A 55,228-nucleotide genomic window follows, 5' to 3' on the forward strand; every position below is an offset into this window, starting at 1 on the left:
GAAACACCAGACCCGCCGCTTGTTGCTGCTCGCTCTTCACGGCCACGAACCGCATGCTCGGCCGCTGCGCTGCCTCGCAGATCGCCTCGGCATCGATCGCGTCGTTCTTTTGCCGCTTCACGAACGGTTTTACATAGGCGGGCGGGATCAGCCGAACTTCATGGCCGAGTTGGGTGAGCTGACGGGCCCAGTGATGTGCTCCGCCACATGCCTCCAGCGCTACCGTGCAACTCGGCTGGGCTGCGAAGAAATCCAGCAGCTTTCCTCGGCTGATCCGCTTGCTGAATATCGCTCGACCCCGCTCATCCGCTCCGTGCGCGTGAAAAACATGCTTGGCGATATCCAGACCGATTATGATAACCTCTGACACGGACGCCTCCCTTAAGTGGTGCTCAACATCTCCACTTTGGCACATCGATGCCGTCGGCGGGGCGTCCACCCCATCATAAATCGAGATTGGTGGGCAACGGCTGGTCAACGTCCGTTTTGGAGGTGCTTTACGGACTCCAGTCAGACATCGGCTTTGATATAATCGATCATGCGACAGCGCCATTAACCGCTTCAGATGTGTACTTAATCAGGTGTCCCAGAACTTGCTCAAGACAATTCACGCAGCGCGCGACGCGTACCGACGCAACGCATGGGCCGATGCGACGGAGCTGTTTCGGTGTGCAGACGCCGAGGCTGAGCTTGAGATCGACGACCTTGAAGCGCTCGTCTGGGCGGCGGCTGTGTCGGCTCACGATCGAGAGATGCTATCGGCGCTCGACCGAGTCTACGCGTATCACGCCGAAAGGGGGGATCACGACAAGTCGGCGCGGGCCGCATTCTGGAGGGGCCTCCGGTCGATGATGATCGGAGATGTCGGTCTCGGATCCGGATGGCTTCAGCGCGCCGGCAAGCATGCCGAGCAAACCGCGCCCGACTCTGTGGAGCGCGGCTACCTATTGCTGCCGCAGGTTTTCATGCACCGCGGCAAGGGCGCATATGAAGCCGCGGTCGAGATCGCCGACAAGGCGATTGCCATAGGCCAGACCCAGGATGAGCCGGACCTGATAGCCCTGGCCGGCAGCCTGAAGGGCGGAATACTCTTCCGGCTCGGGCGGATCGACGAGGGCTACGTTCCGATCGATGAGACAATGCTGCTGGCCAACAGCAACCGACTTTCGCCAGTTGTTACCGGTGTCGTCTACTGCGAGATCGTGGCCTCCTGCTGTCGCGTGCTGGAGATGGCGCGCGCGCGCGAATGGACCGCGATCCTGGACGACTGGTGCCGGCGCAATCCCCAAGCGAAAGCCTTCAACGGTGTCTGCCAGGTGCACCGGGCCGAGGTCCTGCAGCTCGAGGGAAACTGGAGCGAGGCGTTCGCGGAAGCCGAACGCGCGGGCCACGGTCTCAGGGGGACGACCGAGCAAACCGCCAGGGCCAATGCTGCTTACCGACGCGGCGAAATCCTGCGGCTCCGCGGCGACTACAGCGCCGCCGACGCCGAATATCGCCTTGCCGGCGAGGGTGGCTTCGACCCGCAGCCAGGGTTGCCCCTCCTCCGGCTGGCGCAAGGCCGGCACCAGGAGGCGGTTGCCATGATCCACCGGGCGCTGCAAACAGCGGACGACCTGCCGCAGAAGAGCGCGCTGCTGCCGGCGGCCATAGAAATCTCCATCGCCCGCGATGAGCTGGACACTGCCGAGCGCCTGTGCGGCGAGATGCGGGAGATCGCGGAAAGATTCGGCACGGAAGTCCTGACCCGCGTCGCCGACCAGGGCTATGGGGCACTGGCGCTAGCGCGTGGCGCCTTTGCCGATGCGGTTCCCGCGCTGATCCGCGCGCGGCAGTATTGGTCGGAATTCGGCGCGCCCTACCTGGTGGCGCGGCTGCGCGTCGACATCGCGCGCGGCTGCACGGAGCTTGGCGACCTCGAGAGTGCCGCGATGGAGCTCGATGCGGCCGAGATGCTGTTCCACGAACTCGGCGCCGAACCCGACCTGGCGCGGACCCGGACACTCCGGGCGAACAGGAAACCCTCCGGCTCGCACATCCTCACCGCACGCGAGCGGGAAGTGCTGGCGCTAATGGCTGCGGGAGGATCTAACCGCACGATTGCCGGGAAACTTGGCCTCAGCCCGAAAACGGTGAACCGTCATGTCGAGAACATCTTTGGCAAGTTGGGCGTGTCCTCGCGGGCCGCTGCCGTCGCCAAGGCGCTCAAGACCAACACGATCTGACGCCCACGGAATGGGTCAAACGCCCCATCAAAGAAAATTTGCGGCGTGGGTCGTCCTCACGATGCGGGTGGGTGGGCGCGTGACTAGGCTTGTCTCCAGAAACGCAAGATTGGAGCAAGCTCATGACTACGACGCCCACGTCTTCGATCGGTCCCGGCCGGACCCGCCGCCATCCGGCAGACCTGATGGAAACCGGCAATCTGCTGAGAACCCAGCCCGGCGCGTTTACCGAGGCTGCGACGACCCGCGACCTGGCCCGGACCGCCGCGCAACGCCACGACGTCGTGGTGATCGGTGCCGGCCAGGCCGGCCTGTCGGTCGGCTATCACCTCAAGCGGAAGGGCATCGACCACGTCATTCTGGATGCCGCCTCCCGTGTCGGTGATGTCTGGCGACAGCGGTGGGATTCGCTCCGGCTCTTCACCCCCGCGAAGTTCGACGGGCTCGACGGCTACCGCTTCCCCGCCGACAAAGACACGTTTCCGACCAAGGACCAGATGGCAGCGTACCTGGAAAGCTACGCTGCCGACATGGACCTGCCGGTTCGCCTAAACGCTCGCGTCGGCCGGCTCTCAAAGGTGGATAGCCGCTTTCGCGTGGAAACCACCCGCGGCGCATACGAAGCCGGCCAAGTGGTGGTCGCGGCTGCAAGCTATCAGAAGCCGCGTGTGCCCGAGTTCGCGCGCGAACTCGGGACTGACGTCGTCCAAATGCACTCGCACGACTACCGCAACCCCGCCCAGCTTCCGGACGGCGCAGTGCTCCTCGTGGGCGCCGGCAATTCCGGCGCCGAGATCGCCATGGACCTGGCACAAACGCGCAAGGTCTATTTGTCCGGTCGCGACGTCGGGCATGTCCCCTTCAATATCGAGGGGTTCGCAGGGCGCAAGTTGCTGCAGCGCCTCGTCATCCGGGGACTGTTCCATCGTGTCCTGACGATGCGGACGCCGATCGGGCGGAAGTTCCGGTCCAAGATGCACGGACACGGCATGCCGCTGGTCCGGACCCGTCCCGGCCAGCTCGAGCGCGCCGGCGTCCGCCGGATCGGGAAGATCACCGGCGTCCGGGACGGCAGGCCGGTATCCGAGGACGGCACCGAAGTGGCGTGCGCCGCCGTGATCTGGTGCACCGGCTTCCATTCCGGTTTCGACTGGATCGATCTGCCGGTGCTCGACGAACACGGCACGCCCCGCCACCGTTTCGGGAAGGCGAGCGACATGGAAGGGCTCTACTTCACCGGACTTCCCTTCCAGTACGCGGTGTCATCGATGCTAGTCTCGGGCGTCGGGCGCGATGCGCGCCGCGTCGCGGATTGGATTGCGGCCAGTCACTAACCTGGGCCACAGAACCTGAACGCTAGATCCACCCGCCGTATCGTGAGGTGAAGTCCATGGAAGCGATTGATCAGGCTTTGTTCAACTTCAGCCCAAAGATCGGGATGGCTGTCGCAGTCATGGTCGGCTTTCTGGTCTTTGCCGTGGCGCTGGACCTGACCTGGGATCAGTTCCGGAGGGTTCTGAGGAAGCCCAAGGCGCCCGGCATCGGACTCCTGGCGCAATACCTCATCCTGCCCGGGGTCGCTTTCGGCGTCGGCCTACTGATAGCCGGCACGCCGAGCATCGCGCTCGGTTTGTTGCTCGTCGCGTGTTGTCCGGCCGGAGCGCTGTCGAACTACCTTACCGGAGTCGCTCGAGGAAGCGTGGCCACCTCGGTCAGCATGACGGCGACCTCAACATTGTTTAGCGTCCTGGTCACGCCCCTATTGTTCGCATTCTGGGCGTCAATGAACCCCGAGACCAAGGCCGTCCTCGAACAGATCGAAATCGATCCCAAGCGGGCGGCCATGGTGCTCCTTATCATGCTGATCGTCCCAGTCGCCGCTGGCCTGATTATTCGCGCCTGGCGTCCGGAGACCGCCGACAAGATCCGGCTGTCGGCGCGCCGCATCGCTGGCGTCGTATTCGCCGTCGTCGTGGCGATTCTGCTCCTCGGCAACGTCAAGGTCCTCGGCAGCTTCGCCCAGATTGCACTTCTCCCGGTGCTCATCACCTTCGCCATCGCCGTGGTGCTGGGCTGGGGGCTAGCCCGGGTTTCGGGTCCGATGGCTGCCGACCGTCGCGCTGTGACTCTCGAGGTCGCGTTCCAGAACGTCGCGCTCGCCGTCGGACTGGCCGTGGCCTTCTTCCCAGAGTTGGCTGGTGTCGCCATCACGTCCATTCTGTGGGGCGTCGTCCACCTCACCATCGGGTTTGCAATCGCGGCGATGTGGATGCGCATCCCCATCGCAGACGATCCGGCGGTGGCGAGCCGATCGCTCCTCAGCTCCTACCGCAGCGCCTCCGCACCGCGTACGTAACGGGTCATTCGCGTCGATTCTACGATGTCGGCCGTATGTCTGGCTAGCAACATATGGGCCGGTCGCGAGGCGGACTGACGAGTAAGATTCACGCCGTTGTCGACACCAATGGTCTAGCGTTGCGCCTCGGCCTCACGCCCGGTGAGGCGCACGACAATCGGCTATGTCCGATTCTCCTGAGCAATTTGCGTCCACGAACGATGCTGCTGGCCAAATGGGACTGCAGTTCATGGCCAACAAGCCGGCAGCCGTTACCGAATTGCATCGTGTTCTGACGCCCGGCGGACGAGCGCTTGTTACTTTACCGGGACCTGAGCCTGATCTCTTTTCCATCATGGGAGACGCGCTCAGTCGGCGAATCGGTCCGGAATTGGCTGCTTTCGTGCGCACCGTCTTCTCGCTTCACGACGAGGTTGAGATGCGCAAGCTGCTTGAGGAGGCAGGCTTCGGCAGAGTAGAAGTGGAAGCCGCCACGGCCCGGCTCCATGTACCTGAGCCGCGGGACTTTCTATGGCAGTACATCAATTCGACGCCGATGATCGGCGGGGTAATGAAGGTCGATGAAGCAACGCGAACCGCTTTCGAACGGGAAGTCACAGCCAAATGGCAACCGTTCCGTGCCAACGGCGGCATGAATTTTGAGGTGCGGATGACAACCGCCGTTGGCTGGGCCTAGCGTCGCAGTGGTCGATTTCGCGAATAAGCCGGTGGCGCTTTCGACACCTCGCCGCGTCGACCAGTTTTATATGTGCCCGCATCAGCTTAATTCGTTACATCTGCTCGGCGCGCGGCATAGTCAGCGCTCGATCAGTCGCAGAAGCGAGCCTGGCGGGAGGCGCCCATGAAGCTGGAAAACTCCCATGCTGTCATCGCGCACAGCCACTAATAGGCCTACGTGCTATTGTGATCGTGCCCGTGTGGAAGCAAAGCCTCCCTGCCTTCGTCTTCCGTCTTTTGCCAGCGTTCGGCGTTCTCCGCTATCCGATCATACTCCTCAGCGATCCTGAGAAGGTCCACCCTCGAATCGCGATCATAGCGGCTGCCCATCTTGGCGCGGGTCTGTGCGGCGCGCTTGCGCCAGAACTCAGGATCACGAACAGGGTTCATTGTTACGCTCCTCCACACAGTTTGCAGGTGACAGAATTATTGCGCGAGCGCCTAAATTAGACATTGGCTCAGATCACGAGCGTTTCTCGAGCTCGAGAAAACTGCTCGCGCGCGGTCGTGCTTCGCAGAGGGCGCTGCAGATCGGCCTCAAATATCGACAGCGACTGCTTAAAGGTCCTAAGCAACTGTACTGCACAAAGATTGGCTACGCCTTCGGCCGTGCGGCGACAGTGTCCAAAGTACCGGGCCCTGCGGTAGCTGCGAATGCAAAGAACTGATGCATGCGAATGCTGGTCATTGTACTCGTTTGCCGAACATGTCTCTTGAGCCACTTCTCGCAAAGCTACCGATCATTTCTCGGGGCGCTCGTCAGAGACTCTGAGTGCGCCCCGAGCTTCGATCGCCCGTTCTTCAGCGCTCACAAGGAAAGCAACGGCGACCGGCTCGCCGCCGAGGAAGACGATCGGGTCTTTCTCGGTTTCGCCTTGCCTGAAGTCGTAGCGCTGGTCTGCGCCTGTATCGTGGTGAACCACAGCGAACAGCTTGGTGCCGCTTTCCACCCGTTGCTTCAGCCTGATCTCGACAAGAAAGCTCTGCCCGGACTTGAGCGAAACGTGCCCGATTGAGGAGGAGCCCACAAGCTGGCCATCGGGACTGCTCGGGTGAATCGCTACAAACCCATCTGATTTAAGAAAGGCCATATCGATGGTCACCTTGCCGCCGACGAGCTCTTGATCCGCCACCTCAATGTCAGGATAACGCGATTGTAGAACAATCATGATGACTAAGCCGGCCGCGAACAACAAAATGCCTCCCACCGGTAGGTAGATCGCCCAGTTCTCGCGAAGCCAGTTTTTCACAGGCGTTCCTCCATCCTTTTCTTGCGCTGAGGATGCTCTGGTGAGCGCAACGCCGTTCCGCGTCAAACCGCGACGATCATTTCGATCCCGGTTACATGCAAACGTAATGTTCTATTCCAGGATCTGCTTGGTCGACGCTGCCGGTACGTGGACTCCGCCCGAGGAATGTCCCCGTGTACTCGGCTATAGCAGTGAGATTAACTCGACTTCGAGCGGGTGGTTGCGCCTGGCGAGGGGCTGGCCGCGAACACCAGAGAAAAATCCGGTCCGATACCGTACGGTCTAACGCGCGAAGGATGCAGCCCGTTGTGGACTAGTTCCTCCAGCCGGCGTCGCTCGATTGAATCTCGATTGAATGAAGAGCCGACCAGGGCAGAAACACCAATGGTGCTGAGGTGCATTGGACGTTTCATGACAACGGTGTCGGCTGCGGAGGTCGGCCGATCGGGAGGCGAGTGTCACGATCCGATCCGGTGCGCTGGCGTACTGAATCGTCCGCATTTCTCATGAACGATTTATTCGATACCGGCTTAGCCTGCTTGAGGGGCTTGATTGGAGAAAATCAATGCTGAAGGGAACAAGATTAATTGCCGGCACCGCGATCGCGTTCGCGCTGGCGATGACATGGCTGCTGGGTACATCGGATGCGGCTGGGCCTTTGGCTGCCGTGAAGACGACGAATGCCAGTAAGCTGTCCGAAGATCTATACGACGGCTTGAGAGGCACGAGCTTGCTGGAGAGCAGCGTGTTCTCGAAGAGAGGCGAGTATCTGGGCCGGGTACGCAACGCGATCATTTCCCGGGATGGGCAGATCGAGCATCTCGTCGTGGAAGGCGGCGGGCCGCTCATGGTCCCCGAGTTCGTCTTTCGCGTCCCTTGGAATCGCCTAGGGCTTCCTGTGCATACCGGTGCTCTGATTGCAGATCTGTCGGATACCGGAGCGCGGGAGTACGGCCTCTTCCTGGATCCGAAAGCAAGCAAGAACGAAAGCGATGGCTTCCAGATGAACAGGCTCATCGGTGACTATGCGCGCCTGCAGACCGGACAAGGATTCGGATATGTGACCGATCTGGTCTTCTCCCCGACCGGAAAAATGATGGCTGTTCTGGTGGCGCGAGACAAGCAAGCCGGCGGCGGCACGATCGCGTTTCCCTATCCGGACAAAATGGAAAACTGGAATCCGTCGATGAGTTACTACGGCCTGCCATACATCACCGCAGAACAAGCGAACCAAGCGGGCATGGCGGTGAAGATGCGGGCTTTCTCCGACACAAAATCCTAGCACGGCGGCTTTGTCTGATGCCGCTTCGGTCGCACACGCATCAAGAGCCGGAGGTTCCTTATGTCGAACTGCACGAGTAGTGGTGGAGGACAAAAGCCTGCCAAGCCGGGCCAAGACAGCCCGATTCAGCAGCCACCTCCCAACCCGAACCCAAATCCGGATGAAAAAGCGCCGATGGCCGAGGTCGCTCGGCTGTATTGACCGCGGCCATGTCTATTGTGCCCGCGACCAACAGGCGGAGAAATCGCCTTCGGAAAATGGGAGCGGTAGCGTACCGTTCCGGGTTGCGAACCCCGTCGCTTCTTCTTATCCAATGGGGATGAATAGATCGGATCAATTCCGCAAGAATGCGGAAAATTGTGAGCTGTTGTCAGAAACGACAGATGATCTCCCGGCTCGAAGACGCTACCGGAGAATGGCCGAGGCATGGAATGCGCTGGCGCTGGAGCAGGCGTGGCTAGATGGAGAAGTGACGGATTGCCAAATCGCCGACGATGGTTGCGTGGAACAGGCGGACCCGCTGTCGAGTATCAAGCAAGTTGAGTAAAGCGAAAGGCGGCCCTTGGATAGAATAGGGAAAGGGCTTTCAGCACTCTCCAGGGCGCGGAGTTCAGCTCATGTGCTCAAGGGGCTCGCGTCTAGGCCTCGAGCGAGGTACGCGCAGAGTTCGGACAAATTGGACAAATTGAAAGCAATTGAAAAAAGCAATTGAAACACGTGCCCGGAATGCTGCCGGAAATCCCGGTGCTTGGCCTTGCAGGTCGAAGGCGAGGGGATCAGAGGGGCTGCTACAGGAAGATTCCGGATGAAGGGTGCCATAAGCATTCTCACGGGAGTTTTGCTGTTTCTTCCGGCGGCTGCGATGGCACAGCCGGAAAGACTGTTCAAGCTTAGCGACAGCCAGAACATCTCATGCAGTCGCAACCTTTCGCGCGGGAAGCTCAGGACCGCGACTTGCACAACCTTCACGTACCTCTTCAACACCAGGACATCCGAATACTTCCGTTGTCAGATGTCACTCGCCGCAACGCGGGACAAGAGGGAAGTGCTCATTGTATTGACCGACGGCGGTTGCGCGAAGCAGCAACGCGTCTTTTCCGCCGAATCCAGTTACGACTTCGACGCTACGGAGACCGAGCCGACAAACATGAACTCTTTCTTTGGCCACGGCGGGCATTCAGTCTGGGTGGCCGATACCACGCGACGAAAGATGCGAGGCTGCATCACCATCTCCTCGGAAATCGGATCCAATGTCTCGAAATGTCTTGACATGAAGTTTGAGTGACCACCAGACGCGGCTTCGTACTCCAGTTGCTTCAAACTCCGGACCTCAGGCCGCCCGACGGTACGAAAGCAGTCCGCCAAAGATAGTGGGTTTCGAGGTGTGGCGGTCCCCGCTAACAGTTGCCCCGGCTTCAGCACAACTCGTGCCGACTTTTGCGGGCCTGTTGCTGAACGAGCCTGCTGTGAGGCTGGCGCCAGCCGAACGACGGCCTCGGCGCAAAGCAAAGCGCAGCGCCGAGCTTGCGGGTCAACTCGTCTGCGTGAGCGCCGGCCTGCGAGGACAAACCCCACACTGCCGTTTCTGACGACGATCGGCTTTCAGCCAGGAGCGCGGTTCACATCCGCGCTCGCCGCAGTTTTCATTCATTTGCTTACTCGCGCGAATGACGCTGGAACAGCGGTTTCGGTTTGGGCGCAGGCATCGCTCTCCAAAATCAAGAGAATCTGGCGTACCCGATACGATTCGAACGTGTGATCTTTGCCTTCGGAGGGCAGGGTTTTATGCCGCTGCTCGCGGAATACGTCTTTCGATCCGATGGATAATTCAGCGTATGCACGCCGGAGGACACGTGGCGCTAGGGAAGGGGAGCCATGCCCGACTGGTGCCAAACTTGGGCGCCCGCTTTGAAAGGCACTTACAGGCAGGAAATGCCTAACCTCTTTACCCATCTCGGCATCCCATTGAAATCGCAGCAAATGCGACCGCCCTCCGAGCGCGCTGTAGGCGTAAGCTGTTGATACGAATAGTATTCTCGCAGACAACTTATCCCACTTTGTTACGTTACGACTATCTTCGGCACAATCTCTCACTGTTGATGGCGCGTCTTACTCTTGCGCTTGCTCCTGTGGTCGCCGCATCTCTATTGAACTAACGCTCCGCGCAGGAAAACCACCGCTGACTCACGAGAGGGCAGTGGCGTAGTCCAGCGTAGAAATTGGCAGGCTAGTATCCGCCAAGTGCTGCGCCAAGCGGCCATCAAACGAGGAAAAGGTTTCGACGCTACCGTATCCTTCAGCGCGTCCATTGCCTCGTACTGATGTCGCTCAATGATTAGGATTGTCACTTACTCGATGTGCGTCCAGCATTTGCTGCTTTAGTTGTCGCGGTTCCATTGAACCAAGCCTGCGCAAAGCTAAAGCGCGATCCCTTTGCGAGAGGGCGTTAGCGTAGCTCAGTGTGGAAATCGGCGGCCTTGGTTCTATTTCCTTGATCGTTAGCCAGGCGCATGCTGATTGCGGCGATTTCTCATTCTGGTGGCAGAGCCGACGCAGGAGAGGGCAGTCTTTGACTGCCGCTTTTGACCCTGGCTGTGTGAAAAGCCACGAGTCAGGTACGATTCCTCCGTTTCCTGATGGGGGATACGGATGGGACGCTTCGTTGAAGGCGCGGACAGATCCCAGCTGACGCTCTTGCCGGAATGCCTGGAGGATTGGGTAAGCGAGGACAACGCGGTCCATGTGATCGATGTGTTCGTCGAGGCGCTCGACCTGCATGGACTGGGGTTTGAGCGTGTGATCGCCAAGGAGACGGGCCGGCCCTCCTATCATCCGGCAGTCCTTCTGAAGCTTTACATCTACGGTTATCTCAATCGGGTGCAATCCAGTCGGCGCCTGGAACGTGAGGCGTGCCGGAATGTCGAGGTGATGTGGCTGATCGGCCGCCTGGCTCCCGATCACAAGACGATCGCCGATTTCCGGAAGGACAATGGCGCGGCGATCCGGAAGGTTTGCGCGAAGTTCGTTGCGCTATGCCGGCAAATGGGCCTGTTGCAGACCCCGAGCGTCGCGATTGACGGCAGCAAGTTCAAGGCGGTGAACAACCGCGATCGCAACTTCACGCATACCAAGATGGCGAGGCGGATGGCGCAGATCGAGGAAAGCGTCGGTCGATATCTGCGTCAACTCGATAGCGCCGATCGGCAGGAGCCTTCGGAAGCGATCATCATCAAGACAACGAGGATCAAGGAAAAGATCGCTCGGCTGAAGCAGGAGATGGGCCGCCTGGAAGTGCTTGATGCGCAGATGCGTAACACGCCGGATCAACAGATATCGCTCACCGATCCGGATGCCCGTTCGATGGCCACCAGCGGACGCGGATCGGGCGTCGTCGGCTACAATGTCCAGGTCGCTGTGGACACCGAACACCATCTGATTGTTACGCACGAGGTCATAAACGTCGGCAACGACCGTGGGCAGCTTGCTCGGATGTCGAAACAAGCCAAAGAAGTGCTCGAAGTGGACAAACTCGAGGCCGTCGCCGACCGTGGCTACTTCGACGGAGAAGAGATATTAGCCTGCGAAGAGGCTGGCGTTGCAGTCACCTTGCCCAAGCCCATGACGTCGAACGCCAAGGCTGAGGGCCGGTTCGGCAAACAGGACTTCGCCTACCTGCCTGATGCGGACGTCTACCGCTGCCCATCCGGCCAGCTGCTGTCCTATCACTACACCAACATCGAGCATGGAATGACGCTGCGCCGGTACTGGTCGACAGCGGCGTGCCAGAGCTGCGCGATCAAGAGCCATTGTACGCCGTCCAAGGAGCGCCGCATCACGCGCTGGGAGCATGAGCATGTGGTCGAGGAGGTCCAGAGACGGCTCGATTCCAATCCCGACGCCATGCGGACGCGGCGCGAGACGGTCGAGCATCCCTTCGGCACGATCAAAGCCCGTATGGGTGCGAGCCACTTCCTGATGAAGCGCCTACGGAATGTCGCCGCTGAGATGGCGCTGCATGTTCTCGCCTATAACCTCACACGGGTGATGAACATCGTCGGCAAACCGAGCCTGATTGCAGCCATCCGCGCCACCTGAAGGTCGGAAAGTGCGTCGAAAAGCGTAATACCGCGTCGCGATACCCACTTTGGCCGTCATTGGACGATCCGACGCGAGAACATCGGCCGCCTGCCGACCACGGCCGCGTGCCGACTTATCGGTTTGCACACAACCAAGACCCATTCCGTCTCTGCTGCAGCGACGATGCGCGCTCAGCGGCCAACGCTCTTTCAAGACAAAAAGCGCCTCGACGAAGTTCACGACGGCTACGCGTTCCTGAGCTTCTACAAGGTCATCGAATCGCAGTTCCGAGTTGGAGAAAATAGGGCAGATGGATTGCTGCAAATATCGACAAGCTTAGGGACAGGGCAGCGGCGCGAGTCGCGTACCGCAGGCATCAATGTAGCCGGCCATTTATTTGAGAGCGGACGCTGTGCGGTAGCTCATGCCTCACTTGAAGGTGAGATAATTGATCCCGACATTCCGGGACAGAAAACGCTTGTCGGCAGACCTTGTCATCATCGAAGAGCTTTTGCCTCAACGCCGAAGCGGCACGACGATTTTGTCGCTGAAACGCGGAGCATCTTTCATGAGCGCAGCGCTGACCTTCGTTGTGAGTTCGTCGTCAAGGAACGGCTTTTTGATGAGTCCTTCTTGCGCAACGTCTCCGAGGGCAGCTTTGTCGGCATATCCAGTCACAAACAAAATCGGGAGGCCGGGGACCCTTTGTTGAATTTGGCGAGCGACTTCCACTCCGCTCATGCCGGGCATCGCAAAATCCAGCAACACGAGGTCAACTTTGGTGTGTTGATCGAGCAGATCGAGAGCGGCGCCTCCGCTACCCACCTTCAGCACGACATGGCCAGTTTCCTCCAGTATCGCGGCAGTAACTTCGCGTACCGCGTTGTCGTCATCCACGAGCAAGATGACTGCGCTTCTCCGTTCAATGTGGGTGGGGTCAGTAACCAGGGCCGAGCCCTCCAAAACAGACTTTTCGGCGGCGTAAGGCAAATAGACCTTAACCGACGTTCCTTCTCCGACGCGAGTTTTGATCCGTATGCCGCCGCCGGACTGCTTTGCAAATCCAAGAACCTGGCTCAATCCCAGTCCTGACCCCTTACCAATTTCCTTGGTCGTAAAAAACGGCTCAAAGACCTTTGCGAGGACCTCCGTAGTCATGCCCGAGCCGGTGTCATCGACTCCGATCACGACGTAGTCCCCCGCGGCTGGTTCTTCTGGTCTTTCAGGAGGCCCCACTTTTGCGTTGGACGTTTCTATGGTTATCGTTCCCTCATTAGCCATCGCATCGCGTGCATTGATTACGAGATTGAGAACAATAAGTTCTATTTGAGTTGGGTCGGCGAGTGCGGGCCAGATCCCCGGCCTGAATTGCGTCTTGATAGTGATGCCGCCACCCAGCGCGCTTGGTAGCAGGTCCTTTATATTCTCCAGCGATTTGTTGACGTCGAAAGGCTTCGGCTGCAGCCGTTGGCGCCGGGAGAACGCGAGCAGTTGGGAAGTCAATTTTGCGCCGCGCTCGGTGGCGAGTCGCATGTGAAAGAGCCGCTGCCGCAGCTTGGAGTCATTGCTAATGGAATTTGCTTTCTCGAGAAATCCAATATTGCCGAGCACGACTGTGAGCAGATTGTTGAAGTCGTGAGCGATGCCTGAAGTGAGTTGACCGATCGCTTCCAGCCTCTGCAGCTGTTGCAAGGTTGATTCAACCCACTGCCGCTCCTCTATTTGTGCGACAAGCTGCCGGTTGGCGGCAGCCAATTCCGCGGTTCGTTCCTCGACACGCGCTTCAAGGTTTTCATTTAGACGGCGCAGCGCGTCTCCCGCCGACCGTGCTTGGGCTTCGCTCGCATGCAGGGCTTCGAGGCGCGCCCGTGCCTCATACTGCCGCAGCCGCCCGCGTAGTGCGGTCCGCACAATGCTGACGAAAGTGGTGGGATGAAATGGCCTTTCCAAAAAGACTAAGTTGCCGAGAGCTGCCATCTCCCTTGATGCAGCGGGATTGTGTTCTAGTCCCGCACCGCGTTGGGTCAGGCGAATAAAAGGAAAATCCGACCAGGGAGGCTGCGAATTGATCCAGGCAGAAAGTCCCCTGATATCTGCATTACGAATTACGCTATCGGTCAGCACTGCTAAGCCCGCGCCTTCGTTGATCTCTTGCGTCAGCTTTTGCAAATCGGAGCATATTTCTGCAATAAGACCACCCTCACGCAAAATGCCAGCGGCAACACTCGCATCACGTCCCTGCGGCGCCAGAATGAGCGCGCGCTCGGAGTTCGTGTCTAAAAAGCTGCTCACGAATCCTTCGCCTTCATGGGAATACTTTCGCCAACGTATTCCGGTACTCCGCGCAGGACCCCCTGGAAATTCTCTAACACCGGTCCTACGGTGAGGCCATTGCTGGTGATAGAGAATTCACGAATGGTATTTTCGTGCGAGCCCGTGCGTTTCTTGAGCATGGAAATGGCCCGTCGCACTTTTCCGAACGCCTCGAAGTAACGAAGGAGAATGACGGTGTCGGCGAGATACGTGAATCCACCGGCGATTTCATATCCCCAACCATTCCGTGCTGGGCGACCGTGAGAAATGTCGCAGCACCCACACGGTTCAGATACTGCAACAGCTCGTGCATGTGCAGGGTCAGATACTTTTCCTGCGGCATTGAATTTCGATAACCGTTGAGGCTGTCGATGGCGACTGTCTGAATATTATCTTTTTCGACGATTGTCCGAACCCTATGAGCTAATTCACCGGGTGAAATCTCCGCTGCGTCTACTTGAGCGACCAATAGATCTCCATTGTCCCGCATGCCTTCCAGGTCAATGCCCATTGCTTTGAAACGAGAAAAAAGCAGTCCCAGTTCTTCGTCGAACGCGAATAAAGCGGCGTGCTCGCCGCGTCTGACCGCAGAAGCGATGAACTGAAAGACCAGTAACGATTTTCCGATACCTGCGGGGCCGATAATCAGCGTGCTGGAACCGCTGTCGATGCCGCCGCCCATCAGCTCGTCGAGTTCGGCGATATCGGTGCCCAGGACTGTTGATTTTCTGCGTGCCCGATATTCAGATGCGACCAGACGCGGGAAAACCTGCACGCCACCAGTTTGTATTGTGAAATCGTGATAGCCGCCGCAAAATGGTTGACCACGATATTTCAGAACGCGCAGTCGTCGTCGTTCTGCGCCGTTATCTGTCCGCCGCGAGACGCCGAATCCCGGATGCGGTCAATGTCTATGCGCTGGCTCGGATCAAAAATCTCGCCGCCCAAAACCGCAAGAGCGGCTGACAGCAGCCGCTCTTCTTAAAAATCGAACCTGTACGCCCGGGCTAGGCGGTGCGCCGGATCTCTTCCATACTTTGTGTGATCTGCTTTCCGGCGTCGTCGGCCATTTTGAGCGACATGTCAGCCATCCGACGGCTGCTCTCCAGTGCGGTTTCCACGGTCTCACGCACCATGTCACTTTGTACGGCTGCAAAGTCCTGAGGAGTTCGGCAGGTCCACAACTCCTTCAAGTGGTCCATGTTCTTCTCGACTTGATGCCGAACCATCTGGAAGTACTCTTGAGACATTCCACCCATCACTCTGGCAGCAGCGGTACCTGTGTAAAGCAGCGTTTGCGCGTTGCGTGCCGACCGTTCCGTTGCCTCCGTCGCCTGTCGTACCCCTTCTCCTGACACGCCGAGCGTGCGACCAAGTTGCTCGGTAGACCGTCCGATGACCGAGGTCGCCGCTTCCAAGCCGAAGCGCCATGTGTTCTGCAACGTCTCGGCGTTTTGCTTGAGCAGGTTCGCACTTGCTTGAGCCAATTGCTCTCCGGCTTCAGCCGCAGCTTGCCCGACGCGCGCCGCCTGATCGGCTGCAGCTTGTCCGATACGGGTGGTCTGCTCAGCAGCTCTTTCGCCGGCGCGGCGGGCTGCGTCTTCTATGCCTTGCGTAGACTTGTCCTCCTGGCGTGGATTTGCCATCTTTGTTCTCCGCTGATTGCAGGTTGATGACTTGCCCCAGCTCCTTGGCGAGAACGCGATGTCGGTGAGACCGTTCCTAAGCCCGCCAGCCTTTTCCGCCGATGCCGTTAGACGGCTCCATTTCCCAGTTATGCTGGTGACTGGCTCTTCGCTTGGTGCAAATCGGCTGGTTACTCACGCGCGAGGCTCAGCAAATACTCTCTGCGAAATTGTCTTCGTCATCCTGTAGGCATTCTTCTTGTTCTAGTGAGGCCGAACGGAAGTACCCCCATCGGCGGTTTCATCGAGTGCGAAGGCGCGCAGCTTCATTACATCGAGCGTTGTGATCCGGAAGTGCCGAGCGCGGTCCTGTTCCATAGTAACGGCTCGGCGATCCAGGATCTCATCATCAGCGGGACTTGCGGACCGTGCTCGCGCCAACCGGGATCTATGCTTTGATCGGCCTGGCTTCGGATGGCCAACGGCCGGCCATCTGGACTGCGAACTCCAAAGCGGCGCTGTTCGTGAAAGTTTTTCATCAACTCGGGTTGCGCGCTCCTGTTGTGCTGGGCCACTCATGGTGTGCTCTGGTCGCGGTGGCCATCGGATTGCAAAACTATCCATTCCGTGGTGCGGGCTTGCCGCCGCCAGTGCCTTCGCCGATACCACACCTCACAGAAGTCCAAGTTCTTCAATCGCACGAGCCGAAATTTGCTCGGGGTCTCTAAGTCCGATCTGACCGATCTCGAAGATCTATTTGGCAATGAATTCGGTAAAGGGATCGTTGCGGTCTTTTACGGACAGAGCGCTCAGTGTTCGCTCGTAAGCATCCGTAAGCCGCCTTATCTCCTCGGGCCCCAACGGGACGTTCTGCAACAATCGGTAGATGGCCACTGTGTGCCTCCACGCCGTATGGTGCGTCCAGAATGATAGTATTTAGGGGGCGTTTGTATCCGTGAAATTTCAGCAATGTCTGTGCCAATTTTCGAAGAAACGACCCCGGCACTCTGCGAGGAGGTAGCGGGATCGCCACTTTCTCCCGGTTGTCCACAATCCGCCGGAGCGATGGATTCGACCTCTCAGTACTGCGGGTACCCCAAGAACGGCCCGACGCGGGGCTGGCGGGCTCACCGAGTTCCGGCGTTCTGTTCACTATTGAACAGACGTTGCCACCTTTTCCTGCTTCTGTCGGCGCGCCAGATGGGTACCCACTACTCCGTCTGGCAATTTGAAAAGGGAATACTTTGGATGGCCTCGGCGCAGACCTCGCGCTGGGGCCATTTTTATTACGAATCCTCGCGAGGAGCGGGACAGTACCGGCTACGTTGTAATGCCCGCTTGGCCTTTGTCTTGTGGGCAGTCCCGGCTAGGAACGAGCGGCTTCATGTGGACTTGAATCGGGTGGCCAGTCTCTCCAAGCTGGTCTGGCACGGTCCCGCCGATATGCCCCAAGCCCCCAGAAGGTGGGGCCGTGCTCCAACTTGGAGAAATGTAATGCTCGAACCGAGCAAACAAGAGATCGAGGCGCGAGGGTACCAACTCTGGGAAAAAGCCGACTGCCCAAAGATCGGGAAGATGAATTTTGGCACTTAGCCCAACAAGAGTTGCGCAATGAGGACAAATCCTCGCCAACGCGCACCCCTGACGCGCTGTAACGTAATCGAGCGACCTGCATCGATCCGAGCACCTGCCAGACGATCGCGAAATTCAGAATCGCAAGCATGGCATGAGCGGTGCGGCGGCCAATGGATCACTCGAGAACCTCGTACTCAAAGGCAACGCCTTGCCGTATTGAGCCGCGGATTCGATTACATCCGTTCGGAAATCGCGTTCATGCGTATACAGGTCAGTAGGCAGCGGAAGGAACTGTTGCTGCTCCAGCGGGCAGAGATCGGCACGACCTCCGCAGAGGCCCTGTTGCAGCGGATGCTCACCAAAATCGACACTTGTGCGCCGCGCGCGACCGCCTGAAGGCCGAATTTGCCCAAGCCACAGCGCAGAGTACCGGGTGGACGGAAGTGATGACCCCAAGATACTTCCAAGACGACCCGAACCCGCCGCGGTTCACACGGAACAAGGACGCTTCCTAAAATCTGCTATCGGTAGGAACGGATCGGGCTGTCATCAGGTTTTCGATACGTCCCGGTAAGAGGACATGATCTCGACAATCTCTCCAGGCCCGTCGCATCCTGCCTATGCGGCGGGTCTTGTTTGTTGGACCAAGTACGAGCCTGCGCGGGTCAGGTTCGAGCGGCTGTCGTCTCGGCAATCGGATCAGCGAGCGGACTGCCTGTCCTTTGAAGCCATCGCTGGTCTCCATCGGGTCTAATCTGTCGCAGAACACGTACTCAACTCGGTGCGTCTGCTAGAACTGGGCAGAGGAACCATACGCTTCTCGCAGTGCAAACAGCGCGTCACCCGGTCCAATGGCAATCCTCCTTTGTAGTAGGCTCCAACTCTGGAACGGAACATTCATTTCAGAGTTTCCCGCACCGGGAGGAACTACGATGCAGGGAGCTATCGAACGGGTCATGCAGGCGTACACGATGATTGCTAATCTCACCCCCGATCAGGCCCAAGCAACGAGGGAGAGACTTGCAGCGCATCTGGCCGGGATGAACGCAGACGAAAAGGCGCTAGCAGTGGAAGGGCTTCGCTATCTACGCGGACCAGATCGGGTCACCAAGCGTCGGATAGCGAGGAAAGCCTGATGATGGATACCCTGACGCCGAAAGAGCAGCCTGACCGAAGCAAGATCAAAATGAACTTGAAGCAAGAGGTTCGTTATTGGACGAAGCACCTGAACATCTCGAAGGAAGATTTGCAGAAGGCCGTCGATAAGGTCGGAAATTCAGCCGCCGCTGTCCGCAAGGAATTGGCGGTGGACTGCGGGCGTGGGGTATGCTCGCGAACTTTGGAGCGAGGCCCCACGCTTTTGTTACTCACGAACCATATCTAGCAACCGTTCGGGAGGAAAAGGCTTTTGCAAGAACGCCGTACCGACCGGCATAGGTTTCACGGTTGTGCCAGACATATGACGCTGGAACATATCGTCCTCCACTAAGAGGACTACGAAGTTCGACATGCGTACCACCAATCACGTCAATCGCACCTCCAATCACGTGTTTCGGAAGGACGGATTTTGGTTCACCAGCCACCCAAGATGTGCCTGCCCACCATTCTTGTTCCTCTGTTACTTTGTGCGCAGACAGTTCGGACGGATGATGGTCTGCTATCCGCATTACCGACCCTAGAAGTATATTTGCGATCAGCCCGACATTCGTGTCGGGTTTTTCGTCGTTCTAGTTCGTGCTTGCGTAATCGACAGGCGTTCCCGCCTCTAGGAACACAGCGATTGCGGAGCCGTTCTACCCGCATGACGAACACTGACCTAATAGAGCAGTCCTTCGCGATTGCCTGGAGTGTCCTTGAGAGAACGGGTGAACTCGGGGAGCCGAACTGGTCTGCCAACTTCTTGCTCGATGAAATCATCGAACGGTTCAGGTGCGGAGAACGGCGCAGACTCGTTCTTTCCAACTACGCAATCGATGCGTACCGACGCCAGCCCATCAAACTCGTCTCATGATCGACCCTGACTGCAAGGTCTGTCTCGGTATCGGCTGGGTGTGCGAGAACCATCCCCCAACGTGCGTGGACAAATGAACTTGGTTGTCAGTGCGGAGCGGAGATGCCCTGCCTATGTGTTCGCGCTGACGGCCTCGAACAGCCTGACGTTAGTCAGGTACTTGAAGAAAGACCGTCAACACGAACTAGCGCCTAGCCTCCTTCGCAGTCTTGCGCCGATTGTAAGGGGAGCGATTGGTGGGCCGCAGCGAGATGCCCTCGCGTTTCGCCTTGCTCGCAATCGACGCGGGAGGACGCTCCATCTTCAGGCTCATCACGCCAGTTGGCGTGTTGGCCTTAGCCAGTGAGCGTAGCTGCTTCACTTCCTTGTCGCTCCACGGCTGGCGTGAGCGTCGCTTGTATTTGGGATTTGCTTTGCGCGGTCCCTTCTTGCCGATGGGCGATCCAGACCGCTTCCATGCTGATTGTCTTGCTGCCATGTGTACCTCCAACGAATGTAAAGCACGAATCGGGTGACTGGTTCCCCAAAATGATATTCAGATAACGTTCAAGTTGGGCCGTCCCACCCGGCTGATTGTCGGCAAGCAGGTAGGAGGCAAACCGATGGCCGTCGACTGGCTAGTGCTTACCGCGCTGCCCGCATCAATCAGATGACTGCGATGTACAGTCCAGACGCTGTAATCGAGTCCGCTTGCGGGTCGCTTTCGACGCACTGCTTTGATAGCAGTCGCGCCACGTAGCTGCTTCGGCATGGAGACCTTCGAGCAGATCGCCTAGCCTTTGTTATTGTCTCTCGCCGGTTTCGCGTGTCTGATGGGGCAGAGCAAGCAGGGGGGCGTCCGATGCAGGACATATCAGCGCAGTTGGAAAAGCTGCGGAGCGACGCGACAGAATGTGAGCTAATCCGAAACACGGCGACCGATCCCAAGAAGCGAGAGCTATTCGACCGACTGGCGGCACACTTGACGGTACTGGCCTCAGAAGTTGAAAGAGCGATGCTAGAGAGTGGCAAAAGGGGATGGTCTAGTCCTGCAGGATGCATCGAGGAATGAGCCGGAACGAAGAACCGTGACCACCTACCAGCAAAGATGACGGTGGCTTTGATGCTGTCCCTCGCCTGCGCCATCGGGCTGCTGTTAGCGTAAGCCGAATGCCAAGATCGCTGACCTATTAGGAACGACCAACCTCCTTGGACGTTGAATTTAGTCCCGCCTGAAGGCATCTATCGGTGATGAGAACGCCAGTTGCGCTCCCGCCTATCGAACAGGGAGTAAGTGAGTGATGGAGCAAGAGTCCCTTAATCAAGTCTATCGTTTCGATCAAAGCCCGTCCGCGCAGGCAGCACGGCTGCGCAAAGAAGCCCGTGGTACTCCCGCTGGGGTTAAGCGGGATCAGTTGTTGCGTAGAGCGCGTCAAATTGAGAAGAACGTGCATGTGCAGGGTTGGCTGAACTCGCCGGGTTCGAAAACACTGACCTGATGCCGTCCGATGAATAATCGAGCAATGCACTTGCGGCACCTTCAGGAGGTCGAACGTTGGGTCGCCGAAGGCGAACGACACATCGCAGAACAAGAACAACGCATCGCCACGCTCAGGCGTGACGGCCACGACGTTACGCAAGCCGAAAGTCTGCTTGAAGTATTCTACCAAACGCAGGCACAGCACATCGCCCACCGTGACATGATCTTGAAAGAGTTGGATCAATAGGGTCGCCTTGGACCGCGACCCAAGTGCAAGGCCGCATGACTGACTTGAATGGCAAGATCGCATGCGGACGAGGGTCGCCGCATCCCGTGGCGGCACCGGCCATCTCTACCAAAACCGTGTGCCGTTGGGCACGATCTTGAATACCGCTTTCCAGTTCGAAAATAATAGAACCCTGTCCATTCATGAACCGGCGTCCCGCAGCATCCGCAATAGAACTCTGCGGACAGTCGTCCGCTGTTCGTTCCTGGCTTGCTCGATAGATCGTGAGGCAATCGGGACATGAGAAATGAACGGTAATCTGGGTGTTATTGCTCATGTCAAAGCCACCTCAGCTTTCGGGAGGGACTGCGCGGCACTCGCCTGCCTGTCCGCCAGCGTTCATCAAGGAGCGAATCAATATTTACCCGAAAAATGCACCCGGCTCTACCGCATCCGCTTACAGGACGTAGCAGCGTCCCAAATTGATATACTACGTGTCCTGATCCATCGGAACGGGACGAAGGTGCAAAAGTTGAGGTATCACTACAAGGCTCTAGGTAACTACGTGATGAGAACGCCATAATTAGCGTTTGTCGAGGGACAATGAAGACAGGGAGTAGCGGTGGAGAGGCTTAAACGATCCATTGACCAATTAGAGCCGCCTATCTGTCCCCATTGTCTTATCGAAATGCGGTGGGTCCGTTCGACGCTGGTCCGGGAAGAAAACCCGGCAACGATCCTCCACGTATTTCAATGTCCGAGTTGCAGCCGTCTGGACGAGACGAAAACAAAGGTCAGGGAAGGAAAGGTACCGCCCAGCAAATTGTCCTTGCCAAGAACTACATCGCGGGCTGCGTAAACGCGGCTTCAGTTTCAATTTCTTCCACTATCTCTGTAGTAACTAAGGCCAGCGACTCCCGTTTCCAGCGGCGCCAGCCAAGCTCGCTCTCGGGAGTAGAGCGGACGTGGAGTAGGACAGGTGAGGACGGCCGGATTTGGCCCCCGAAGCAGAAATCGGCCGTTGTTGGTTTTCGCGGGAATCGAATTTCAGGGCATTGCCGGGCGACCATGGCGTTCCACCCACGGACAAACGCCGCTTAGCCTCTGGTAATCGCGGTCCATCACCTGAAGCGGGGCACGGGCGTCCTTCGGGTGGCGCTTGGCAGGCGCACAAACAGCTGATCATCAAGGTCCCTTTCGGCTGCTCGCCCCGAAAGGCCAGCATCGCGGAAATGGCGGCCAAACAGGCGAATTTTCGAAGACGCGGCTTCTGATCGCGCATCGAATTTGCGCAGCGCGACACAAGTTTGCACTGCCATCAGGTCGACGGTTGTGCTCTCTTTGGCTGCGCGACCTCTCGCTGATCATTTCAGCCCCAGCTTGAGAGGGAGCGCTGCCCCGGCGTTGATCCCTACGATTCGCGCCGGTCGCCTTGTTCATGAGTTCACCTGGAGTGGCAGCCATGGTGCAGAACCTAGTAGTCGGATTGGTCGTGGTGGCTTTGATTATCATGGGCGTGCTTGCCTACGCCCAGAAACATGAGGGATGCTTGCACGGGCGCTCGCTCCAAACCTTCAAGCCCTGCGGGTCAGTTAGCGTTGACATGTAGCGCTGGCCGTGACGCTGCGGCCAACCTCGCGCGATTTGGTGCCCATGATCTTGGGCAATCCTGGTTTGCCTATTTCCGCCTGTACGGGCCGAGCCGTTAACGTGGGTTCTTGACAAACCGGAGCGACTGATCAGGCGACGCGTTGCGCTCGTTTCCGTTGGTGGTCCGTCGAAGTCTGCTCTTGGGCCCAAACGGGACGAGCGCCTCGACGACACAAGGCCCCGCTTCCGGTGATTAACGCGGACGCGGCGTCTGGGTTTGAGGGACGTCCCGTGCTGACCCGAACGGAAGTCGTCGGCCGTAGCCAGCAACCGAGCGGTTGCGCCGCCGATCTGATATCCTACGCCGCGAGGGCTGGTCCATACCCTCACTCAGATACTTGTGAGGATGTGTTGCATGCGCGGCAATTGAACCACACGATTGTCGTTCGTTTATCGCGGGAGCGATCATGAATAAGTGTCTTCTGGTGACGATTCTTGTGGCTCTCACCGGCGCGACGGCGGCTGCGCAGGCTCCCACCAAAGACGCGCTCATCGCCCGCGCGAAATCATTCGAACTCGATACGCCCTATGTGCCGCCGCCAGGCGATCCCTTGACGCATCATGCCGCCGGATATGCGAAGGTCATGTGTTCCGCTGTATTCATGACCGGCCTGGCGCCCGATTTCGCGGTCGCAAATGTTGGGTTCTTCACGGCGTCCTACGGACATCGCGCAAGGCTCGGCATGCCCGTTATCGATCGCGCCAACAAGGCGGTCCATGTCACGCTCCCTGACGGCGTGACCCGTGCCGCCAAATATCTCGGAAGCCAGGGATGCGTCACGTTCCCGATCGGCGAGAACGCCGTGAATTTCAAGCCGGTCGCCGTCAAGAGCCGATTGCCCGATCCCGGAACCGAGCTGTGGCCCATGGGCGACATGCTGCCGCCTGGAAATATGTGAAGTTCACCACCGGGCCGGTCGGCCAGACCGCGATGGTCAATTCCACCGGCTATATGCCCGGTAACGAGATCGCCGTGAAGACGCCGGATCTGCTCGGCGCTTTCTATGAAAAGAGTCCCAATCACCTGACCAGTATCCGGCAGCTACCGTTGCTGAGGGAATGGGCGTCCTTTCCAGGTGACAATTCGCTGAAAATTATTGAGGTGATCAAGCACCATATAGAGGGCCTGGTGACGGGTAAGCGTACGGCGGAGCAGGGTCATGCCTGAGCTGGTTGGAGATGTGTCCAATCTTCTGCCAAAGTGCGGCGGCTAGCCGGCGACCAAACGAACGGGGCGGGGCCTCAATGGGGCAGTCACGCATGCGCCCTTGGTCACATCGCTTGCTGGGCTCGGTAGCGTAGATGCAGAACCGAGCGTAGGAGATGTTTCAGCCAAGCTTGACGGCAGACGGCTCCAGGTTTGCCTACTTAAGAAGCCATTTATACCGATTCTTCATAAAATAACTACTATACAAGGCATTGCGCCGAGCGGAGATGCCCATTATAGTAGGCAGATGGGGTTAAAGGAGAGAATTGACTATTATAGGATGCAAGCATGGATCTTATCGAACTGGGTGAGCGTGTTAAGGCGGCCCGTAAATCCAAGGGATGGTCGCAGACCAAGCTGGCACAAGCTGCAGGCATCAGCCGCGCACGACTGGAGGCGCTTGAGAATGCGCGCCTTGCGGAAATGGGTATCAAACATCTGCTTCGCATCTTGAATGCGTTGGATCTCGACCTGAGATTGACCCAGTTCAATCGTGGTCGTCCGACACTTGAGGATCTGACAGCGGAAGAGGCTCGCTAATGCTCCGCGTCTGGGCCAATCAACAGCCCGCCGGATATTTGGACCGCCATGGGCCGCGTGGGACAGCCTTCGTCTACGAGCCGAAAGTGGCAGCCGAACGTGCCGTCTCGATCACCATGCCAGTGCGAACAGCATCTTGGAATACGCAACATGGTCTTGCGCCGATATTCGACATGAATCTGCCCGAGGGGGCTCTCCGGGCGTACCTCATGCGAAGTTTTGCCAAGGCGACCGGAACGTTTGATGATTTCGACTTGCTAGCAGTTGTTGGACGAACCCAGATCGGGCGCATACGTTACTCCGAACTCGATGCCGAGCTGAACGAGGACGTTCCATTCCAATCGATCGACGAGATACTCAGCGCAAAGCGCGGTGGCGAATTGTTTGCCTATCTGCTTGAGAAGTTCGCGGTCCATTCAGGGCTTTCGGGCATCCAGCCCAAGGTGATGATCCGCGCCGTCGATGACGTTGGAAAAGGTGCAGGTGATCGCTGGTCCCAGAGCTTCCGCAGCGCTACACACATCGTAAAGTTTTGGGACCCGAACGAATACCCCGAACTGGCCGCCAACGAACATTTCTGCCTGTCGGCCGCAAAGGCCATAGGATTGACCGTCCCGGATTTCCAGCTTTCGGAGAACGGTGCCGCCATAGTTGTGAAGCGCTTCGATCGGCGGCTCGATGGCACTTACCTGGGCTACGAGGACTTCTGCGTCCTCAACGGTGTACCCACTACCGAGAAATACAATGGTGGCTACGAAACACGATTGTTCAAGCGTGCCCGCGAATTCATTGATCCGGCCATACAGCGCAACGCGCTAGAGGATATCTTCAAACTGTTCGTCCTCAATTGTGCACTTCGAAATGGTGACGCACATCTGAAAAACTTCGGTGTCATCTACGAAGATGTGACGGGTCCTGCACGTCTTGCGCCGGTCTATGATCTCGTCAGCACGGTACCCTATTTGCCGAAGGACGGCATGGCGCTTACATTGAATGGCTCGACCAACTGGCCGGACCGCAAAGCGTTGGTGCGTCTAGGTCAAACCCGCTGCGATCTTTCCCTGCAGGTGATCAATAGGATCATTGAGCAAGCCGCGGACGTTCTGGCGAAGCTGGCACGGGAGGTAACGAAGTATTTCAGGGAGAATTCTGCTCATCGCGAGATCGGAGATAAACTTCTGGCGGCCTGGCAGACGGGCGTTCGCGAGAGCCTTGGCTTTTCGAGTGTCGCACTCGGATAGCAAGACGCTTTTGAAATCGGCGGGGTTCTCATCGGTCGAAATCGCATGGTCGGCGTAACCCGCATTGAGGTTCAGCATCGCGGGGCTGCGGCGCCTTGTTGAGTGGGCAGGTTCACCGAAGCAGAATGCCGCTGCTTGTCGAAGCCGCTCATTGGGGCTCGATACCCGCTTGCTTGATGATGCGCGACCATTTGGCAGTTTCGGCTCGAAGGAAGGCATCGAGTGCCGCGGGGGTGGCTTGCTCTTGCTCAACCGGCGTCATGCTCAGTTCGGCGAAGCGGTTGACCAGCGGTGGATCCTTGAGCGCCTTTTGCAGGGCGGCGACCAGCGCATCCACAATCGGCTTGGGCGTGTTGCGCGGCGCATACATTCCGTACCAGGTGGTGACGTCGAACGCCGGTACGCCAGCCTCTGCCGAGGTCGGCACATTCGGCAGGGTCGCCGCCCGTTTCTTGCTGGTAATCGCATAGCCCGGAATGGTACCGGCCTGGATATGGGGCGTCGGTCCGGTTGCAGGATCGCAATAGACGTCGATGTGACCGGCGATGATGTCGTTGAGCGCCGGTCCGCCGCCCTTATAATAGATCGGGGTAAGCTTTGCGTCGATCGCGTTCATGAACATCAGCCCGCAAAGATGCGAGGCGGAGCCCAGGCCCACATTGCCGTAGGTGATCTTGTCGCCTTGAGCGCGCGCATAGGCGACAAGTTCCTTCAGGTCCTTTGGCGGAAAATTCGCTCGCGCCACCAGAAGCATCGGAACATCCGTGACGAGACCGATCGGCGCGAAATCGCCGATCGGATCGAACGGCAGCTTGGCATAGAGCGCCGGTGCGGTGGCTTGGCCGACATGCATCAGCAGCAGCGTGTAGCCGTCCGGCGCTGCCTTGGCGACGCGATTGGTGCCGATCGTGCCGCCGGCGCCCACGGCGTTCTCGATGACGATCGACTGCTTCAGCGTCGCGCTCATCGATGTTCCAAGCAGCCGCGCGATCACGTCGCCAGGTCCGCCGGCCGAGAACGGAACGACGAGGGTGATCGGCCGGTTAGGGTATTCCTGTGCGAAGGCCGGCGGCGCCTGCAATGACGATAGCAACAGCAAAGGAAAAATCGTTAAGAACTTCATTGCAATTTCCTATCTGCCGTCTGCCTGTCGAGAAGCCTTGGCGGGGACCGGCTATTCCTCCGCCACTGCCTTTTCCTTTTGAGCGGATGATTGCTCGATCATGCTGAGCGCAGCCACCGCGGCCGCCTTGACGTGATCGACGCAACACTGCTCGGCGAGATCTGGATCGCCATTCTGGATCGCGCGCCAGATCGCGGTGACCTCTCGCAAGCTCTTGTTGATACGTTTCGGGTGCGACATCGAAGTAATTCGCAGCAGCGTAATGCGGTCGTGAAGGGGTCTGAGCATTCGCTCGATGAAAGCGTTCTGGCAGCCGCCAATCAGCGCCGCATAGAAATCCGTCTTGGCTTCCAGGGCGGCGGTTAAGTTGCCCTCGGCGAATGCTGCCTTCAGCCGCGCCAGCGCTTCCCCGATTCTGCGCACCACGTCTGGATCGCGAAGACGGGCGCATTCGCGGCCGGCAAACCCTTCGAGCACGGCGCGCGCCGCGTACAACTGCTTTGCTTCCTCGAGACTGATGGTGCTGACCACGGGACCGCGATGAGGAACCGTATTGACGAGACCGTCTGCCTCCAGCACCCGGAGCGCCTCGCGGACGGACGGCCGGCTCACACCCATCATCTCGCAAAGCTCCCGTTCGACCAGCCGCTGGCCCGGCTTCAGCCTTCCCGACATGATCGCTTCGCGCAGCTTTTGCGCGACCATCGAGCGAACGGTCGGAACGTCCTCGATTCGAAGCGTGAATTGCAGTTCACCGCGTTTGTCCATCGTCTACCGCCCTGGTACCGGCATTGGTTCAATAGCGATTTACGGGCAGAATCATCATCTCCGCAATCCGAACATGGTCTCGATCGACCGGGCGCCCGCTTTCGAGCAGCGCCCCGGTGATGGCGCCTCCCATGCCGCCGGCCGCCCCGGTCAGTACGACATTGCGGCTCGATGCTTCAGCCATTGAAATCTCCCACCAAGGACCGGACATTCGTGCTCATGCGGCGGCCCAACCTCCGTCAATCGGCAGGGTCGCGCCGGTGATGTCCTGTCCAGCCGGGCTGGAGAGGAAGACGACCATCGCTCCGACGCTTTCCATGCCGATGAACCGCCCGCTCGGCTGGCGCGCCGCCAGATAGTTGCTGGTTGTCTTGTCAACGCCGCGGCCCTCGGCGGCTGCGATCGATGCGATCTTTCGCTGGATTGCCGGCGTCGGCAGGGTGCCCGGGCTGATCGCGTTGCAGGTGATTCCGCTCGTTGCCGTCTCGACCGCGACCGCCCGGGTCATGCCGAGGATGCCGGTCTTGGTCGTCACGTAGTCGATGCGGTCCGCTATGGCGCGGGTCGAGTAGATCGAGGCCATATTGATGATGCGGCCCCAGTTGCGTTTCTTCATCGCGGGTAATGCAAGACGGATCAGGTGAAACGGCGCCGACAGATTGACGGCCAGCGCTTCGTCCCATCGCTCCGGTGCGAAGTCCTCGACCGGCGCGAAGTGCCGGACCACTGCGTTATTCACCAGGATGTCAACCGCTCCCAGCCCAAGCAAATTGGCCATCACGATTTCGATGGATTCGGGCCGCGACAGGTCTGCGGCAACGCTCGTCACCTCGACGCCAAAGCGAGAGCGAAGCTGGTCTGCCGCCTCTCTCGGTTCGACCAGATCCTGAAGGATGATGTTGGCGCCCGCGCCGGCAAGGCTTTCCGCCACGGCAAATCCTAGGCCTGCCGTCGCGCCGGTCACGAGTGCGCGCTTTCCCTTCAGCATCGCGGTCGAGGCTCCCCGTTACTTCTTATCCAGCTCGGCGAAGACTTCCCGCGCATTGCGAAAAGCGTCGACGCCAGCCGGCACGCCGCAATAGATTGCGACCTGCATGAACACCTCGCGTATTTCCTCGCGGGTGGCGCCGTTAGCCAGCGCGCCCCGAACGTGAGTTTTGAGCTCGTGCGGGCGATTGAGCGCGCACAGCATTGCGAGGTTAAGGAAACTGCGGGTCTTGTGCGAAAGGCCGTCGCGGCCCCACACATAGCCCCAGCAATATTCCGTCGTGAGGTCCTGCATCGGACGATTGAAGTCATCGGCCGTCGCAATGGCCTTGTCGACGAATTCATCGCCGAGGACGCTTTTGCGAATTCTGAGTCCCCGGTCGTAGGTTGCTTTGTCCATGACGATTTCCAGATCCTTGAGGTTAGTTCTTGGGCCAGAACGGCTGTGCCAAGGCCAGTTGCGGCGGAAATACGGTGACGGGTACGCCGGATTGCCACTGCACGATGGTCATGCCGGCGCCGACACGACGGCCTTTTTCGTCGAACTTGATCTCGCCGAGCGGATAATATTTCGAGCGGCCGCCGTCCATGGAGCGTAACGCGTCGGCGACCGCGACCCGATCGGCCTTGCCGGCCTTCTCGAGCGCGTCCTTGATGATCCACATGTCGCCATAGGTGGAGATCGCGTTCTGCGTCATCCAGGGTTCTTTGTAGCGGGATTTGAGCTCGGCGATCAGGGCCTCGTGGCCCTTGGCGCCCCAGCTAGCGACGCAGGTGAGCACGCCCTGCAGCAATTCCGGGCTGACAGTCTGCAGCATGTCGGGCTCGGCGATGGCGATGCCGAACGAGATGGTCGGGATCTTGCCTTGTCCCAGGCCAAACTCATTCATCTTCTCGAGCAGCAGCTTTGCGTCGGAAATCACTGTCGGCAGGAAGAACAGCAGGTCGGGCCTGGCGGCTCGGACCTTTTGAACCAGCGAGGTGGCGTCGGCGAGCGGCGGGGTGAAGGTTTCGTCGACGATCAGTTGCAGGCCGTTCTCGGCAAGCAGGCCGTCCCGCATCGACTTCGCCGAGGCGACCGATGCCCCGGTGTTGTCGGTGACGATCGCAACGGTCTTTGGCTTCTTGCCGGAAGCGGTTTCGGCAAGCTTCACGATTTGCGGCAGGGCCTGCTTGGCCTGGGAGCCGGCGGTCGCGGACGTTTGAAAAACGTACTTGAAACCGCGATCGGTGATCAGATCGGAGTAGGAGAGGGTGAGGACCGGCAGATTGGCGCGCTCCGTCACCTCGGTGACAGCGAGCGTAAACGAACTCAGATAAGCGCCGCTCGCCGCGACCAGATCTGGCTCCTGCGCGACCATGCGCTGCGCCGCGTTCTTCGCCTTTTCCGTGGTGTCGCCGGAATCGAGGACGACCAGCTTGAGCTTGGCGCCGCCGAGCGACTTCACGCCGCCCTGTGCGTTGATGTGATCCACGGCCATCTCGGCCCCGTGGCGCATCACCAGCCCCGGCCGTGCGTAAAGGCCGGACACCGGCACCAGCAATCCAACTTTCACTTCAGATGGGGCTTGCGCCCATGCACGGGGCACCATCAATCCGATCGAGGCGCCGGCAAGCAGCGTTCGTCGCGTAATCTTGCTCATGACAATGACTCCTTGAAAATCTCGAAAGAGGCTTGTTCAGATCAGGAAGACTTCTTCGGCCAGAAGGGCGCCGCCTGCGCGAGATCAGGCGGATAGACGGTGACGGGAACACCCGACTGCCACTGCACGACCACTACGCCGGCGCCAACGCGGCGGCCCTTTTCGTCGAATTTCAGCTGACCGCCGGGGTAGTGTTTCGAGGGGCCGCCATCCATCGTCCGGAACGCTTCCGCAACTGCACGCCGATCGACCTTGCCGGCCTTTTCGAGCGCCAGCTTCATCAACCACATGTCGCCATAGGTCGAGATGACGTTCTGCGTCATCCAGGGCTCCTTGTACTTGGCCTTGAGCTCGGCGATCAGGTCCTCATGGCCCTTCGATCCCCAGTTCGCGACAACCGTCATGATGCCCTGGACGACTTCGGGGCTGACACTTTGCAGCATGTCGGGTTCGGCAATCGTGATCGAGAACGAGACGGTGGGAATCTTGCCCTGGCCCAGCCCGAACTCGTTGATTTTCTCAAGGCCGAGCTTGGCGTCGGATACCGCATTGGGCATGAAGAGCAGTAGGTCGGGGCGGGCCGACCTGACCTTCTGGATCAGCGGCGTGGCGTCGGAAAGCGGCGGCGTCCAGACTTCCTCCAGGACCAACTGCAGGCCTTCCTGCGCAAAGATCTTCTCCTTCAGCGCCTTTGCGGTCGCAACCGACGTCGCCGTATTGTCCATTAGCATTGCCACCGTCTTGGGACGCTTGCCGGAAGCGTTCTCGGCGAGCTTCATCAGCTCGGGCAGGCCGAGTTCCGACTGCCGGCTTGCGGGTGCCGCGGTCTGGAAGATGTATTTGAAGCCACGCTCGGTAAGCAGGTCCGAATAAGAGAGGGTGAGCATCGGAAGTTCGGCGCGCTCGGTGACCTCGGTGACCGCGAGCGTGAAGGAGCTGAGATACGACCCGGTCGCGGCGACCAGATCGGTCTCTTGCGCCACCATGCGCTGCGCGGCGTTCTTGGCTTTTTCGGTGGTATCGCCGCAATCGATCACGACCAGCTTGAGCTTGGCGCCGCCGAGCGACTTGATGCCGCCCTGCGCATTGATGTGCTCGATACCCATCTCTGCGCCCATGCGCATCACCTGGCCGGGGCGGGTATAGATGCCGGAAAGCGGCACGATCAGGCCGACCCTGACCTCGGCCGGCGCTTGCGCCCGCGCGATCGTCGATAGTCCCACGGCGGCCGCGCCGGAAAGCATGGTCCGGCGCGTGAGCGACGTTTTGGCTGCCTTGTTGGCTTCTTTTTGTTGGCTCATTTTTCCTCCCGATTGCTTCTTGGTTGTTTGTCGTCACATGCCGAGATAGGCCTTGCGCACGCGGTCGTCCGCCCGCAAAGTTTCGTTGTTGCCTTCGAGCGCGACCCGACCGGCTTCGAGTACGTAGCCGTGATCGGCGGATTCCAGTGCCTCAGCCACGCGCTGTTCGACCAGCAGGATCGTCAGCTTCGATTGCCGGCGGATCTCGATCAGCCGTTCAAAGATGAAATCGGCTACCGTGGGCGCGAGGCCCATCGAAGGTTCATCCAGCATCAGAAGCTTTGGCGAAGACGCCAGTCCCCGGCCGATCGCCAGCATCTGCTGCTGCCCGCCCGACAATGTTCCCGCGAACTGATCGCGGCGCTCGGCGAGCACGGGCAGCCACTCGAAGATGCGCTCGATGTTGCGCTTCCAGTCGCGGTGGCCTGCTTCGGTCATCGCGCCCATTTCGAGATTTTCCATCACGGTGAGTGAGGGAAAAACCTGGCGGCCTTCGGGAACATGGGCGATGCCGAGATGAGGGCGGCGCGCGGGATGAACCGACAACAGATCGGTCCCCTCGAACGTGATCGTGCCGGCGCTAGGCCGCACGATCCCGGAAATGGTCTTGAACAGTGTGGTCTTGCCGGCGCCGTTTGGGCCGACGATGGCGACGAACTGGCCCTGTTCGACCTTGATCGAGACGCCATTCAGAACCGGAATTGCCGAATAGCCGGCGGTCAGCCCTTCAATGTGGAGCATGGGCCACCCACTTCTTGCCGAGATAGGCCTCGATGACGCGGCTGTCGCGCGTGACGGCTTCCGGCTCGCCCTCCACGATGACGGCGCCGTGGTCGAGAACGAGGAAACTGTCGACCAGGCGGACCATCGCCTGCATGGTGTGCTCGATGATCGCGATCGTCATGCCGTCGCGGGCGAGGCGCTGGATCACCGCCACGACCTCGTTGGCTTCGTCGTGCCCGAGGCCCGCCAGTGTTTCGTCGAGCAGCAGGATGCGAGGTTGCCCGGCGAGCGCGCGGGCCAATTCCATCAGCCGCAACTCCTTGGTCGTGAGCTCGCCGGCGATGCGGTCGGCAATATCGGACAGACCGACACGCCCGATCGCCTCGGTCGCCAACTGCCGCGCTTCGGCGTCCGTTTTCGCACGGACATAGGCGCCCACCACGACATTGTCCGAAATCGACATACGCAAGAACGGGCGCATGATCTGGAAGGTCCGGCCGATACCGGCCTCGCAGAGCTCGTGCGGCTTGTGGCCTGACATGTCGCGCCCGTCGAGGAGAATCTCGCCAGTGCCGGGTCGCAGGAACCCATTCAGCAGGTTGAAGAGCGTGGTCTTTCCGGCGCCATTCGGACCGATGATTCCAAGGATCTCGTTGCGCCGCAGTTTGAAGCTGACGTTCTGGACGGCTTTCAGCCCGCCAAAGGACCGCGACAGGTTGCGCACTTCGAGCACCACTTCGCCCGCGCTCTTGGATCGTTCCAGAGCGGACGCATTGGCGATGGCAGGCCGAACTGGCGCGCTCGGAGCTGCCGCGGCGGGTGAGGTCACCCGCCTTCGCAAGAAATCACGCAGTTTCCAGAACAGTCCCTCCGGCGCGACCAGGATGACGGATATGATCGCAAGACCGAAGATCACGCCCTGAATGCCGGGAAAGCGCGAGCCTGCTTCGGCGTTGAGGGTTTCGGCAAGCGGGATCAGGATCACGGAGCCGATCACCGGTCCCCAGACCGTTCCCACCCCACCGAACATGGCGACCGTCAGCGCCTGCGCGGATACCAGCATGCCGAACACCGATTGCGGGGTCACCACCAGCAGCACGACGGCGTAGAAGGCGCCGATCGCCCCGGCGATCGCTCCGCTCAGGGTAATCGCGCGCAGCTTCCAGGCCAGCGTGTTGATGCCGGCAGCTTCGGCCGCAGCTTCGTTCTGCTTGATCGCCAGCAGCGCCATGCCGAACCGCGATTTTTCGATCGCCCGGGTAAGCAGGATCGTCCCGAGCATCATGGCGAGCGCCAGCAAAGTGTAGAGACGGGGATCCGCAAATTGCATATAGGCGATCGGATTGTCGCGCTTGATCGGTAACGTGACTTCCTGGAAGCCGAGCCATTCGAACACGTAGAGAATGGCGAGCGGATAGGCCAGCATCGCCAGCGCGAAGTAGTGTCCCGACAGCCGGAACGTCGGAAATCCGATCAGGAATCCGGCGATGCCGCCGAGCATGGCTGCAATCGGGATCAGCATCCATGGCGAAAGATCGAAATAGATCTGACCGAGCGCGGTGGTGTAGGCGCCAATCCCGAAGAACGCGGCATGGCCGAACGAGATCAGGCCGGTGTATCCGCTGAGCAGATTCCAGGACAGGCCGAACACCGCCCACACCGGCACCAGTGTCATCACCAGTTGGTAGTACGAATTGGTGACGCTCAACGACAGCACGGCATAGAGCGCGGTGAAGATCAGAATGGGGAGGAGCGATCGCAGGTTCTGCATCGTCACGTCCTCTCGACCATGCGTCCGAAGAAGCCTTGCGGACGGAAGAAGATGATGAGGAGGAAGACGGCGAAGATCGCCGCGTTCTGCAGTTGTGTCGGCAGCACCAGCGTCGACATCTGCTGCACCAGGCCGATGGTCATGCCGCCCCAGAAGGCACCGATGATGCTGCCCATGCCGCCGAGCACGACGCCGGCATACATGACGATGACGTATTCGACGCCGACAAAGGGATGAAATGGATAGTTGGTGGCGAGCAGGCCGCCGGCAATCGCCGTTATGCCGGTGCCGAGCGCGAAGGCAACGCGGTGCGCGCGATCGACGTCGATCCCCATATAGGTTGCCGCTATCGGATTGTCGGCTGCGGCCCGCAGCGACTTTCCGAGCCGCGATCGCGTAATCAACAGGGTCAGCAGTATCATCGTTACCAGGGAAACCACGGCGTCGATGCCGCGCGCCTTGTTGACGAAGACGCTGACGTCATGGAACAGCGGTCCGAGCTCCCAGGCCGAGCTCGACAGCGGCGTGCGGATCGACGCCAGCACCGAGCCGAACACGATCAGACCGCCGTTCTGCAGGATCAGCGCGATGCCGAGCGTCAGAATGAGCTGGGCATAGTGACCTTCACCCTCGAGGGAGGTGGTGCGCGTGCCTGATACACGCGAGATCAGGGCGAGATGGATCGCGTAACCGAACACCGCGAGCACTGGACCGGCGAGGAGAATCGCCACGAACGGCCCAAAGGTGTTGCCGAAGGTGGCCTGCACGCCGAGCGCGGTGAAGAAATAGAACGCCGCATACATGCCCAGCATCATGAAGTCGCCCTGGGCGAAGTTGATGACCCGCATGACCCCGAAAATCAGGCCAAGCCCGACACACATCAGGCCATAGACCGCACCGATCAGAAGTCCGGCGGTCAAGGCCTGCAGAAAGCCTTCGAGTGCTGCGGTCACCGCTCACCTCGCATCGCGCGGGAGTGCGTGGGCCCTGGGATTGCTGCCGGCATTATCGGCTCTGGTTTGTTCATCGCGTCCCCCAATTTTGTTGTTCTCAATCGTCATGATGCTGGCCGGAGCAGCCGCTCCGCTGGTTCAGGCCGGCACTGCTTGGCGATGACGCCACTGTCCGGGAGCCGTTCGCAGCCGTTGACAAGCTCTTCCAGACCGCGTGCGCGATTGCCGCCGATGGCGTCGGTGGCGGCCTGCCGAAAGCGGGTGCGGATTTCCTGCGGCGTGGCCGCTATGACATTGTCGAGACGTTGCCGGATCGTCTTTCCATTACGCAGGCTGATCGAGATTTCGGCGCCCTGCTGCGCCGGAAAGGCGGCAGTGAATGCGGAATCGCATTGCAGATCGGTTCGCTCGACGAGACTCAGGATGCTGGGATCGTTGATCTCTGCGTAATTGTCCTCTTCGATGGCACCGCGGGCAAGGACGGCGGCGACGCTGAAGGGAATGCTCATCTTGGCTTGCAGCGCATTCCGGTAAGGCCCCACGGAATCGCAGCCGGGATAGCGCGCCGCCGCTTCGGGAACGAGGATCGAAACGGCGTCGATCTCTTCCGGATTCTTGAGCTCACGAGCCGCCTGCAATGCGGCCTGCGCGGCGGTTTGCGCAAAATTGCAGGCGGGAGCCGGCTTGTTGTAGACGGCCATGATTTCCGGCTCCGAGCCTGCAAACAACCGGATGCCGGCAGGCGCGCCCTGGCGCCGGTAGGCCGCAAACAATCCGGCTTCGCCTTCGAGGATGGTTTCCGAGGCACAGGCTCCGGCTTCCGCCAGTTCGATCGCCGCGATGGCGTTGCGGGCGGCAAAACCCGGATGGAAATACATCTCCGAACCGCCGGCATGCGGCCATTCGTTCAGGCCGCACGATGTATTGGCGGCAATCGAAACCGCGCTTGTCGCCGCATCTTCGGTGAGGCTGAGTGCGCGGCTTCCTGCGAGGGCTGCTCCTAGCGGTGCGACACGACCTGTCGGCCGATAGAGGCGTGCCAGGTCGGCATTGAAGAGGGTTCGCCCGATCTGCGCGCCGGCCTCATAGCCGACGATCGCAGCGGCGAGCAGGGTGGCGCCAGACAGCGGCGTTCGTTCCGACAGAGCGAGCAGCGTCGGCCAGATCACAACGCCATGGTGGCAGATGCTGGCGGCGTGCATGTCTTCGCGCACCAGCCCGTGGCCGAGCGTCGCGTTGGCGAAGGCCGCGTCGCCTGGCGTCGCAAGCTTGCTTGTCCCGATGACGGTTGCGCCATTCTCGGTGTGGCGTGCGATGCCGATCGCCTGACGGCTCCACGGATGATGACGTGCCTCGAAGGCGCAGGAGAGAAAGTCCAGAAGGCAAATCTTGGTTTTGGCGATGACGCTTTCGTCAAATCGGCCGGGATCGACGGCGAGCGAAGCGCGGGCCAGTTGCCGCGCCAGAGGCGTCTCGTTCGATCCGCTCGACTCGATTGTCATCGCAATCGTTCCTCGCCCGGCCTTTCCGGATGCTAGCCGCGCATTTCCACACCGGCCCACTCTTCAAGGACCTTTGCGATCGACGTGAAGTCGGACGACGCGCCATACTTGGCGTTGGTGATGGCAAGCATCTGCCGAACCACGGACCCGCAGACCATCGGCACGCCCATGGCCTCGGCTTCGTCGATGCAGAGCCGCACGTCCTTGTAGGAAAGGCCGGTAGTGAAGCCGAAGTCGAACGTGCCGGGGAGCACGGCGCGCGGGAACTTGTCTTCGGATGCGCTGTTGCGGCCGCTGCTGGCGTTGATGATGTCGATCAGCACCTTGGCGTCGACGCCGCCCTTGACGCCCATCGCGACCGCTTCCGACGTGATCACCAGGGCGGCTGCCGCCATCAGATTGTTGGCGAGCTTTGCGGTCTGCGCCGTGCCCGGCTTGTCGCCGGTATAAAACAGCTTTCCGAAGTGTTTCAGGATCGGCTGCACCGTCTCATAGGTGTCCTTGGGGCATGACACCATGACCGCCAGGGTGCCGTTCACCGCGCCCTTGATGCCACCGCTGACCGGAGCATCCACCAGCGTCAGGTTTCTGGATTTGAACCCTTCTGCAATCAGCTTGGCGGCGCCGGGGCCGCTGGTGGACAGGTCGATCACGATGCTGGCGCGGTTTCCCGCAATGATTCCGTCAGGCCCCAGCGCGACGGCCTTGACGATGTCGGGGGTCGGCAGGCTGGCCAGGACAATATCCGCCGACGAGGCGACCTCGGCGGGCGACTTTGCGAGACGCGCGCCGCGCGCGACGAGCGGCTTGGTGGCCTCGCCCTGCGTATCGTAGACGCACAGGGCGTAGCCGGCATCCATCAGCCGTCCGGCCATCGGCCCGCCCATGCGGCCCGTCCCCACGAAGCCGATCGTCTCTCCCGCCATCGTCTCACTCCCTGTCGCACCGCCGGAGGCGGGCGTTCATTGTTCTTGTTGCGGCAGGGTTCGCCGGCCGCGTTTCGTAGAATGTCCAGATTGTCAGTCAATCTGTCAAGCATAAGATTCTTGTCGACACGCCGCCGTGCGCCGGAATAGGGTCGGAAAAACAAGGTCCGAGGGATTCGCTCCGTGCGGCAAGATGAAGCGCAAGGCGTCAGCACAACGCTCGCCGATTTCGTTGCCGGTATCGCGTGGACGGATGTCGCGGCGCAAAGTCACGAGGCAAAACGCTCGATCCTCAATTTCTTCGCGACCGCGCTGGGCTCGGCGAATGACCCTGCCGTTACCGGCGCGTTGCGGACGCTATTGCCGTTCAGCGGCGCTGCGACATCCACGGTCATCGGTCGTGCGGAACGGCTCGATGCGATGGGGGCAGCGTTCGTCAACGCCATTTCGGCCAATCTGCTCGATTTCGACGATACCCATCTCGATACGATCATTCACCCAGCGGCGCCGGTCGCGGCACCCGTGCTGGCGTTGGCGCAAGCGCGAGGGTTCTCTGGGCAAGCCGTTCTCAACGCATTCATTCTCGGCGTGGAAGTCGAATGCCGCGTCGGCAACGCGGTATCGCCGGGACATTATTCGCGGGGCTGGCATATCACCTCGACCTGCGGGGTGTTTGGCGCCGCCGCTGCTTGTGGCTGGTTGCTCGGGCTTTCCTCTGGCCAGATTGCGCACGCGATCGGAATTGCGGCCAGTCAGTCCGCGGGGATCGTCGAAAATCTTCCGACCGCGGCCAAGAATGTCAGCGTCGGCAATGCGGCGCGCAACGGCCTGTTCGCGGCGTTGCTCGCGGCCGAAGGCTATTCCGCATCGCCACGGGCTATTGAAGGGCCGCTCGGCTGGGCTCGCGCCATGGGAGACGAACCCGATGTTGGGCGTCTGACGGGCGGTCTCGGCAAGACTTGGGAGATCGCGAAGAACACTTACAAGCCCTATCCGGCGGGCATCGTGTTCCACGCCGTGATCGACGCGTGCTTCAAGTTGCGGACAAAGCTGAACCGGCGTGTCGATGATATCGCCTTCATCACGGTGCAGGGCTCTGCGCTCCTGCTGGCGCGCGGCGACCGCCCGGTTCGCAACGAGCGCGATGCACGGGTCAGCATTCATCATTGCGCCGCCTGCGCGCTGCTGCTGGGTACCGCGGGTGTCGCCGAATTCTCGGACGCGGTCGTGTTTCGGTCCGACATCGTGGCCTTGCGTCAGAAGGTGGCGGCGGTGCTTGACGCTTCGCTTCCGGATGGCGCCGCGCGCGTCACTGTCCAACTGACGTCTGGTGAGACGTTCAGCGAGGTCGTGATGGCTGCAAAGGGCAGTCTTGCCCAACCGTTATCTGATGGCGATATCGAAGCGAAATTGCACGATTGCGCGCGGCTGGGCGGAAGCGATTGGGATATCGATCGCATCATCGACGACGTTTGGCGTCTCGACACGCTTGCTGACGTTTCGAGCCTGATGAGGGCGCATGCCTGAGCGGGCGGCTTGAAAAAACAGTACTCAAACAATGGAAGGAACCGATGATGACCGAGTTGTTCGAAAAGGGATTGAAGGTCCGCAAGGAAGTGCTCGGCGAAGAGTACGTCAACAAATCCATCGCAGGCGCGGACGAATTCACCCGGACGATGGCGGAGTGGTCGACCGAATTTTGCTGGGGGGCGTTGTGGACTCGGCCAGGACTCGACCGCCGCACCCGCAGCATCGTCAATCTGGCGATGTTGGGTGCGCTGAACAGGCCCCACGAACTGAAGCTGCATGTCAAGGGGGCGCTGAAGAACGGGCTCACCAAGGATGAGATCAAGGAGATTCTGCTTCAGGTCGCCGTGTATTGCGGCATTCCCTCAGGGATAGATGCGTTCCGAAACGCGCGCGAGGCGTTCAACGAAGTTGAAACGAAGCCCTGATCATGGCCGATCAGGAATACGAACTCTTTGCCATCCGTTATGCTACGCGGGATGCGCTGAGGAGCGAACATTTCATCGGTGGCGATCCGCATGATGGCCCAATGCCAATGGACTATTATGTGTGGGTGGCGAGGGGTGGAGGCCGTACCTTCGTCATCGATACCGGGTTCAACGCGGAAGTATCAAGCAAACGAAAGCGGACGTTCCTGCGCTGCCCGGTGGAGACGCTCGGCGCGTTCGGCATCAATGCGAACGAGGTCGAGGATGTCATCCTGACACATTTGCATTACGACCACGTGGGCAATTTCGACCGCTTTCCCAACGCGCGATTCCATCTGCAGGAGCGCGAACTGACGTACGCCACGGGGCGCTTCATGCGATATCCGAGGTTATCGCATTCGTTCGAGGTCGATGATGTCTGCGGCATTGTACGGCTGAACTATGCGCGACGCGTCTTGTTCTATGACGGCGATGCCGAGCTCGCTCCCGGCCTTACGGTACACGCTGCCGGCGGCCACTCCGCCGGGCTTCAATTCGTTTGCGTCAGGACCCGTCGAGGATTTGTCGTACTCGCCTCCGATGTCAGCCATTTTTACGAGAACATGGCATCTGGACGTCCGTTTACGACCGCGCTCCATATCGGTGAAATGCTGGAGGGATTCGACCGCCTGCGGGCGCTTGCGCCGGACGAAAGCCACATCGTTCCCGGACACGACCCGCTGGTGATGAAGCTTTATCCGGCCCCGAGCCCGCAGCTCGAGGGCGTCGCCGTGCGCCTTGATGTGCCACCATCAGGAGCTGCGCCCGTTCGCGCCGACTATCTTTCGCGGCATTAGCCTGGCATCGGCAAAGTCGATGCCGGCGTTCACGACGTCATGCGCGTATGCGATAGAAATCGCAGCGTCGCTGAATGACGTACTCTCATTTCCCCGCCGCAGCCTTCAAAATCGGCATCAACCGGTCGGATTCGCTTTTCACCAGGTCGGCCAGGGCCTTTGGCCCGCGGCGGTTCGGCTCCACGATGTCGGCGCCGAGATCCGCCAACCGCTTTTGCACCGACTCTTCACTGAGGCCCTTGTTCAGCGCCTCCGCCAGCTTGTCGATAATTGGCTGCGGCGTGCCGCTTGGCGCAAATACCCCGTAAAAAGGCGCGCAATCGAATTCGGGTAGCCCCTGTTCGTGGGAAGTTGGCACATCCGGTAACATCGGGCTGCGTTTCTTGGCCGCGACCGCCAGTGCCTTGACGTTGCCAGCCCGCACCTGACTCAATGTGCCGAGCACGGGATCGCATTCATAATCGATTTCACCTGCCAGCATTGCATTCAACACCGGGGCCGTGCCTGTAAACGGCACCATCGCCGGCTTGATGCCGATGGCCGAATTGAGAAGGAGACAGCCGATATAGGACACCGAGCCAAGGCCGGCGTGGCCAACATTGAGCTTGCTCGCGTTGGATCGGGCATAGGCGACGAATTCCTTGAGATTACTGGCAGGGAAATCCTTGCGGACGACGAGCAATTCGGGATATTCGGCGGTCAGTCCGATCGGCGCGAAATCCTTCCGCGGATCGTAGCCGAGATTCGGATAGAACGCCGATGCCAGCGCATTGGTGCCCAGATGACCGGACAAGATCGTGTATCCGTCAGCCGCAGCGCGAGCGGCGCGTAGCGCTCCAATGGTGCCGCCGGCCCCTCCGACATTCTCCACCACGAATTTCTGGCCGAGATGGCGACTGAAAATGTCGGCGACGATCCTGCCCGTGATGTCGGCGGGCCCGCCGGCTGCGAACGGAACGATGATCGTGACCGTTCTTGCGGGATAATCCTGGGCCCGTGCGCCCGTCAATCCCGCTAACATCAGAAGGACAGCCGCCGCTACGAGCTTTGCCATTTGTCGCCTCCCTGGCATTATGATCGTTATGCTACGACCATATGCCAGTTTAGCCGGCAGGCAAGTTGAGTTGACGCGCACCCGACCCGCGCGCATCTCGGCACTGAAGCCAATCAACATGCCGTCCTTCGGCTTTCCCTCCGCACGCGGCGTCAGGAAGCCTTGCAGGAATGAGCCGCGCCGAGCGGCGATCGAAAAGATTCCGCCTTGCGCTTGCAGGCATCCTCGCGATGAGGAAATTTAGACCGCGCGACTGTGCGTCGCTGCGGAATGCACCAGATGGGCATCGAACGCCGACGCGACACTCCGAACCAGGAACTCCGCTCCATCGCTGATGGAGAGCCGATCATCGATCATCGTCACGGCGCCGTCGGCGATGAGGCTCTCGATCCGCGGTCGATCGACAATCGCCGAGCGAAGGTCGCGGCCGTGCAACTGCGATACCCGGGGCAGATCGACGGCAAGATCGCACATGATGCGCTCGATGATATCGGCACGGAAGCGATCTTCCTCGGTGAACACGTATCCCTTGGCAGTGGCGAGCCGATTTTCGGCGATGCGCGTGAGATAGTCGCGCGTCGGAACGACATTCTGCACGAATCCTTGCGGCATGCGGCCGATCGCGCTGGCGCCGAGACCGATGAGGGTGTCAGCGCAATCGTCGGTGTAGCCCTGGAAGTTGCGCCTCAGCCTGCCGTCCTGCCTCGCGATGGCAAGACTGTCGCCGGGAAGCGCGAAGTGATCGAGGCCGATGCGGACGTACCCCGCGTCCAGCAGGGCTTCCGCAATCGTTTCGGACTGGAGGTGCCGCTCGACGCTATCGGGCAAGGAGTCTTCGGCGATCTTGCGCTGATGCTTCTTGAACGAGGGAATATGGGCATAGCCGAACACTGAAAAGCGGTCCGGCCGAAGCTCGACACATCTTGCGACGGTGTCGAGACACGAGTCCACCGTTTGTAGCGGGAGCCCGTAGAGCAGGTCGAAATTGATCCGGCGAACGCCAACCCGGCGCAGACGCTCGACGGAAGTTGCGGTTTGTTCGAAGCTCTGCAGCCGATTGATGGCGCGCTGCACGGCGGGGTCGAAACTCTGCACGCCCAGACTGGCGCGGTTGACACCGCAGTAGCCGAGCGCCTCCGTCATCGGCTCGGTCAGCGTTCGCGGATCGATCTCGACGGCGATTTCGGCATCGGTAAGCACGAAGAACGAATACCGCAGCGCGCCGACGAGGTCCACGAACGCCTCAGGCGACATGATCGTCGGCGTACCGCCGCCGAAGTGAACATGCGAGATCGGCATTCTCTGGCCGATCGTCTCGGCGACAAGGTGGGCTTCGGTGCGCAGACCCGCTACATAGGTCACGATCGGATCGTCGCGCTTGGTGACAGAGGTGTGGCATCCGCAGTACCAGCACATCGATCGGCAGAACGGCACGTGCAGGTAGATCGAGGTCGGGTGCTGGACGGGCACCGACTTCAGCCACCTCCGATAGTCCTCTTCGCCAATTGCCGGCGAGAAATGCGGGGCTGTGGGATAGCTGGTATAGCGCGGCAGCCTGTCCTGCCCGTAAGATTGCGCCAAGTCCGATCGCATCTGCTCTTCTCCTTACGCCTGCAGATCAGTTAGCGGGACTTGTGGTGGAAGGACTTTGTTCTAGCTCAACCCGCCGCCGATCGGCGGATGGCTATGTTCGTCGCAGCAGCTTGGCGACGCCGCGGACGGCGGTCGCGGCGACCGACTGGGAGGGTTCGACGACAAGCCTGAAGCCGAGATTGGTCGGTGGAACGCCCGCGGCGCAGCCGCCGGACCTGGGATCGCGGATGAAGTCGGTCATGTAGGAACGGTGCGCTCCCTGCACGACGCGGACACCGCAATTCGTGTTGGTGATCTGCTCGCGTCCGCCGTCCAGCGAAACGCGAACGAAGCAGCCATCGGTCCACTCCCAGACGTTTCCGGCCACGTCGTCGAGCCCGTTGCTGTTCGTACCAAACGTGCCTCCAGGCTGAGCGGCGGCGGTGGTCGGCCGGGAGCGGGCGGATTCGGCTTCGTAGCGAGCGATCCAGGCCTGCGCGGGATCAGCGGGGTCGGCGAGCGGCATCGCTTCGTCGCGTGCCTTCTCCGCGGCCGCGAATGTCCACTCCTCGTCGGTTGGCAGACGATGGATGACGCCGGTCTTGCGCGATATCCAGGCGGCGTATGCCGAGGCATCATGCCAGTTGACGCCGACGACGGGTACGTCCTGTCTGCCCGCGGAAGTGACGATGCGGGGGCAGGCTGCTTCGTCGACGCAGCGTGCGTACTCGGCGACCGTGACCTGCCGCTTCATGACGACGAGATCGGCGGGAAGGCGGAGTTCGCGTAGCGGCCCTTCGACCGGCCGGCCATCCCGCGAGAAATCACCGGCGGCCCGGTAATTGAAGGAAGTGGACGCCAGGCGCAGGGCTCCGTCCTGGTCATGCGGAGGGGCGGGCGCGAACGCGGTCGCCAGAATCGGCGCGGCCAGCGCGCCTGCGAGCATCGCCGTTTTGATTTTGATCAGGATGAGCACGACATCGCCTCCTCTTCGTGCGACGGCCCGCGGAGAGAACCGCGGGCCGTCGTTTCGGCTTCACCTAGCGGGTGACGACCACCGGGTCGGCGGCACCGATCCTGTCAGGCGGAATCGGGCTGGGAGGGGTGACCTGCTTCATGAGGTCCTCGTTCCACTTGCCTTCCACTTTGATGTGGGCCGTGGCGCCGAGCTCGACGGCCTCGATCAGGTTGTGGTTGACGTAGGCGTAGATCCCCGGCTGGCGGAACGTGTAGAGTGCAGCACCTGCCGAACCGCCGCGGATGAACCATGTCTCGAGATCCTTCTCAGGCGGATTGTTGAACTTGCCGGTCTCCCACACATAGTCGCCGTGGCCTCCGATCAGATGCGGACGCGTGTCGCGATTGGCCTGCGAGTGCACGATCATGACGGTCTCGCCGACCTTGGTGCTGAGCGCATTCTTGCCAGTCAGCGCGCCGGCCCGCCCGTTGAACACCACATGCGTGGGAATCAGCTTGCGCATCACTTCGCTGGTATCGGCATAGGACTCGCCGATCGTTTCATAGGACTTGTACTTGCCGTTCTGGTCCTTTGGCACATAGAGATCGTTCTCGCCGATGTAGAAGATCCTGTCGTAGCGCAGCGGCTTGCCTTCGGCAGTCTTCAGGCCGTCGCGCGGCAACACCATCACCGTGCCGTGCATGCCAGAAACCACGTGCCAGGGGATCATGCCCTCCGGCGCACAATGATAGACGAAGACGCCGGGCCGCGTCGCCTTCCAGCGCAGGGTCGCCTGCTCACCGGGATTCACGTGGGTCAGCGCGCCACCGCCCAGTGCGCCGGTCGCCGAATGCAGATCGATATTGTGCGGCATGCTGTTGGTTGCGGGGTTGACGAGCGTGAGCTCCATGTAGTCGCCCTCGTGGACCACCATCATCGGGCCCGGCATCGATCCGCCGAACGTCATCGCGTGGAATTTCGTGCCGGCCTCGTCGAGGACGACTTCTTTCTCCTCAATCGTAAGCCTGAACTCGACAATCTTCGGTCCGGCCTTGGTCGCTTGTTCATGGGCGTGGACGAAGGGCGGCGCGACCAGTTCGACTTTCTGGCGCGGCAGCTTCAGATCGTCCGCCGCTCGCGTCACCGCCGGTGCGGCCATCATCAGCGCCGCGACTGCGGCCCCCATTAAAGCAGTCCTTCTCGTCAGCATGATGCTCTCCATCGCTTCGTGCGCTCTAATTCGACGGGTGCATCATGCGCGATCCGGCGGCTAGGCTCTTTGCGCTGCAACAAAGAATGCAATCTTAATTGCTCGACGAAGAGAGCTGTTTCGAAATTTGCGCGGGAGCAAAGAGAGCTGGTAACCGCCGGGTTAAGGTTATCATATGAAAAATAATGCCATGCTCACCGCGGATCTGATGGTTGACGACGTGATGCGTCGATGGCCATCCACGATACGCGTCTTTCTCGATTTCAGGATGCGGTGCGTCGGCTGTCCGATCGCGACCTTTCACTCGATCGATGAGGCGTGCGACGAACACAGCGTCGACGCGGCGGCGTTCCTGTCGAAGCTCCAGGATACGGTGAAGGCGGCGGCCTAGGGCCCGGGCTTACGTATCCGAGCGGCTTCTTCGCCTTCGGCGAGGCCGTGCAGCCTGTGCGCATCGCGCAGAACGATGCGCTGCCTGCCGCCCTCGACCAGTCCCTGCTGCTCCCACGCGCTGAGAATCCGGCTGACGGTGTGCAGCGTCGTGCCCGTCATCTCGGCGACGTCCTGCCGGCTGATCGGAAAGTCGATCTCGACGCCGGCATCGACTTTTCTTCCGGCCTGTTTGGCCAGGCGGAGCAGCGCATGCGCGACGCGCTGCTCGACCTGCTCGTTCGACATCTCCATGACGCGGGCCTGGGTATCCTGGAGGCGGCTGCCGACGGTCTGCAACGCACTTGTTGCGAGGCTCGGATACTTGGCGATCAGACGATTCCAGGAGGACGAGGGCCAGGCGAGCGCGATGCTGTCCACGGCGGCGACGGCGGTCGCTGGATAGTGCGTGAGATTCATGGCCTGCGCGACGCCGAAGAGCTCCCCGGCAGAGACGTAGCGGACGACGGACTGCTGTCCCTGAGGTGTGGTCTTTTCGACGCGAAGATGCCCGTGAAGCAGGAGGTAGAAGCGATCCGCTTCCGCACCCTGATCGAAAACCGCGGTACCCTTCGGGTAACGAATCGAACGCGCTTCCTGCAGCAGTTCGTCCTGTTCGGCGGGCGCAAGGCCGGCGAACATCGGCAGGTTGGCGACCAGTGAGCGGTCGACTGAGGCCATCGATATCCTCGTTTCAATATGCCGCGGACAGTATCCGCGACCGAAGCAAGCCTCAACGGCCCGCCAAGTTCTTAGCCCAGGATTCTGCCCGAAGCTTGCGCTGGCGCAATATCGGCAGGATCGAGCGGCGATATCTGATGCCCGGGAGCCTGGGAGATTTCCGGGCACAAAACTCCAGGAAAGAAACAGGAAACCATGAAGAAAATAGCTATGTTGGCTGCCGCGGCGGTTCTGGTTCTGGCGAGCAGCGCCCGGGCGGCGGAGGTCGAAGTCAAGCTCCTCAACAAGGGAACCGATGGCGCAGTAATGGTATTCGAGCCGGCCTTCGTGAAGATTGCGCCCGGCGATACCGTCAAGTTCGTGTCTACGGACAAGGGCCACAACGCGGAGTCCATCAAGGGCATGCTCCCGGAGGGCGCAGCGCCGTTCGTCGGCAAGAACAACGAGGATATCGCCGTCAAGTTCGAGCAGGAAGGCGTTTACGGGATAAAGTGCCTGCCTCACTACGGCATGGGAATGGTTGCGTTGATCGTGGTCGGAAAGCCCGGCAACGTCGATCAGGCCAAGGCGGTTCCGCAAGTCGGAAAAGCAAAGCAGGTCTTTGCGAAGCTGTTCGACACGCTCGAAGCCAGCAAGACCGCATCTAGGTAGCGGCTTTAGCGCCAGCTTCTCCAGTGGGTCGGATGGATGAGCAGGGGCTCGTCCATCCAGACATTGTACCAGACGCCTGACTTGCGCCGACATTTAAAAGCGCAACGCCTCGATCCCGGCCGTGCGGACCTGGCCAAGTTCGAGGTCGCAATCGTCAGGGGCAAGCGCGATCGGAAGCCAGCCGTCGCGCGGGTTAGCGCTGCTCATTGGCGATTGTTCTTTCGCCAAATGCGAAGGGCACATTGATTTAGCGCAAGATCGCCCTACTGAGTGGCCTTTTCTTCGGCTGAGCAGCAGGAACAGCATTGGCTTTGTTCTCGGTGAAAGCCGGGGCCGTGGTTTCGCCCTCGAGTTTCCGGAGAAGATCGCCGGTGATCGCCTCGAAAAGCTTGCGCACGATAGCGGCATTGCTTCGGCTTCGTCGTCGCAGTCTCTCGAAAATCCGCATCGTCTCCTCCGTTGATGGTGGAACCGACAATGCCGGTCGAAGGCAGCACGATCTTTGTCTGAGATCAAACATCGAGGCGAACGGTACTGCAATTTGTGCCCCGACAAAGAGCCTCGATCGGAACGGCCTATGATCGCAAGGAATTAAGGGAATTAGCCCATGGCAACGATGCAGAAGTTGAGGGCCTACCAGGGGCCGGCGCTGTTCTCCTACGGCTTCCGGCCGTTCTTTCTGTTCGGCGCCGTCTATGCCGGTGCGATGGTTCCGTTGTGGCTCGTGGTGTTCGCCGGCCATGTCTCGCTGCCGATCGCGTTCGCCCCGCGCGACTGGCACGTCCATGAGATGTTGTTCGGCTATGTCGGCGCAGTGATCGCCGGCTTTCTTCTGACGGCGGTACCGAACTGGACGGGCCGCCTTCCGATCCAGGGTGTTCCGCTCGCGATCCTGTTCGCCGCCTGGCTGGGCGGAAGGTTGGCTGTGACATTCTCCGATTTCATCGGATGGGAAATCGCATTGGCGGTGGATGCCGTCTTTCTGCTGTTGCTCGCTGCGGCAGCCGCCCGCGAGATCATCGCCGGACGCAAGTGGAACAATCTGAAGGTGGTCGGCATCGTTTCGCTGCTAGCCGTTGCCAACATCGCGTTTCATCTCGAAGCGCATTTCGACGGTCTGGCGGATTATTCCACGCGACTTGGCGTCGGCCTCGTCGTCACGCTGGTCTGCGTAATCGGGGGGCGGATCGTTCCGAGCTTTACGCGCAACTGGCTCGCGCGCCGCAAGCCGGGACGGCTGCCTGTCCCCTTTAGCCGCTTCGATGCGATCGCGGTGGTAGCGGGCGTCTGCGCCATGATCGCGTGGGTGGTGACTCCCTCGGGCCGCTTCGTCGCAAGCGCGCTAGGCATCGCCGGTTTACTCCACATCGTCCGCCTGGCTCGCTGGGCTGGCCATCGCACCGTATCGGACCGTCTCGTGCTGATCCTTCATGTGGCTTACGCGTTCGTACCAGCCGGCTTCCTGCTGGCGGCGCTGTCTGCATTGGACCTTGTCGTCTCCAGCGCCGGAATCCACGCCTGGACCGGAGGCGCGATCGGTTCGATGACGATCGCCGTGATGACCCGCGCCTCGCTCGGCCACACGGGGCAGGCGCTTTCGGCCTCCATTGCCACTCAGCTCGTCTACGCTTCGATCGTCGTCGCCGCGTTGGCGCGGGTATGTGCGGCAGTCGATCCGACCTATTCGACCCCGCTCCTGACGATCGCAGGTGTCGCATGGGCGGTGGCGTTTCTGGGCTTCGCGCTCGCTTACGCCCCGCTTCTATGCAGCGCGCGCAAATTCTAAGGGAGCACGATGATCGGCACCGGCATATCACGATGGACGATGAGCTACTTCGCGATGGCGCTCGCGTGGTTGTTCGTCGCGCTGGCGCTGATGGTTGCAGGCCTCGGCTTTCCGGCGGCGCATCTTGCATCGCCCGATACGCTCGTCCTGGTGCACGTGGTCTGTATCGGCTGGCTCAGCGTGGCGATGTGCGGCGCGCTGTTCCAGTTCGTGCCGGTGCTTGTGGCGAAGCCGCTGTTTTCCGAGAGATGGGCATTGCCGGCGCTTGGCCTGTTGACCGCGGGTCTCGCCTCGCTGCTCGCCGGCTTCCTTGGATTGGGCGGCCGGCTTCCCGCCTGGCTCTGGCTGCTTCCGCTCGGGGCGGTCCTGCTCGTTGGCGGGTTCGGCCTGGTCGTTGTCGATCTCGGCTTGACGGCATGGCTGCGGCCGGTGGGGCCCGCACGTTTCGTCCTGGTCGGTTTGGCCTCGCTCTGTGCCACGGTCGCCTTCGGTGCGATGTTTGCGTTTACGCATGCGGGGTGGCCGGGATCGATCGGGGAAACGATCCTGACAAGTGGGGTTCCGTTGCACGCGATCGCCGGCCTTGGCGGCTGGCTCACCTTGACGGCCATGGGAGTGAGCTATCGGTTGCTATCCATGTTCATGCTCTCGCCCGATGTCGAAGACCGGAAGAGCAGTATGACGCTGGCAGCCGGCGCGCTCGCCGTCGCCGTCGCGGTGATCGGCGGAATTGTCGCGATCTGGCTCGTTTCCGGATTGAACGTCGTGTTGTCGATCGCAGCCGTTCTCGGCCTGGCGACGGCTGCGTTGTATGGGCGCGACCTGATCGGAATCTTCAGCGGCCGCAAGCGGCGGCAGCTCGAACTCAACACGCGGATGGCGGTACTGTCCTTCGCCAGTCTCGCGGCGGCGGGCCTGCTGGGTGTGGTGCTCGTCCTGACCGGCGCTTTCGCCGCGCATGTCGGCGCATTCACCTTTCTCGCCGTCTTCGGCTGGCTGTCCGGTCTCGTTCTCGCCAAGCTCTACAAGATCGTGGCGTTCCTGACCTGGCTCGAGACCTACGGACCTGTGATGGGACGAGCGCCGACGCCGCGCGTTCAGGATCTTGTCGCGGAGGCGAGGGCCTCGAAGTGGTTCGTGATCTACTACGTGGCCGTCTGGTTCGGCACCCTCACGCTGGTGGCCGGCCAAGCGTCGCTATTCCGGGCGGCCGCGGCGATGATGACCGTCGGCTTGGCCGGCATCGTCCGGGAGGTGATCCGCACACGGCGGCTTGCGGACGTCGCGCGTTCGCTGCGCTTTCCGGACGGCGCCTGCGCGCCGCATCTGCTGTTCGCCAGGGCTTGAAAGATGAAGGGAAAGGAACAAGCATGACCGACTACATCGATGTCGACGTCCGTCCGATCCTGCGTGCCGGTGGCGAGCCGTTCTCGCTCATCATGGCCGCGCTCGACCGCCTCGAGCCGGGGCAAGGGCTCCGCCTCTACGCCCCGTTCAAACCCGTTCCGTTGTTTGCCGTCATGGCGGATAAAGGATTTGCGCATTCCGCGCAGGCGCTCGATGCCGGCGAATGGGAAGTGCTGTTCACGCCCGCGGTCACGGCAACGAAACAGAGCGCGCCTGCTTGTAGCACCCCGGACTTCGGCGATTGGCCCGAGCCGGTCGTCAGGCTCGACAATCGTGACCTCGATCCGCCCGAGCCGATGGTTCGGATCCTCGCGGCTGCCGAGAAACTGGGGCCGGGGGAAACGCTTTCGGCGCTGCTGCGGCGCGAGCCAGTATTCCTGTTCCCGCAACTCGAGAAGCGCGGATATCATTGGTTGGGCGGCTTCTCGCCGGACGGTGCAACTTACGAACTGACCGTCAGGGCCCCGTTATGACGAACCAACTTGTCGACCGTATCAGGGACGCGTTGCGCGTGGTGATCGATCCCGAGCTCGGTCACAACATCATCGATCTCGGCTTCGTCTACGAGATCTCGGTGATTGATGGCGCCGTTCGCATCGCCATGACCGCGACCACTCCTGGATGCCCCGCAATCCGCTTTCTGGAGGAAGGCGTTGCGAGCGCGGCGGAACGTGTGCCGGGCGTTCGTTCCGTGGACATCGTGATGACGTTCGATCCGCCCTGGACACCTTCCCGCATCGAGCCGATCGTCCGGGCGTCGCTCGGCTTTGCCGCCGTCAACTGAGGCTGGGCCGGCGGAATGGCGCTTACCATCGAGATCGACCATGCGAAGACGCGCGCCAGGGCCGCCGCAGCGGCATCAGGTCAACCGGTCATGCCCCAGGCCGTCAAGGGACGGATCCGGCGGATCAAGTGGATCATCCTGCTGCTGACGCTTTCGGTCTATTACGTCACGCCGTTTCTTCGGTGGGACCGGGGCTCCAATGCGCCGGACCAGGCGCTTCTGCTCGATTTTGCCAACGGGCGGCTCTACTTTTTCTTCGTCGAGATCTGGCCGCAGGACCTCTATCTGGTCACGGGGCTCCTCGTTCTGGCTTCGACCATCCTGATCCTCATCAATGCACTGGCTGGAAGATTATGGTGCGGCTTTGCATGCCCGCAAACGGTCTGGACCGACCTGTTCCTGCTCGTCGAAAGATTAATCGAGGGAGACAGGCGCCAGCGTCTGAAGAACCTGGGCGCTCCTATTGACGCCAAGCGGACGCTTCAGATCGTCGCGAAGCATTCTGTCTGGCTCCTGATCTCGCTGGCCACCGGCGGCACGCTGATCTTCTACTTCACCGACGCGCCGGAACTGCTGCGAAGCTTCGCGCGCGGTGACGTTTCGGCCAATGCGCTTGGCTGGATCGTCGTCTTCGCCGGCACCACCTACGGCCTGGCCGGTTTCGCGCGCGAGCAGGTCTGCACGTTCATGTGCCCGTGGCCGCGCCTGCAAGGCGCTATCTGGGATCCGGAAGCTTTCACCGTCAATTACCGGGACTACCGCGGTGAGCAACGGATGTCGGCCAAGAAGGCCGACGAACTTCGCCTGCAGGGCAAGCCGGCGGGAGACTGCGTCGACTGCAATCAATGCGTTGTCGTGTGTCCGATCGGCATCGACATTCGCGAAGGGCCGAACTTCGCCTGCATCAATTGCGGACTGTGCGTGGACGCCTGCGACGGCGTGATGTCGAAGCTTGGCCGCCCGCGCGGGCTGATCGACTATGAAAGCTGGAACAATATCGAGCGCGGCCGCCGCGCCGAGCCGCCGATCTCCCGGCTGGTGCGCCCGAAGACCGTCGGCCTGACGGCGGCCTGTCTCATGTTGACGGCAACGATCGTCTTTTCCTTCATGACCAAGACCAACGCGACCCTTTCGGTCCAGCACGATCGCGATCCCCTGGCGGTCCGGCTTTCGGACGGATCGGTGCGCAACGCCTACACGGTCAAGCTCTTGAACAAGTCATCGGTTGCCCATTCCTACACACTTTCGGTCAGCGGCGTGGATGCCCAAATGGCCATCGTCGGCAACGAGAGCCTGGCCCCGATCGAGGTGCCACCCGACGGTTCCGAAGCCGTCCGCGTCACGCTCACCGCAACTAATCCCAGGGAGGCCGACGTGGTGTTCACCGCGCGCGACGAAAGCGGGACAACGGTTCTTTCTGCGAAAGACAGGTTCATCGAGCGCTGAAGCGTCGTCCGTGCGCAGACGGAAAGTTGTTCCGGTCGTCACCAAACAGTTTGCGCCTCCTCAAAGTCGAAAACGCCGCGATCTGCGACATTTCCGAACCGGGCCCGGATGGGAGCAATTCTCGTCCCGGCCTGCTCGGAGGTCAGCCATGTTCTACCGGTCCTGCAAAATCATGCTCATCGCCGCAGCTTTGGCGGCGTTCCTCGGCCTCTCGCCGGCGCTCGCCGGCGACGTCATCGTGACACAGGCCTGGAGCCGCGCCACGCCGAAAGGAGCGAAAGTCGCCGGCGGCTATCTCACCATCGAGAACCGGGGGATGCAGCCTGATCGGCTGCTTTCAGCGTCGAGCGCTGCGGCTGCCAAGGTCGAGATCCATCAAATGAGCATGCAGGATGGCATCATGACGATGCGAACTCTCGATGACGGCCTGGTGATCCCACCGGATGCAACGGTGACACTCGCGCCCGGCGCAGACCACATCATGTTCATCGGGTTGATCGCACCGTTCGAGGAGGACCAACGGGTTGCAGTATCGCTGAATTTCGAGCGCGCCGGCAGGATCGAGGCGAGCTTCGAGGTTGGCGGCGTCGGTGCAAAGGGGCCCAGATTGCAGATTGCCTCGACCAAGCATGCGGCGACATCTCCGATGCGGCCCGTGGCGACCGACGAACCCTTCTTCACCCACATCTGCGGCACGCGCGTGATGGCAAACGTCACCGTCTCGCCGGGTCGCAGCGGTCCGATCGAGGTTCTGGTGCAGATTGAGGACAGCGACGAGAAACCTCTCGCGGTCGACGCGGTTACCGTGACCCTGTCCAATCCCGACAAGGGGATCGCTCCCGTCACCGCGAGGGCCGAGCGCGCGGCGGCCGATAGCTGGCGCGTCCGCATGACGGCCGCGGCGGGCGGGAAGTGGTCACTGTCGCTCGGCATCGATTTGGCGAAGGACGACCGTGTCGACATCGCGGCCCCGATACTCATCGAATGATGCGGGCGATGATGGATATTGCTGAATCGTGACTGGTCCAGCCCGACTTTGGCTGACCGCTCTACTGCGTCGTGAACAGCACCACGGCGATGGCGGTCGATAGTCCGACGGCGGACACGGTTGCCGTGGTGGACAGGACGCCCATTGCCCTCAATGCACCGGCAAAGACGATGATGATGGGCGTGGCGGCAAGCAGGCCCAGTTGTGCGTCGCTCATGGCTCTTCGTCCTCATTGCTTCAAGGCTCGCCGCATCTAGCGGCTTCGACCGGCGATTGACGTTGCGCTTCAGCAAGGAGCGGCGCGATAGACGCGACCGCCGCCGTGTTTGCTCGGCGACAAAGACCCTTTTCTGTCGGGGATGATAGGTGTCGACCGGGAGATCGGATGTCGATAGCGGATTGCGAACAAGAGGAGTCGGGATGGGGTGTCCTTGAAGGACTCCCGGGCGACCCGATGATGTGGGTATTGGTCTTCAGCGAACTCGTCGCTTTCGGCCTTTTCTTCGGCGCATTCATCGTCGCCCGTGCGGTCAGGCCCGCGGTATTCGCATCGGGACAGACCGCGCTCGATCTGACGCTCGCCGGATGCAACACGGTTGTCCTGGTGACCAGCGGCTGGGCTGCGGCGAAGGGCGCAGCCTCGGCGCGCGCTGCTGATGGTCGCCGCGCGCGGCTTTGGCTGGTTCTCGCCATGGTTCTCGGCGTCGCCTTCGTGACGATCAAGCTTGTCGAATATGCGCACGAGATTGGCGCGGGTATCGACCTCGAGACCAGTGTGTTCTTCACGTTGTATTTCCTCCTGACCGGCTTTCATCTTCTGCACGTCTGCCTCGGAATCGTCATTCTTGCGGTTGTCTGCCGGCGCGCCGATCCAGTTCATGTGGAGACCGGGACGGTCTTCTGGCACATGATCGATCTGGTCTGGATCGTGATGTTTCCGATCGTCTACCTGGTGCGCTGATGCATATGCGCTACTCGCCGGACCGTCTGGATCTCACGTTGCTGGCGCTGATTGCGCTTGCTTTCGCGACCATGGCGCTCGCTGGCGTCGCCCGAAATCCGGTGCTCGCCGCCGGCATCGTTCTCGCCCTTGCTGCAGTCAAGGGCCGCAGGATCCTGCTCGATTACCTCAACTTGCGGTCTGCGCCGGCGCTCTGGCGCGGGCTTGCGACCGCGTGGCTGATGCTGATCGTGGGCTTCGCCTGGGCCGTGTCCGCCGTCTCGGCCCTGCTGTCCTGACTGTAAAATCCCGGGCACCATCCGGGATCGTCCAGAACCTTGATCCGGCACAAAGAGCGTCGGCCGCTGCTGAATAGATTGCCGCGACCGCAACTACAGCACACGAATCGGAAAGGATCCGTAATGGCTGAACGCCTCACCAAATCGGCGGCCCGTAACGTCTTCTACGGCGGATCGGCTTTTTTCTTCGCGATCTTCCTCGGGCTGACGGCGCACAGCCACTACTACATGGTCACCACGTCGACGGACGAAAAGACGCTGACCAGTTCGGTGGCGCGCGGCAAGCACGTCTGGGAGAAGCACTCCTGCATCAACTGTCATACCTTGCTGGGCGAGGGTGCTTACTTCGCCCCCGAGGTCGGCAACGTCTGGGATCGCTGGGGCGGCAACGAGGATCCCGCCACCGCCAAGGAGATCCTCAAATCGTGGATGCAGGCGCAGCCGTCGGGCGCACCGGGCCGCCGGCAGATGCCGCAGTTCAACCTCACCGACCAGGAACTCAACGACCTCGCGGATTTCCTGCAATGGACCAACAAAATCAAGACGCAGAACTGGCCGCCGAACAAGGCCGGTTGAGCATCCCACCCCGACAGCCCGTTTTAGGAACCTCACGATGAGATACGAAACCCAGAAAGTCGCGATGCTGTATTTTTACGGCGCGCTGACGCTTTTTCTTGCGCAGGTGCTCTTCGGTGTTTTGGCCGGCACCATCTACGTCCTCCCGAACACCCTGTCCGCTCTCCTGCCGTTCAACATCGTCAGGATGATACACACCAATGCG

At 60.5% G+C, this 55,228-nt stretch carries 55 protein-coding genes and 3 pseudogenes (2 of these 58 running past the window's edge); 32 read left to right on the forward strand and 26 right to left on the reverse strand.

What is annotated here, in order from left to right; all coding sequences use genetic code 11:
- Positions 1 to 370, reverse strand: the 5' end (the start) of a protein-coding gene (locus tag LMTR13_RS09315) for an IS110 family RNA-guided transposase (protein ID WP_065732464.1). Its footprint begins 665 nt before the window's first position; only the first 370 of its 1,035 coding nucleotides appear in the window; its start codon is at positions 368 to 370; its stop codon lies beyond the left edge, outside the window.
- 382 nt (positions 371 to 752) lie between these two features.
- On the opposite strand from LMTR13_RS09315, the gene LMTR13_RS09320 reads away from it, so the two are divergent.
- From LMTR13_RS09320 to LMTR13_RS09335, 5 genes and pseudogenes are all read left to right on the forward strand, one after another.
- Positions 753 to 2,225, forward strand: coding sequence for a helix-turn-helix transcriptional regulator (locus LMTR13_RS09320; protein WP_156795520.1), 1,473 nt, complete (start codon positions 753 to 755; stop codon positions 2,223 to 2,225).
- Positions 2,226 to 2,347: 122 nt separating this feature from the next.
- On the forward strand, positions 2,348 to 3,559 hold the full coding sequence (locus LMTR13_RS09325; protein WP_197521053.1) for a flavin-containing monooxygenase: 1,212 nt from the start codon (positions 2,348 to 2,350) through the stop codon (positions 3,557 to 3,559).
- Positions 3,560 to 3,615: 56 nt separating this feature from the next.
- Positions 3,616 to 4,581, forward strand: a complete 966-nt coding sequence (locus tag LMTR13_RS09330; RefSeq protein WP_065727617.1) for a bile acid:sodium symporter family protein — start codon at positions 3,616 to 3,618, stop codon at positions 4,579 to 4,581.
- Positions 4,582 to 4,628: 47 nt separating this feature from the next.
- Positions 4,629 to 4,736 (forward strand): annotated as a pseudogene (locus LMTR13_RS41580) (IS5/IS1182 family transposase); the annotation flags it as partial.
- 74 nt (positions 4,737 to 4,810) lie between these two features.
- Positions 4,811 to 5,257, forward strand: a complete 447-nt coding sequence (locus LMTR13_RS09335; RefSeq protein WP_156795521.1) for a methyltransferase domain-containing protein — start codon at positions 4,811 to 4,813, stop codon at positions 5,255 to 5,257.
- 215 nt (positions 5,258 to 5,472) lie between these two features.
- Here LMTR13_RS09335 and LMTR13_RS09340 read toward each other — a convergent pair whose 3' ends face one another.
- On the reverse strand, positions 5,473 to 5,688 hold the full coding sequence (locus LMTR13_RS09340) for a hypothetical protein (RefSeq protein ID WP_065727619.1): 216 nt from the start codon (positions 5,686 to 5,688) through the stop codon (positions 5,473 to 5,475).
- 350 nt (positions 5,689 to 6,038) lie between these two features.
- Positions 6,039 to 6,548 (reverse strand): DUF7282 domain-containing protein, encoded by a 510-nt coding sequence (locus LMTR13_RS09345; protein WP_065727620.1) that lies wholly within the window; start codon positions 6,546 to 6,548, stop codon positions 6,039 to 6,041.
- A gap of 565 nt (positions 6,549 to 7,113) precedes the next feature.
- On the opposite strand from LMTR13_RS09345, the gene LMTR13_RS09350 reads away from it, so the two are divergent.
- The 5 genes and pseudogenes from LMTR13_RS09350 to LMTR13_RS43625 form a co-directional block, all read left to right on the forward strand.
- Positions 7,114 to 7,830, forward strand: coding sequence for a PRC-barrel domain-containing protein (locus tag LMTR13_RS09350; RefSeq protein ID WP_065727621.1), 717 nt, complete (start codon positions 7,114 to 7,116; stop codon positions 7,828 to 7,830).
- Positions 7,831 to 7,990: 160 nt separating this feature from the next.
- The gene (locus LMTR13_RS43300) at positions 7,991 to 8,377 is read left to right on the forward strand and encodes a hypothetical protein (protein ID WP_156795522.1); all 387 of its coding nucleotides are present in this window, start codon (positions 7,991 to 7,993) and stop codon (positions 8,375 to 8,377) included.
- Between the two features lie 315 nt (positions 8,378 to 8,692).
- The gene (locus LMTR13_RS09355) at positions 8,693 to 9,115 is read left to right on the forward strand and encodes a hypothetical protein (RefSeq protein WP_236843450.1); all 423 of its coding nucleotides are present in this window, start codon (positions 8,693 to 8,695) and stop codon (positions 9,113 to 9,115) included.
- 1,364 nt (positions 9,116 to 10,479) lie between these two features.
- Positions 10,480 to 11,925, forward strand: coding sequence for an IS1182 family transposase (locus LMTR13_RS09360; RefSeq protein ID WP_083218942.1), 1,446 nt, complete (start codon positions 10,480 to 10,482; stop codon positions 11,923 to 11,925).
- 165 nt (positions 11,926 to 12,090) lie between these two features.
- Positions 12,091 to 12,312, forward strand: a pseudogene (locus LMTR13_RS43625) (hypothetical protein); the annotation flags it as partial.
- A gap of 111 nt (positions 12,313 to 12,423) precedes the next feature.
- Here LMTR13_RS43625 and LMTR13_RS09365 read toward each other — a convergent pair.
- From LMTR13_RS09365 to phaP, 3 genes and pseudogenes are all read right to left on the reverse strand, one after another.
- Positions 12,424 to 14,199 (reverse strand): response regulator, encoded by a 1,776-nt coding sequence (locus LMTR13_RS09365; protein ID WP_065727623.1) that lies wholly within the window; start codon positions 14,197 to 14,199, stop codon positions 12,424 to 12,426.
- Positions 14,196 to 15,085: pseudogene (locus LMTR13_RS09370) on the reverse strand (ATPase domain-containing protein); the annotation flags it as partial. The gene LMTR13_RS09365 and the pseudogene LMTR13_RS09370, both read right to left, overlap by 4 nt.
- A 142-nt stretch (positions 15,086 to 15,227) precedes the next feature.
- Positions 15,228 to 15,866, reverse strand: coding sequence for a phasin family protein (phaP, locus tag LMTR13_RS09375; RefSeq protein WP_065727625.1), 639 nt, complete (start codon positions 15,864 to 15,866; stop codon positions 15,228 to 15,230).
- 2,692 nt (positions 15,867 to 18,558) lie between these two features.
- On the opposite strand from phaP, the gene LMTR13_RS09395 reads away from it, so the two are divergent.
- On the forward strand, positions 18,559 to 18,804 hold the full coding sequence (locus LMTR13_RS09395; RefSeq protein WP_083219426.1) for a DUF3606 domain-containing protein: 246 nt from the start codon (positions 18,559 to 18,561) through the stop codon (positions 18,802 to 18,804).
- Between the two features lie 811 nt (positions 18,805 to 19,615).
- Here LMTR13_RS09395 and LMTR13_RS09405 read toward each other — a convergent pair.
- The gene (locus tag LMTR13_RS09405; protein WP_156795523.1) at positions 19,616 to 19,909 is read right to left on the reverse strand and encodes a hypothetical protein; all 294 of its coding nucleotides are present in this window, start codon (positions 19,907 to 19,909) and stop codon (positions 19,616 to 19,618) included.
- 802 nt (positions 19,910 to 20,711) lie between these two features.
- Between LMTR13_RS09405 and LMTR13_RS38985 the strand changes: the two genes are divergently transcribed.
- From LMTR13_RS38985 to LMTR13_RS09430, 6 genes are all read left to right on the forward strand, one after another.
- Positions 20,712 to 20,909, forward strand: coding sequence for a hypothetical protein (locus LMTR13_RS38985; protein ID WP_083218945.1), 198 nt, complete (start codon positions 20,712 to 20,714; stop codon positions 20,907 to 20,909).
- Between the two features lie 9 nt (positions 20,910 to 20,918).
- Positions 20,919 to 21,137, forward strand: a complete 219-nt coding sequence (locus tag LMTR13_RS09410) for a hypothetical protein (RefSeq protein WP_065727630.1) — start codon at positions 20,919 to 20,921, stop codon at positions 21,135 to 21,137.
- Positions 21,138 to 23,173: 2,036 nt separating this feature from the next.
- Positions 23,174 to 23,665 (forward strand): hypothetical protein, encoded by a 492-nt coding sequence (locus tag LMTR13_RS09415; RefSeq protein ID WP_065727631.1) that lies wholly within the window; start codon positions 23,174 to 23,176, stop codon positions 23,663 to 23,665.
- Positions 23,662 to 23,934 (forward strand): type 2 periplasmic-binding domain-containing protein, encoded by a 273-nt coding sequence (locus tag LMTR13_RS09420; protein WP_065727632.1) that lies wholly within the window; start codon positions 23,662 to 23,664, stop codon positions 23,932 to 23,934. The genes LMTR13_RS09415 and LMTR13_RS09420 overlap by 4 nt, the downstream gene beginning before the upstream one ends.
- Positions 23,935 to 24,261: 327 nt before the next feature.
- Entirely contained in the window at positions 24,262 to 24,513 is a 252-nt protein-coding gene (locus tag LMTR13_RS09425; RefSeq protein WP_065727633.1) for a helix-turn-helix domain-containing protein, read from the forward strand.
- Complete coding sequence (locus LMTR13_RS09430) at positions 24,513 to 25,754, forward strand: type II toxin-antitoxin system HipA family toxin (protein ID WP_083218947.1); 1,242 nt, start codon at positions 24,513 to 24,515, stop codon at positions 25,752 to 25,754. Before LMTR13_RS09425 ends, LMTR13_RS09430 begins: the two co-directional genes overlap by 1 nt.
- Before the next feature lie 148 nt (positions 25,755 to 25,902).
- Here the strand turns inward: LMTR13_RS09430 and LMTR13_RS09435 are convergent, their stop codons facing one another.
- The 12 genes from LMTR13_RS09435 to LMTR13_RS09485 form a co-directional block, all read right to left on the reverse strand.
- Positions 25,903 to 26,877 carry a tripartite tricarboxylate transporter substrate-binding protein gene (locus LMTR13_RS09435; protein WP_065727634.1) on the reverse strand — a complete coding sequence of 325 codons (975 nt, stop codon included), beginning with the start codon at positions 26,875 to 26,877 and terminating at the stop codon, positions 25,903 to 25,905.
- Between the two features lie 51 nt (positions 26,878 to 26,928).
- The gene (locus LMTR13_RS09440) at positions 26,929 to 27,645 is read right to left on the reverse strand and encodes a GntR family transcriptional regulator (RefSeq protein WP_065727635.1); all 717 of its coding nucleotides are present in this window, start codon (positions 27,643 to 27,645) and stop codon (positions 26,929 to 26,931) included.
- Positions 27,646 to 27,673: 28 nt separating this feature from the next.
- On the reverse strand, positions 27,674 to 27,829 hold the full coding sequence (locus LMTR13_RS40495; RefSeq protein ID WP_236843323.1) for a hypothetical protein: 156 nt from the start codon (positions 27,827 to 27,829) through the stop codon (positions 27,674 to 27,676).
- 33 nt (positions 27,830 to 27,862) lie between these two features.
- Positions 27,863 to 28,633 carry an SDR family oxidoreductase gene (locus tag LMTR13_RS09445; protein ID WP_156795524.1) on the reverse strand — a complete coding sequence of 257 codons (771 nt, stop codon included), beginning with the start codon at positions 28,631 to 28,633 and terminating at the stop codon, positions 27,863 to 27,865.
- A gap of 18 nt (positions 28,634 to 28,651) precedes the next feature.
- The gene (locus LMTR13_RS09450) at positions 28,652 to 29,032 is read right to left on the reverse strand and encodes a carboxymuconolactone decarboxylase family protein (RefSeq protein WP_065727636.1); all 381 of its coding nucleotides are present in this window, start codon (positions 29,030 to 29,032) and stop codon (positions 28,652 to 28,654) included.
- A gap of 22 nt (positions 29,033 to 29,054) precedes the next feature.
- Positions 29,055 to 30,275 (reverse strand): ABC transporter substrate-binding protein, encoded by a 1,221-nt coding sequence (locus LMTR13_RS09455; protein ID WP_065727637.1) that lies wholly within the window; start codon positions 30,273 to 30,275, stop codon positions 29,055 to 29,057.
- A 41-nt stretch (positions 30,276 to 30,316) separates the two neighbouring features.
- Entirely contained in the window at positions 30,317 to 31,576 is a 1,260-nt protein-coding gene (locus LMTR13_RS09460) for an ABC transporter substrate-binding protein (RefSeq protein WP_065727638.1), read from the reverse strand.
- Between the two features lie 33 nt (positions 31,577 to 31,609).
- A complete protein-coding gene (locus tag LMTR13_RS09465) occupies positions 31,610 to 32,317 on the reverse strand; it encodes an ABC transporter ATP-binding protein (protein ID WP_065727639.1) in 708 nt (235 codons plus the stop codon).
- The gene (locus LMTR13_RS09470) at positions 32,304 to 34,070 is read right to left on the reverse strand and encodes a branched-chain amino acid ABC transporter ATP-binding protein/permease (RefSeq protein WP_197521054.1); all 1,767 of its coding nucleotides are present in this window, start codon (positions 34,068 to 34,070) and stop codon (positions 32,304 to 32,306) included. Before LMTR13_RS09470 ends, LMTR13_RS09465 begins: the two co-directional genes overlap by 14 nt.
- Before the next feature lie 2 nt (positions 34,071 to 34,072).
- Positions 34,073 to 35,023 (reverse strand): branched-chain amino acid ABC transporter permease, encoded by a 951-nt coding sequence (locus LMTR13_RS09475; RefSeq protein ID WP_083218948.1) that lies wholly within the window; start codon positions 35,021 to 35,023, stop codon positions 34,073 to 34,075.
- A 104-nt stretch (positions 35,024 to 35,127) separates the two neighbouring features.
- Complete coding sequence (locus LMTR13_RS09480; RefSeq protein ID WP_065727641.1) at positions 35,128 to 36,525, reverse strand: MmgE/PrpD family protein; 1,398 nt, start codon at positions 36,523 to 36,525, stop codon at positions 35,128 to 35,130.
- A gap of 32 nt (positions 36,526 to 36,557) precedes the next feature.
- The gene (locus tag LMTR13_RS09485) at positions 36,558 to 37,451 is read right to left on the reverse strand and encodes an NAD(P)-dependent oxidoreductase (protein ID WP_065727642.1); all 894 of its coding nucleotides are present in this window, start codon (positions 37,449 to 37,451) and stop codon (positions 36,558 to 36,560) included.
- 183 nt (positions 37,452 to 37,634) lie between these two features.
- Here LMTR13_RS09485 and LMTR13_RS09490 point away from each other — a divergent pair, with 183 nt between their 5' ends.
- From LMTR13_RS09490 to LMTR13_RS09500, 3 genes are read left to right on the forward strand one after another with little or no spacing between them, the layout of a single operon-like run.
- Complete coding sequence (locus LMTR13_RS09490) at positions 37,635 to 38,978, forward strand: MmgE/PrpD family protein (RefSeq protein WP_065727643.1); 1,344 nt, start codon at positions 37,635 to 37,637, stop codon at positions 38,976 to 38,978.
- Between the two features lie 44 nt (positions 38,979 to 39,022).
- The gene (locus LMTR13_RS09495) at positions 39,023 to 39,406 is read left to right on the forward strand and encodes a carboxymuconolactone decarboxylase family protein (RefSeq protein ID WP_065727644.1); all 384 of its coding nucleotides are present in this window, start codon (positions 39,023 to 39,025) and stop codon (positions 39,404 to 39,406) included.
- A 2-nt stretch (positions 39,407 to 39,408) separates the two neighbouring features.
- On the forward strand, positions 39,409 to 40,242 hold the full coding sequence (locus tag LMTR13_RS09500) for an N-acyl homoserine lactonase family protein (protein ID WP_065727645.1): 834 nt from the start codon (positions 39,409 to 39,411) through the stop codon (positions 40,240 to 40,242).
- Positions 40,243 to 40,327: 85 nt separating this feature from the next.
- On the opposite strand, the gene LMTR13_RS09505 is transcribed toward LMTR13_RS09500, so the two are convergent.
- The 4 genes from LMTR13_RS09505 to nirK all read right to left on the reverse strand — a co-directional run bounded on the left by LMTR13_RS09505 (position 40,328) and on the right by nirK (position 45,036).
- Positions 40,328 to 41,416 carry a Bug family tripartite tricarboxylate transporter substrate binding protein gene (locus tag LMTR13_RS09505; RefSeq protein WP_236843324.1) on the reverse strand — a complete coding sequence of 363 codons (1,089 nt, stop codon included), beginning with the start codon at positions 41,414 to 41,416 and terminating at the stop codon, positions 40,328 to 40,330.
- A 120-nt stretch (positions 41,417 to 41,536) separates the two neighbouring features.
- The gene (gene hemN, locus LMTR13_RS09510; protein ID WP_065727647.1) at positions 41,537 to 42,889 is read right to left on the reverse strand and encodes an oxygen-independent coproporphyrinogen III oxidase; all 1,353 of its coding nucleotides are present in this window, start codon (positions 42,887 to 42,889) and stop codon (positions 41,537 to 41,539) included.
- Between the two features lie 91 nt (positions 42,890 to 42,980).
- Positions 42,981 to 43,844 carry a formylglycine-generating enzyme family protein gene (locus LMTR13_RS09515; protein WP_065727648.1) on the reverse strand — a complete coding sequence of 288 codons (864 nt, stop codon included), beginning with the start codon at positions 43,842 to 43,844 and terminating at the stop codon, positions 42,981 to 42,983.
- Between the two features lie 64 nt (positions 43,845 to 43,908).
- The gene (gene nirK, locus LMTR13_RS09520) at positions 43,909 to 45,036 is read right to left on the reverse strand and encodes a copper-containing nitrite reductase (RefSeq protein ID WP_065732558.1); all 1,128 of its coding nucleotides are present in this window, start codon (positions 45,034 to 45,036) and stop codon (positions 43,909 to 43,911) included.
- A 190-nt stretch (positions 45,037 to 45,226) separates the two neighbouring features.
- Between nirK and LMTR13_RS09525 the strand changes: the two genes are divergently transcribed.
- Complete coding sequence (locus LMTR13_RS09525; protein ID WP_065727649.1) at positions 45,227 to 45,427, forward strand: DUF1858 domain-containing protein; 201 nt, start codon at positions 45,227 to 45,229, stop codon at positions 45,425 to 45,427.
- Here LMTR13_RS09525 and LMTR13_RS09530 read toward each other — a convergent pair.
- Positions 45,424 to 46,146: a Crp/Fnr family transcriptional regulator gene (locus LMTR13_RS09530; protein ID WP_065727650.1), complete on the reverse strand. Its 723-nt coding sequence runs from the start codon at positions 46,144 to 46,146 to the stop codon at positions 45,424 to 45,426. The two genes, LMTR13_RS09525 and LMTR13_RS09530, sit on opposite strands and share 4 nt — an antisense overlap.
- Positions 46,147 to 46,341: 195 nt before the next feature.
- Here LMTR13_RS09530 and LMTR13_RS09535 point away from each other — a divergent pair, with 195 nt between their 5' ends.
- On the forward strand, positions 46,342 to 46,797 hold the full coding sequence (locus tag LMTR13_RS09535; protein WP_065727651.1) for a pseudoazurin: 456 nt from the start codon (positions 46,342 to 46,344) through the stop codon (positions 46,795 to 46,797).
- 247 nt (positions 46,798 to 47,044) lie between these two features.
- Here LMTR13_RS09535 and LMTR13_RS09545 read toward each other — a convergent pair whose 3' ends face one another.
- Positions 47,045 to 47,245 (reverse strand): hypothetical protein, encoded by a 201-nt coding sequence (locus LMTR13_RS09545; RefSeq protein WP_065727652.1) that lies wholly within the window; start codon positions 47,243 to 47,245, stop codon positions 47,045 to 47,047.
- A gap of 159 nt (positions 47,246 to 47,404) precedes the next feature.
- On the opposite strand from LMTR13_RS09545, the gene LMTR13_RS09550 reads away from it, so the two are divergent.
- From LMTR13_RS09550 to LMTR13_RS09575, 6 genes are all read left to right on the forward strand, one after another.
- The gene (locus LMTR13_RS09550; RefSeq protein ID WP_065727653.1) at positions 47,405 to 48,583 is read left to right on the forward strand and encodes an NnrS family protein; all 1,179 of its coding nucleotides are present in this window, start codon (positions 47,405 to 47,407) and stop codon (positions 48,581 to 48,583) included.
- Positions 48,584 to 48,622: 39 nt separating this feature from the next.
- Positions 48,623 to 49,930, forward strand: a complete 1,308-nt coding sequence (locus LMTR13_RS09555; protein ID WP_236843325.1) for a hypothetical protein — start codon at positions 48,623 to 48,625, stop codon at positions 49,928 to 49,930.
- A gap of 23 nt (positions 49,931 to 49,953) precedes the next feature.
- Positions 49,954 to 50,463, forward strand: coding sequence for a DUF2249 domain-containing protein (locus LMTR13_RS09560; RefSeq protein ID WP_065727655.1), 510 nt, complete (start codon positions 49,954 to 49,956; stop codon positions 50,461 to 50,463).
- Positions 50,460 to 50,774, forward strand: a complete 315-nt coding sequence (locus LMTR13_RS09565) for a metal-sulfur cluster assembly factor (RefSeq protein WP_065727656.1) — start codon at positions 50,460 to 50,462, stop codon at positions 50,772 to 50,774. Before LMTR13_RS09560 ends, LMTR13_RS09565 begins: the two co-directional genes overlap by 4 nt.
- Positions 50,775 to 50,789: 15 nt before the next feature.
- Positions 50,790 to 52,220 carry a cytochrome c oxidase accessory protein CcoG gene (gene ccoG, locus LMTR13_RS09570; RefSeq protein ID WP_065727657.1) on the forward strand — a complete coding sequence of 477 codons (1,431 nt, stop codon included), beginning with the start codon at positions 50,790 to 50,792 and terminating at the stop codon, positions 52,218 to 52,220.
- 148 nt (positions 52,221 to 52,368) lie between these two features.
- Positions 52,369 to 53,208, forward strand: coding sequence for a copper chaperone PCu(A)C (locus LMTR13_RS09575; protein WP_065727658.1), 840 nt, complete (start codon positions 52,369 to 52,371; stop codon positions 53,206 to 53,208).
- A gap of 61 nt (positions 53,209 to 53,269) precedes the next feature.
- On the opposite strand, the gene LMTR13_RS41585 is transcribed toward LMTR13_RS09575, so the two are convergent.
- Complete coding sequence (locus tag LMTR13_RS41585) at positions 53,270 to 53,425, reverse strand: hypothetical protein (RefSeq protein WP_197521056.1); 156 nt, start codon at positions 53,423 to 53,425, stop codon at positions 53,270 to 53,272.
- Positions 53,426 to 53,593: 168 nt separating this feature from the next.
- Between LMTR13_RS41585 and LMTR13_RS09580 the strand changes: the two genes are divergently transcribed.
- The 4 genes from LMTR13_RS09580 to LMTR13_RS09595 all read left to right on the forward strand — a co-directional run.
- Entirely contained in the window at positions 53,594 to 54,169 is a 576-nt protein-coding gene (locus LMTR13_RS09580; RefSeq protein ID WP_065727659.1) for a cytochrome c oxidase subunit 3 family protein, read from the forward strand.
- Positions 54,169 to 54,447: a cytochrome C oxidase subunit IV family protein gene (locus tag LMTR13_RS09585; RefSeq protein ID WP_236843326.1), complete on the forward strand. Its 279-nt coding sequence runs from the start codon at positions 54,169 to 54,171 to the stop codon at positions 54,445 to 54,447. The genes LMTR13_RS09580 and LMTR13_RS09585 overlap by 1 nt, the downstream gene beginning before the upstream one ends.
- 123 nt (positions 54,448 to 54,570) lie before the next feature.
- Entirely contained in the window at positions 54,571 to 55,023 is a 453-nt protein-coding gene (locus tag LMTR13_RS09590) for a c-type cytochrome (RefSeq protein WP_057856233.1), read from the forward strand.
- Between the two features lie 37 nt (positions 55,024 to 55,060).
- Positions 55,061 to 55,228 carry the beginning of a cbb3-type cytochrome c oxidase subunit I gene (locus LMTR13_RS09595; RefSeq protein ID WP_065727660.1) on the forward strand. 1,179 nt of this gene lie beyond the right edge of the window, so 168 of the gene's 1,347 nt are visible here — the first part of the coding sequence; it begins with the start codon at positions 55,061 to 55,063; the stop codon falls past the right edge of the window.

It is taken from the genome of Bradyrhizobium icense (genome assembly GCF_001693385.1).
GTDB lineage: Bacteria > Pseudomonadota > Alphaproteobacteria > Rhizobiales > Xanthobacteraceae > Bradyrhizobium > Bradyrhizobium icense.

Excerpts from the sequence above, each read along its gene's own strand:
- LMTR13_RS09320 (WP_156795520.1), top strand. The coding sequence starts at position 753 with ATGCTATCGGCGCTCGACCGAGTCTACGCGTATCACGCCGAAAGGGGG.
- LMTR13_RS09325 (WP_197521053.1), top strand. The coding sequence starts at position 2,348 with ATGACTACGACGCCCACGTCTTCGATCGGTCCCGGCCGGACCCGCCGC.
- LMTR13_RS09330 (WP_065727617.1), top strand. The coding sequence starts at position 3,616 with ATGGAAGCGATTGATCAGGCTTTGTTCAACTTCAGCCCAAAGATCGGG.
- LMTR13_RS09335 (WP_156795521.1), top strand. The coding sequence starts at position 4,811 with ATGGCCAACAAGCCGGCAGCCGTTACCGAATTGCATCGTGTTCTGACG.
- LMTR13_RS09340 (WP_065727619.1), bottom strand. The coding sequence starts at position 5,688 with ATGAACCCTGTTCGTGATCCTGAGTTCTGGCGCAAGCGCGCCGCACAG.
- LMTR13_RS09350 (WP_065727621.1), top strand. The coding sequence starts at position 7,114 with ATGCTGAAGGGAACAAGATTAATTGCCGGCACCGCGATCGCGTTCGCG.
- LMTR13_RS43300 (WP_156795522.1), top strand. The coding sequence starts at position 7,991 with ATGAAAAAGCGCCGATGGCCGAGGTCGCTCGGCTGTATTGACCGCGGC.
- LMTR13_RS09355 (WP_236843450.1), top strand. The coding sequence starts at position 8,693 with ATGGCACAGCCGGAAAGACTGTTCAAGCTTAGCGACAGCCAGAACATC.
- LMTR13_RS09360 (WP_083218942.1), top strand. The coding sequence starts at position 10,480 with ATGGGACGCTTCGTTGAAGGCGCGGACAGATCCCAGCTGACGCTCTTG.
- phaP (WP_065727625.1), bottom strand. The coding sequence starts at position 15,866 with ATGGCAAATCCACGCCAGGAGGACAAGTCTACGCAAGGCATAGAAGAC.
- LMTR13_RS09395 (WP_083219426.1), top strand. The coding sequence starts at position 18,559 with ATGGATACCCTGACGCCGAAAGAGCAGCCTGACCGAAGCAAGATCAAA.
- LMTR13_RS09405 (WP_156795523.1), bottom strand. The coding sequence starts at position 19,909 with ATGGCAGCAAGACAATCAGCATGGAAGCGGTCTGGATCGCCCATCGGC.
- LMTR13_RS38985 (WP_083218945.1), top strand. The coding sequence starts at position 20,712 with ATGGAGCAAGAGTCCCTTAATCAAGTCTATCGTTTCGATCAAAGCCCG.
- LMTR13_RS09410 (WP_065727630.1), top strand. The coding sequence starts at position 20,919 with ATGAATAATCGAGCAATGCACTTGCGGCACCTTCAGGAGGTCGAACGT.
- LMTR13_RS09415 (WP_065727631.1), top strand. The coding sequence starts at position 23,174 with ATGAATAAGTGTCTTCTGGTGACGATTCTTGTGGCTCTCACCGGCGCG.
- LMTR13_RS09425 (WP_065727633.1), top strand. The coding sequence starts at position 24,262 with ATGGATCTTATCGAACTGGGTGAGCGTGTTAAGGCGGCCCGTAAATCC.
- LMTR13_RS09430 (WP_083218947.1), top strand. The coding sequence starts at position 24,513 with ATGCTCCGCGTCTGGGCCAATCAACAGCCCGCCGGATATTTGGACCGC.
- LMTR13_RS09435 (WP_065727634.1), bottom strand. The coding sequence starts at position 26,877 with ATGAAGTTCTTAACGATTTTTCCTTTGCTGTTGCTATCGTCATTGCAG.
- LMTR13_RS09440 (WP_065727635.1), bottom strand. The coding sequence starts at position 27,645 with ATGGACAAACGCGGTGAACTGCAATTCACGCTTCGAATCGAGGACGTT.
- LMTR13_RS40495 (WP_236843323.1), bottom strand. The coding sequence starts at position 27,829 with ATGGCTGAAGCATCGAGCCGCAATGTCGTACTGACCGGGGCGGCCGGC.
- LMTR13_RS09445 (WP_156795524.1), bottom strand. The coding sequence starts at position 28,633 with ATGCTGAAGGGAAAGCGCGCACTCGTGACCGGCGCGACGGCAGGCCTA.
- LMTR13_RS09450 (WP_065727636.1), bottom strand. The coding sequence starts at position 29,032 with ATGGACAAAGCAACCTACGACCGGGGACTCAGAATTCGCAAAAGCGTC.
- LMTR13_RS09455 (WP_065727637.1), bottom strand. The coding sequence starts at position 30,275 with ATGAGCAAGATTACGCGACGAACGCTGCTTGCCGGCGCCTCGATCGGA.
- LMTR13_RS09460 (WP_065727638.1), bottom strand. The coding sequence starts at position 31,576 with ATGAGCCAACAAAAAGAAGCCAACAAGGCAGCCAAAACGTCGCTCACG.
- LMTR13_RS09465 (WP_065727639.1), bottom strand. The coding sequence starts at position 32,317 with ATGCTCCACATTGAAGGGCTGACCGCCGGCTATTCGGCAATTCCGGTT.
- LMTR13_RS09470 (WP_197521054.1), bottom strand. The coding sequence starts at position 34,070 with ATGCAGAACCTGCGATCGCTCCTCCCCATTCTGATCTTCACCGCGCTC.
- LMTR13_RS09480 (WP_065727641.1), bottom strand. The coding sequence starts at position 36,525 with ATGACAATCGAGTCGAGCGGATCGAACGAGACGCCTCTGGCGCGGCAA.
- LMTR13_RS09485 (WP_065727642.1), bottom strand. The coding sequence starts at position 37,451 with ATGGCGGGAGAGACGATCGGCTTCGTGGGGACGGGCCGCATGGGCGGG.
- LMTR13_RS09495 (WP_065727644.1), top strand. The coding sequence starts at position 39,023 with ATGATGACCGAGTTGTTCGAAAAGGGATTGAAGGTCCGCAAGGAAGTG.
- LMTR13_RS09500 (WP_065727645.1), top strand. The coding sequence starts at position 39,409 with ATGGCCGATCAGGAATACGAACTCTTTGCCATCCGTTATGCTACGCGG.
- LMTR13_RS09505 (WP_236843324.1), bottom strand. The coding sequence starts at position 41,416 with ATGTTGATTGGCTTCAGTGCCGAGATGCGCGCGGGTCGGGTGCGCGTC.
- hemN (WP_065727647.1), bottom strand. The coding sequence starts at position 42,889 with ATGCGATCGGACTTGGCGCAATCTTACGGGCAGGACAGGCTGCCGCGC.
- nirK (WP_065732558.1), bottom strand. The coding sequence starts at position 45,036 with ATGCTGACGAGAAGGACTGCTTTAATGGGGGCCGCAGTCGCGGCGCTG.
- LMTR13_RS09525 (WP_065727649.1), top strand. The coding sequence starts at position 45,227 with ATGCTCACCGCGGATCTGATGGTTGACGACGTGATGCGTCGATGGCCA.
- LMTR13_RS09530 (WP_065727650.1), bottom strand. The coding sequence starts at position 46,146 with ATGGCCTCAGTCGACCGCTCACTGGTCGCCAACCTGCCGATGTTCGCC.
- LMTR13_RS09535 (WP_065727651.1), top strand. The coding sequence starts at position 46,342 with ATGAAGAAAATAGCTATGTTGGCTGCCGCGGCGGTTCTGGTTCTGGCG.
- LMTR13_RS09545 (WP_065727652.1), bottom strand. The coding sequence starts at position 47,245 with ATGCGGATTTTCGAGAGACTGCGACGACGAAGCCGAAGCAATGCCGCT.
- LMTR13_RS09550 (WP_065727653.1), top strand. The coding sequence starts at position 47,405 with ATGGCAACGATGCAGAAGTTGAGGGCCTACCAGGGGCCGGCGCTGTTC.
- LMTR13_RS09555 (WP_236843325.1), top strand. The coding sequence starts at position 48,623 with ATGAGCTACTTCGCGATGGCGCTCGCGTGGTTGTTCGTCGCGCTGGCG.
- LMTR13_RS09560 (WP_065727655.1), top strand. The coding sequence starts at position 49,954 with ATGACCGACTACATCGATGTCGACGTCCGTCCGATCCTGCGTGCCGGT.
- LMTR13_RS09565 (WP_065727656.1), top strand. The coding sequence starts at position 50,460 with ATGACGAACCAACTTGTCGACCGTATCAGGGACGCGTTGCGCGTGGTG.
- ccoG (WP_065727657.1), top strand. The coding sequence starts at position 50,790 with ATGGCGCTTACCATCGAGATCGACCATGCGAAGACGCGCGCCAGGGCC.
- LMTR13_RS09575 (WP_065727658.1), top strand. The coding sequence starts at position 52,369 with ATGTTCTACCGGTCCTGCAAAATCATGCTCATCGCCGCAGCTTTGGCG.
- LMTR13_RS41585 (WP_197521056.1), bottom strand. The coding sequence starts at position 53,425 with ATGAGCGACGCACAACTGGGCCTGCTTGCCGCCACGCCCATCATCATC.
- LMTR13_RS09580 (WP_065727659.1), top strand. The coding sequence starts at position 53,594 with ATGTCGATAGCGGATTGCGAACAAGAGGAGTCGGGATGGGGTGTCCTT.
- LMTR13_RS09585 (WP_236843326.1), top strand. The coding sequence starts at position 54,169 with ATGCATATGCGCTACTCGCCGGACCGTCTGGATCTCACGTTGCTGGCG.
- LMTR13_RS09590 (WP_057856233.1), top strand. The coding sequence starts at position 54,571 with ATGGCTGAACGCCTCACCAAATCGGCGGCCCGTAACGTCTTCTACGGC.